General features: G+C 37.7%; 56 protein-coding genes and 1 other RNA gene. 38 read left to right on the forward strand and 19 right to left on the reverse strand.

Translation table 11 applies throughout. The annotated features are described in order from the left end of the window. Positions 1 to 244: 244 nt before the first annotated feature. Positions 245 to 841: an outer membrane beta-barrel protein gene (locus AB1444_00585; GenBank protein MEW6525144.1), complete on the forward strand. Its 597-nt coding sequence runs from the start codon at positions 245 to 247 to the stop codon at positions 839 to 841. 35 nt (positions 842 to 876) lie between these two features. Here AB1444_00585 and AB1444_00590 read toward each other — a convergent pair whose 3' ends face one another. Further along, a complete protein-coding gene (locus AB1444_00590; protein MEW6525145.1) occupies positions 877 to 2946 on the reverse strand; it encodes a 7TM diverse intracellular signaling domain-containing protein in 2070 nt (689 codons plus the stop codon). Positions 2947 to 3234: 288 nt separating this feature from the next. Next, positions 3235 to 4068 carry a hypothetical protein gene (locus tag AB1444_00595; GenBank protein ID MEW6525146.1) on the reverse strand — a complete coding sequence of 278 codons (834 nt, stop codon included), beginning with the start codon at positions 4066 to 4068 and terminating at the stop codon, positions 3235 to 3237. A 988-nt stretch (positions 4069 to 5056) separates the two neighbouring features. Here AB1444_00595 and AB1444_00600 point away from each other — a divergent pair. After that, positions 5057 to 5509 carry a hypothetical protein gene (locus AB1444_00600; GenBank protein ID MEW6525147.1) on the forward strand — a complete coding sequence of 151 codons (453 nt, stop codon included), beginning with the start codon at positions 5057 to 5059 and terminating at the stop codon, positions 5507 to 5509. Between the two features lie 276 nt (positions 5510 to 5785). Beyond that, positions 5786 to 6604, forward strand: coding sequence for a crotonase/enoyl-CoA hydratase family protein (locus AB1444_00605; protein MEW6525148.1), 819 nt, complete (start codon positions 5786 to 5788; stop codon positions 6602 to 6604). Between the two features lie 372 nt (positions 6605 to 6976). Here AB1444_00605 and AB1444_00610 read toward each other — a convergent pair whose 3' ends face one another. Beyond that, a complete protein-coding gene (locus tag AB1444_00610; protein MEW6525149.1) occupies positions 6977 to 8416 on the reverse strand; it encodes an AsmA family protein in 1440 nt (479 codons plus the stop codon). A gap of 317 nt (positions 8417 to 8733) precedes the next feature. Here AB1444_00610 and AB1444_00615 point away from each other — a divergent pair, with 317 nt between their 5' ends. From AB1444_00615 to smpB, 9 genes are all read left to right on the forward strand, one after another. Next, entirely contained in the window at positions 8734 to 9768 is a 1035-nt protein-coding gene (locus AB1444_00615) for a mechanosensitive ion channel family protein (protein MEW6525150.1), read from the forward strand. A 391-nt stretch (positions 9769 to 10159) separates the two neighbouring features. After that, entirely contained in the window at positions 10160 to 11518 is a 1359-nt protein-coding gene (locus AB1444_00620) for a multiheme c-type cytochrome (protein ID MEW6525151.1), read from the forward strand. A gap of 6 nt (positions 11519 to 11524) precedes the next feature. Next, positions 11525 to 12136, forward strand: a complete 612-nt coding sequence (locus AB1444_00625; protein ID MEW6525152.1) for an ATP-binding cassette domain-containing protein — start codon at positions 11525 to 11527, stop codon at positions 12134 to 12136. After that, on the forward strand, positions 12114 to 12773 hold the full coding sequence (locus AB1444_00630) for a heme exporter protein CcmB (GenBank protein ID MEW6525153.1): 660 nt from the start codon (positions 12114 to 12116) through the stop codon (positions 12771 to 12773). Before AB1444_00625 ends, AB1444_00630 begins: the two co-directional genes overlap by 23 nt. Before the next feature lie 29 nt (positions 12774 to 12802). Beyond that, the gene (ccsA, locus tag AB1444_00635; protein MEW6525154.1) at positions 12803 to 13456 is read left to right on the forward strand and encodes a cytochrome c biogenesis protein CcsA; all 654 of its coding nucleotides are present in this window, start codon (positions 12803 to 12805) and stop codon (positions 13454 to 13456) included. Further along, a complete protein-coding gene (locus tag AB1444_00640) occupies positions 13453 to 13626 on the forward strand; it encodes a CcmD family protein (protein MEW6525155.1) in 174 nt (57 codons plus the stop codon). Before ccsA (AB1444_00635) ends, AB1444_00640 begins: the two co-directional genes overlap by 4 nt. Further along, positions 13613 to 13984: a cytochrome c maturation protein CcmE gene (locus AB1444_00645; protein MEW6525156.1), complete on the forward strand. Its 372-nt coding sequence runs from the start codon at positions 13613 to 13615 to the stop codon at positions 13982 to 13984. The genes AB1444_00640 and AB1444_00645 overlap by 14 nt, the downstream gene beginning before the upstream one ends. Beyond that, positions 13984 to 16131, forward strand: a complete 2148-nt coding sequence (ccsA, locus tag AB1444_00650; GenBank protein MEW6525157.1) for a cytochrome c biogenesis protein CcsA — start codon at positions 13984 to 13986, stop codon at positions 16129 to 16131. Before AB1444_00645 ends, ccsA (AB1444_00650) begins: the two co-directional genes overlap by 1 nt. Positions 16132 to 16178: 47 nt before the next feature. Then, a complete protein-coding gene (gene smpB, locus AB1444_00655) occupies positions 16179 to 16631 on the forward strand; it encodes an SsrA-binding protein SmpB (GenBank protein MEW6525158.1) in 453 nt (150 codons plus the stop codon). Here smpB and AB1444_00660 read toward each other — a convergent pair whose 3' ends face one another. The 3 genes from AB1444_00660 to purE all read right to left on the reverse strand — a co-directional run bounded on the left by AB1444_00660 (position 16632) and on the right by purE (position 19317). Continuing rightward, positions 16632 to 16922 (reverse strand): hypothetical protein, encoded by a 291-nt coding sequence (locus AB1444_00660; GenBank protein MEW6525159.1) that lies wholly within the window; start codon positions 16920 to 16922, stop codon positions 16632 to 16634. Between the two features lie 302 nt (positions 16923 to 17224). Then, complete coding sequence (guaA, locus tag AB1444_00665) at positions 17225 to 18793, reverse strand: glutamine-hydrolyzing GMP synthase (GenBank protein ID MEW6525160.1); 1569 nt, start codon at positions 18791 to 18793, stop codon at positions 17225 to 17227. Beyond that, complete coding sequence (gene purE, locus AB1444_00670) at positions 18790 to 19317, reverse strand: 5-(carboxyamino)imidazole ribonucleotide mutase (GenBank protein MEW6525161.1); 528 nt, start codon at positions 19315 to 19317, stop codon at positions 18790 to 18792. Before purE ends, guaA begins: the two co-directional genes overlap by 4 nt. Positions 19318 to 19427: 110 nt before the next feature. Here purE and AB1444_00675 point away from each other — a divergent pair, with 110 nt between their 5' ends. Both AB1444_00675 and AB1444_00680 read left to right on the forward strand, forming a co-directional pair. Further along, the gene (locus tag AB1444_00675; GenBank protein ID MEW6525162.1) at positions 19428 to 20783 is read left to right on the forward strand and encodes a restriction endonuclease; all 1356 of its coding nucleotides are present in this window, start codon (positions 19428 to 19430) and stop codon (positions 20781 to 20783) included. A 2-nt stretch (positions 20784 to 20785) separates the two neighbouring features. Next, the gene (locus tag AB1444_00680; GenBank protein MEW6525163.1) at positions 20786 to 21799 is read left to right on the forward strand and encodes a hypothetical protein; all 1014 of its coding nucleotides are present in this window, start codon (positions 20786 to 20788) and stop codon (positions 21797 to 21799) included. Here AB1444_00680 and AB1444_00685 read toward each other — a convergent pair. Continuing rightward, positions 21790 to 22536: a hypothetical protein gene (locus tag AB1444_00685; protein MEW6525164.1), complete on the reverse strand. Its 747-nt coding sequence runs from the start codon at positions 22534 to 22536 to the stop codon at positions 21790 to 21792. The genes AB1444_00680 and AB1444_00685 overlap by 10 nt on opposite strands. A gap of 52 nt (positions 22537 to 22588) precedes the next feature. Between AB1444_00685 and AB1444_00690 the strand changes: the two genes are divergently transcribed. Beyond that, on the forward strand, positions 22589 to 23035 hold the full coding sequence (locus AB1444_00690) for a universal stress protein (GenBank protein MEW6525165.1): 447 nt from the start codon (positions 22589 to 22591) through the stop codon (positions 23033 to 23035). Here the strand turns inward: AB1444_00690 and AB1444_00695 are convergent. After that, positions 23032 to 23319, reverse strand: a complete 288-nt coding sequence (locus AB1444_00695) for a hypothetical protein (GenBank protein MEW6525166.1) — start codon at positions 23317 to 23319, stop codon at positions 23032 to 23034. The two genes, AB1444_00690 and AB1444_00695, sit on opposite strands and share 4 nt — an antisense overlap. A 94-nt stretch (positions 23320 to 23413) precedes the next feature. Next, positions 23414 to 24832, reverse strand: coding sequence for a sodium:solute symporter family protein (locus AB1444_00700; GenBank protein ID MEW6525167.1), 1419 nt, complete (start codon positions 24830 to 24832; stop codon positions 23414 to 23416). Positions 24833 to 25069: 237 nt separating this feature from the next. Between AB1444_00700 and AB1444_00705 the strand changes: the two genes are divergently transcribed. Then, positions 25070 to 25657 (forward strand): DUF2179 domain-containing protein, encoded by a 588-nt coding sequence (locus tag AB1444_00705; protein ID MEW6525168.1) that lies wholly within the window; start codon positions 25070 to 25072, stop codon positions 25655 to 25657. 134 nt (positions 25658 to 25791) lie between these two features. Here the strand turns inward: AB1444_00705 and AB1444_00710 are convergent, their stop codons facing one another. The 6 genes from AB1444_00710 to AB1444_00735 all read right to left on the reverse strand — a co-directional run bounded on the left by AB1444_00710 (position 25792) and on the right by AB1444_00735 (position 30810). Beyond that, positions 25792 to 27606 (reverse strand): sodium/solute symporter, encoded by a 1815-nt coding sequence (locus AB1444_00710; GenBank protein ID MEW6525169.1) that lies wholly within the window; start codon positions 27604 to 27606, stop codon positions 25792 to 25794. Between the two features lie 3 nt (positions 27607 to 27609). Further along, the gene (locus AB1444_00715; GenBank protein ID MEW6525170.1) at positions 27610 to 27810 is read right to left on the reverse strand and encodes a hypothetical protein; all 201 of its coding nucleotides are present in this window, start codon (positions 27808 to 27810) and stop codon (positions 27610 to 27612) included. Next, a complete protein-coding gene (locus AB1444_00720) occupies positions 27807 to 28421 on the reverse strand; it encodes a histidine phosphatase family protein (protein MEW6525171.1) in 615 nt (204 codons plus the stop codon). The genes AB1444_00715 and AB1444_00720 overlap by 4 nt, the downstream gene beginning before the upstream one ends. 43 nt (positions 28422 to 28464) lie before the next feature. Beyond that, complete coding sequence (locus tag AB1444_00725; protein ID MEW6525172.1) at positions 28465 to 29319, reverse strand: MBL fold metallo-hydrolase; 855 nt, start codon at positions 29317 to 29319, stop codon at positions 28465 to 28467. A 71-nt stretch (positions 29320 to 29390) separates the two neighbouring features. Next, entirely contained in the window at positions 29391 to 29906 is a 516-nt protein-coding gene (locus tag AB1444_00730; protein ID MEW6525173.1) for a hypothetical protein, read from the reverse strand. Further along, a complete protein-coding gene (locus tag AB1444_00735; GenBank protein ID MEW6525174.1) occupies positions 29893 to 30810 on the reverse strand; it encodes a hypothetical protein in 918 nt (305 codons plus the stop codon). The genes AB1444_00730 and AB1444_00735 overlap by 14 nt, the downstream gene beginning before the upstream one ends. Before the next feature lie 129 nt (positions 30811 to 30939). Between AB1444_00735 and AB1444_00740 the strand changes: the two genes are divergently transcribed. The 9 genes from AB1444_00740 to lepB all read left to right on the forward strand — a co-directional run bounded on the left by AB1444_00740 (position 30940) and on the right by lepB (position 37845). After that, entirely contained in the window at positions 30940 to 31419 is a 480-nt protein-coding gene (locus AB1444_00740; GenBank protein ID MEW6525175.1) for a chemotaxis protein CheD, read from the forward strand. Positions 31420 to 31442: 23 nt separating this feature from the next. Continuing rightward, positions 31443 to 32303, forward strand: a complete 861-nt coding sequence (locus AB1444_00745; GenBank protein ID MEW6525176.1) for an HDOD domain-containing protein — start codon at positions 31443 to 31445, stop codon at positions 32301 to 32303. 9 nt (positions 32304 to 32312) lie between these two features. Beyond that, positions 32313 to 32693, forward strand: a complete 381-nt coding sequence (locus AB1444_00750; GenBank protein ID MEW6525177.1) for a hypothetical protein — start codon at positions 32313 to 32315, stop codon at positions 32691 to 32693. After that, entirely contained in the window at positions 32690 to 32965 is a 276-nt protein-coding gene (locus AB1444_00755) for a hypothetical protein (GenBank protein ID MEW6525178.1), read from the forward strand. Before AB1444_00750 ends, AB1444_00755 begins: the two co-directional genes overlap by 4 nt. Further along, positions 32916 to 33608, forward strand: a complete 693-nt coding sequence (locus AB1444_00760; GenBank protein ID MEW6525179.1) for a class I SAM-dependent methyltransferase — start codon at positions 32916 to 32918, stop codon at positions 33606 to 33608. The genes AB1444_00755 and AB1444_00760 overlap by 50 nt, the downstream gene beginning before the upstream one ends. Positions 33609 to 33723: 115 nt before the next feature. Next, a complete protein-coding gene (locus AB1444_00765; protein MEW6525180.1) occupies positions 33724 to 33987 on the forward strand; it encodes an STAS domain-containing protein in 264 nt (87 codons plus the stop codon). A gap of 179 nt (positions 33988 to 34166) precedes the next feature. Continuing rightward, positions 34167 to 35987 carry a phosphoenolpyruvate carboxykinase (GTP) gene (locus AB1444_00770; protein ID MEW6525181.1) on the forward strand — a complete coding sequence of 607 codons (1821 nt, stop codon included), beginning with the start codon at positions 34167 to 34169 and terminating at the stop codon, positions 35985 to 35987. Positions 35988 to 36134: 147 nt separating this feature from the next. After that, positions 36135 to 37316: a pyridoxal phosphate-dependent aminotransferase gene (locus AB1444_00775; protein ID MEW6525182.1), complete on the forward strand. Its 1182-nt coding sequence runs from the start codon at positions 36135 to 36137 to the stop codon at positions 37314 to 37316. A gap of 10 nt (positions 37317 to 37326) precedes the next feature. Next, positions 37327 to 37845 carry a signal peptidase I gene (gene lepB, locus AB1444_00780; protein MEW6525183.1) on the forward strand — a complete coding sequence of 173 codons (519 nt, stop codon included), beginning with the start codon at positions 37327 to 37329 and terminating at the stop codon, positions 37843 to 37845. On the opposite strand, the gene AB1444_00785 is transcribed toward lepB, so the two are convergent. Further along, entirely contained in the window at positions 37835 to 37999 is a 165-nt protein-coding gene (locus tag AB1444_00785) for a hypothetical protein (protein MEW6525184.1), read from the reverse strand. The two genes, lepB and AB1444_00785, sit on opposite strands and share 11 nt — an antisense overlap. 45 nt (positions 38000 to 38044) lie before the next feature. Next, positions 38045 to 38866 carry a HEAT repeat domain-containing protein gene (locus tag AB1444_00790; GenBank protein MEW6525185.1) on the reverse strand — a complete coding sequence of 274 codons (822 nt, stop codon included), beginning with the start codon at positions 38864 to 38866 and terminating at the stop codon, positions 38045 to 38047. A 288-nt stretch (positions 38867 to 39154) separates the two neighbouring features. Here AB1444_00790 and AB1444_00795 point away from each other — a divergent pair, with 288 nt between their 5' ends. The 5 genes from AB1444_00795 to AB1444_00815 all read left to right on the forward strand — a co-directional run bounded on the left by AB1444_00795 (position 39155) and on the right by AB1444_00815 (position 43834). Further along, entirely contained in the window at positions 39155 to 40459 is a 1305-nt protein-coding gene (locus AB1444_00795; GenBank protein ID MEW6525186.1) for a phenylacetate--CoA ligase, read from the forward strand. A gap of 25 nt (positions 40460 to 40484) precedes the next feature. Beyond that, positions 40485 to 40916, forward strand: coding sequence for an amino acid-binding protein (locus AB1444_00800; GenBank protein MEW6525187.1), 432 nt, complete (start codon positions 40485 to 40487; stop codon positions 40914 to 40916). A 4-nt stretch (positions 40917 to 40920) separates the two neighbouring features. Further along, positions 40921 to 42477: a thiamine pyrophosphate-dependent enzyme gene (locus AB1444_00805; GenBank protein MEW6525188.1), complete on the forward strand. Its 1557-nt coding sequence runs from the start codon at positions 40921 to 40923 to the stop codon at positions 42475 to 42477. 12 nt (positions 42478 to 42489) lie between these two features. Beyond that, entirely contained in the window at positions 42490 to 43068 is a 579-nt protein-coding gene (locus AB1444_00810) for an indolepyruvate oxidoreductase subunit beta (protein MEW6525189.1), read from the forward strand. A 118-nt stretch (positions 43069 to 43186) separates the two neighbouring features. Beyond that, a complete protein-coding gene (locus AB1444_00815; protein ID MEW6525190.1) occupies positions 43187 to 43834 on the forward strand; it encodes a hypothetical protein in 648 nt (215 codons plus the stop codon). A 2-nt stretch (positions 43835 to 43836) separates the two neighbouring features. Here AB1444_00815 and ssrA read toward each other — a convergent pair. Continuing rightward, positions 43837 to 44188: a transfer-messenger RNA gene (gene ssrA / locus AB1444_00820) on the reverse strand. Between the two features lie 657 nt (positions 44189 to 44845). Between ssrA and AB1444_00825 the strand changes: the two genes are divergently transcribed. The 6 genes from AB1444_00825 (at position 44846) to AB1444_00850 (ending at position 48884) form a co-directional block, all read left to right on the forward strand. Beyond that, positions 44846 to 45214, forward strand: a complete 369-nt coding sequence (locus AB1444_00825) for an iron-sulfur cluster assembly scaffold protein (protein ID MEW6525191.1) — start codon at positions 44846 to 44848, stop codon at positions 45212 to 45214. Next, the gene (fdhD, locus tag AB1444_00830) at positions 45198 to 46004 is read left to right on the forward strand and encodes a formate dehydrogenase accessory sulfurtransferase FdhD (protein ID MEW6525192.1); all 807 of its coding nucleotides are present in this window, start codon (positions 45198 to 45200) and stop codon (positions 46002 to 46004) included. Before AB1444_00825 ends, fdhD begins: the two co-directional genes overlap by 17 nt. Positions 46005 to 46019: 15 nt before the next feature. Further along, complete coding sequence (locus AB1444_00835) at positions 46020 to 46619, forward strand: cation transporter (GenBank protein ID MEW6525193.1); 600 nt, start codon at positions 46020 to 46022, stop codon at positions 46617 to 46619. Positions 46620 to 46706: 87 nt separating this feature from the next. After that, complete coding sequence (locus AB1444_00840) at positions 46707 to 47975, forward strand: adenylosuccinate synthase (GenBank protein ID MEW6525194.1); 1269 nt, start codon at positions 46707 to 46709, stop codon at positions 47973 to 47975. 29 nt (positions 47976 to 48004) lie between these two features. Beyond that, a complete protein-coding gene (locus AB1444_00845) occupies positions 48005 to 48460 on the forward strand; it encodes a nucleotidyltransferase domain-containing protein (protein ID MEW6525195.1) in 456 nt (151 codons plus the stop codon). Further along, a complete protein-coding gene (locus tag AB1444_00850; GenBank protein ID MEW6525196.1) occupies positions 48450 to 48884 on the forward strand; it encodes a HepT-like ribonuclease domain-containing protein in 435 nt (144 codons plus the stop codon). The genes AB1444_00845 and AB1444_00850 overlap by 11 nt, the downstream gene beginning before the upstream one ends. Positions 48885 to 48887: 3 nt before the next feature. Here AB1444_00850 and AB1444_00855 read toward each other — a convergent pair whose 3' ends face one another. Beyond that, the gene (locus tag AB1444_00855) at positions 48888 to 50009 is read right to left on the reverse strand and encodes a radical SAM protein (GenBank protein ID MEW6525197.1); all 1122 of its coding nucleotides are present in this window, start codon (positions 50007 to 50009) and stop codon (positions 48888 to 48890) included. Between the two features lie 238 nt (positions 50010 to 50247). Between AB1444_00855 and lysS the strand changes: the two genes are divergently transcribed. Together lysS and AB1444_00865 are read left to right on the forward strand one after the other, a co-directional pair. Beyond that, positions 50248 to 51732, forward strand: coding sequence for a lysine--tRNA ligase (gene lysS / locus AB1444_00860; GenBank protein MEW6525198.1), 1485 nt, complete (start codon positions 50248 to 50250; stop codon positions 51730 to 51732). A gap of 5 nt (positions 51733 to 51737) precedes the next feature. Further along, the coding region (locus AB1444_00865) for a YqaA family protein (GenBank protein MEW6525199.1) at positions 51738 to 52349 on the forward strand (612 nt) is incomplete at its 3' end.

Raw genomic sequence — 52349 nt, forward strand, 5'->3', positions numbered from 1 at the left:
ATCCATGGAAACGGATACATCTGTATCTGGAGTTTAGAGAATATGAGTATCTGCTTGATGTACGAAAGCTGTGGAAGATGCGTGTTGCCAGAGCTATTACATTTGATAACAAAAAAATATAATAAAAAAAGCTTGATTATTCATTACAACTATGTCATTAGGTAGCTGTTAGGATATTTGCTCTTTGTGTAAGGTCTAAAACAAAGATGTACAAAAAATTAAACTATTATAAGGAGGTTTTGCGATGTTTAAAAAATTAGCGTTGTGTATCCTGATGGCAGCGGTGGCATGTATGACTACAGGTTTACAGGCACAGGAGATGACCGATGACGTAGCGTTTTTACGGGTAGGGTATCAGTGGAATACGATAAAATATGATGATCCCAACGCAGATGATTCCAAACTTAATGGTATGGCAGTTGAGGGTGAGTATAACCTTAACCTTGGTGGTATGCTTTTGGGATTTGCTTTAGAATATGCATATCTTTCAGATAAAGATAATAAAGCCTATGATTTTGGCTTTTTAACTCCCATGGTAACAGTTAAATTTTTAGCTCCTGGTGGATTCTACATTGGTCCTGGCGTTTCATTACGGTATTTGATGAGTTCATATTTACCAAAAAGTGAAACAGAACCTGATAGTGAGGTTGACCTGTGGGTAAATGGTGTGGCAGGTTTTATGACACCTATTGCAGAAGGCATCTATTTTGATGTTGAGGCGCGCTTTGGCTGGAACCTGACAAAAAACCAGTTTGCTGAAACTGGCTATGAAATTGACAAAAACTATAACATGGCACTCTATATTGGCGTTGGCACACGCACCCGTGCTACAGGAATATAAGTGTAATACATATAATATAATCACATGCAGGCAGGTTAAACCCTGCCTGTATTTTTTTCTTCTTCAATATCCTGAATAAAATTCTTTGCAATTATATCATGGGGATTTATAGTTAATATTTCTTCAAATAATGCTTTTGCCTGGTCATAATGCTTTTTGTTGTAGAATGAAAGTGCTTTTCTGAACATAAGAGCAGTGGATGTAAATAATTCAAGCGATTCCTGAGGATAGAGTGATAAGACCTCATAAATTTTTGTGGGCTGTGATTTTCCTTTCACTATAACCTTGCTTATATACCTGAAATGGTAGCCAGGGATATCTTTTACCTGCTGATATACATCACCGGATACAAGGATGGTGGTGTGAAAATGCTTGGTTAAGCTTTCAATGCGGCTTGAAAGGTTTACGGTGTCGGATATAACTGTACTTTCTATGCGCATGGTTTCCCCAATAATACCAAGGATTGCACTGCCGGTATGGATGCCAATGCCAATGGATATGGGTTCAAGGCCAAAACGTACCCGCTCTTCATTGTACTGCTGTATGCGCTGTACCATTGCAATGGTTGCATCAATAGCATCCTTTGGCGATTGTGGAAACAGTGCCATGATGCCATCACCAATATATTTATCAATAAAACCGTTATGGCTGCGTATAATGGGGCCAATCCTGTTAAGATAAGAGTTTAAAAACTTGAAAGTTTCTTCAGGTGTCATGTTTTCAGACAGTGTGGTAAATGAGCGGATGTCAGCAAACAAAACAGTGATGTCTTTCAACGTTTGGTCACCAAGCTGTACATCAAGGATACTTTGCTTTTGCAAAAAGGCTAAAAACTCATGAGGCACAAACCGTTCAAGCGACTGATTAAGGTTGCTTAAATGTGTGGAAAGATGTTCCACCTGCAAAAATGAAAAAGAAAAAATGCGAGCAATGGCAATTGCCTGAGTAAAAATAAAGATAAATAAACCAATGGGAAGAACGTACAGGGTGGGTAGTATGTTTTGGGCATATAATATATCGTTTATTGCAGCAAGCATAAATAGCACAAACCCTGCTAAAAAATAATTGATATGAAGCCTCTTGCGCTTTGCTGCTATAATGAGGCACACCAGTACATACGTGAGGCCAGAGAGCACAGCAACCTGCATAAGCGGGACAAGCCTGTTAAAAAATGAAACCGGGGTGATGATAGCAAGCAAAGTTAAAATGATGAACACAGCATTAAAAAAACGTAAATGCTTCATTTTTATTTCTAATGGATAAACCTCATGGAAAAACATACCAAAGAAAAGCCCACCTAAATAAAACACGCCCAATTCCATTTTTATCTGCAATTCCCATGGGAATCCTGGAAACATATTTGATATTGTGGTGCTGCCGGTTGCTAAAATACGGGCGCATACCGTAAGGCAAAAAAGACCAAACCATAATGGCGCCCTATCTTTAGTACGAAATAAAAACAGGGCAATATTATATAAACCAATAATGAGAATTGCACCAAATAAAAAAAGGTCACGTATAATTTTAGTATTATAATGGGTCAGTATTGCGCTGGCTTTGCCAATCACTATGGGTTGCCACATACCGGCAGTGCGGTAATCACGATTGCTAATGTGCACCACACACATAGCCACTTTATCTTTAGGGGTAAAATAGATTGCCTGGTGCTTACATTCGTTTTCCATTTTTAAAAGGTCTTTAGAAACCTTTCCATTGCTGGCTACTTCAATACCATTGATATACAAACGATAGGCTGTCACCATGTGATCTAAATACATACCATAAATTGCATTATCAGGCAAAAGTATTTTGAGTGCATATGTAGCATAGCCTTTTGCTGGCAACTTTTTGCCGTCAAGCACATAGTCAGTCCAGTGCTGGGGCATCATAACGCTATCGGTTGGTTTTGGCGCTGTGCCCTTTTCAATAGCAACAGGGTCAACAAGCTCATTCCACCAGAAAAGCCAATGTGATTTTATTTTATAGGTTGTGGCATTATCAAAATTAAATGTTTGCATGTCATATACAGCTTCAACGCTGTACAATGGTACTATAAGTAAAAAAAAGGTGGCGATAGTTATCAGTAATAAAACCAATTGTTTCATATAATGTCCCTTGGTTTATAATAATGAAGCTAATAGAGAGTATACTGTGTGAGGTAAAATATTGCAATAGAAATATAGAGGCCGTATCAAAATAAACTGTGGGGCTCGCAATGACCAGGGTGCAATGTCATTGAGAGCGTAGCCCCTGTGCTGAGGTTGTTGAAGCGAAGCAATCTCAATGCCGCAGAAGATAAGATTGCTTCGTCACTTTGTTCCTCGCAATGATGCGGGTGCAAAGCTATTGCAAAGGGGGTGTCTTTTCGGACACCCCTATAAAATCAGTTATGTTTAAAAACCAATTTCGTAATTTACTGCAAAGAAGAACTGTGCATATCCTGCACCAGCAACAGCGTTTATATTTAATGGAAGTTTAATCTCGGTGGCTTGTACATCCATACGTAAACCAACTATCGTTGCAAGTCCTAAATCTTCAAATGCAAGTCCTCCAGCTAGTTCAAAGCCAAAACCAATATTCTGGTCAGCTGTTGTATCTATTTCAGTACCATCCTGCTTAAAGGTGCTTAGTGGTGCTTTGTACAGCCACAGCCCTGTTTGCAATGCCAGTGATACAGGGCCTAAGGGCAGTGTTGAAAAATCTCTTAATCCAACAATAAAGCCATTGCCAACCATTTCCTGCTTACCTAACCATGTGGTATCATTTGTACCATTGATGGTACGTTTATCTTCCTCTCTCATTGCTTTCCATATTCGCAAACCAACATAGACATGTGTGTACCCCATGTCACCTTCTTCGGTTAATGCTTTAATTCCTATGGTGCCATCCCATGTCCAGAAATGGCCAGAGCCTTCAGTCTTTATAGTGTTGCCCTGTTCTTCCCATTCTAAATCTTTTATTGTTACATAGTACAATTGTGAATGGATTGCAATAATGTTAAAATTTGCCATGAATCCAGCGTTAAAACTTTTTCCTGGGCCAACTCCTAATGTTGAACTTGAATCATTTGTAGTATTGAGTACCACACCATACATGGATGAGCCCGCCCCCACACCGCCGTTTAGAATCAAGCCAAAATCACCACTGTTAACCTGTGCCTGTGCAGGCATACCTATCAGTGCACATACAAGCAAAGACATAAGTAAAAAGATTGTACTTTTGTGCATATAACCCTCCAAAAATTTTTGCAATATATGTTAATTATACAATATAATAAAGAAAATGTGAAATAAAAAATATATATAAATCATTAATTATTCCTAACAGTGGAATTTTGAACAAAATATAAAATAGTGTACACCCCCGCCGTCTTCGGCGGCGGGGGTGTACACTATGTTCATTTTGAAATTTTTTAAGGAATTATTACTGTAGATAAATAATAATTTAATGAAATTTATTATCACCTTTTTTATGAATACCTTTACCGATTTATTTGAGATGAAATACTCTTGATACCTTAAAGCCGTTTTCAAACAAAGCCGGGACTCGTGCTCACGGAAAAGCAACCATGTCATTGCAAGGGACCAAGTGATGAGGTAATCCCTTTTTAACTGGGGGATTGCTTCACTTCGGATGCAATGACTCTATGGTAAAACTGTCATTGCAACTACCGATGTAATCGTGGTGTTGGGACCTCAGTTTGTCATCGCAGGCATCTGGGCTTCCCTTAGAAAACTTCGACGTGACAAGGTCATGTCTCCTAATGACGGAACGGCAAACACGTCATTGTGAGGCACGAAGTGCTGAAGCAATACCTTTTTCATAACAAGGTTGTGTACTTACAAATTCAGAGTTTGCAATGACGTTTTGCAATGACACATTCGCAAAGAACTTATTGCCGCCTTTCATCCTGCATATGTATTACATACTCTTCTAAAGTTATTTATGCAAGATTTTGGAAGGGGGTATTTATACGCTCAATATCTTGATTTGGAGCCACTTTAAATAGCAGTATGCATCATATCTTTCCACAGCATGCTACATACTCGTGTAATTTCCTAACTATTATCCAAAAGCATAAATCTAAGCATATGATGCATCCTGGACGTTGGTTTCACGTTAATTTCACATACTTTTTCAAACTATATACAATTAGTAGTTGAAATTTGTTTTAATAATAATATTGTTGTGTCATATATACTTTGGAGGAAATTTATGAATATAGAAACGACTACCTGTATTGCCTATGAACACTTAGAGCTTTTACAAGAAAATGCCGCTATCCGTAAACTATCGCTTCATACGTTTGTTATCAATTTCATAAACTATGTGCTGTCCTATAAACGAATTCCGATTAAAAGCTATGCACGATTACAGTATAGGAAGCGGTATCAAACCTGGAAGCGGGTACATCTGTATTTGTATGAGAATGAGTATGAGTTTGTGATGGATGTGAGGAAAATATGCAAGATGTCACTGGCTAAGATTATAGCGTATTGTGTTGAGAATTATCTGTATGATTATCTTGCAGCATTAGACAGTGATGAAAATACCGATAACTATCGTTTTAGTGGCTACACATTTTCATTTTACTTAGAAGAAGGCATACCTTGCTGCCAATTTTACTGGGGACCACCGCCGGAATTGGTGAAACTTGCCACTCAATAGCAGTCAAAACTAAATGTAATGAGCTAAAATATAACATAAGTATACTTATAGGTGTATAAGTCCTATTTGAATACTGCCTCTTGCAAAATGCCTTAACTACAATATATATAACTATTTCAGTGTAAAGATAGGATTATTTTGGCGTGTACAAAACATTTAATGTATCACATTCCAATCCCCACAACGTGAATTAAACATAACAGTGTAATTTATGGTTGATAAAAAATTGAGTATTCAATACTATAGTACTTAAATATCTTAAAAGAGGTAGAGGATATGGATTATAAATATTATTTAATTGAAAAAAAGCCGCCAATTGCCTGGGTATATTTAAACAGACCCGAAAAAAAGAATGCAATGAACCCGCCTGCATGGTGGGAAGCTCCTTCAGTGTTTAAGGAATTGGATGCTGATGATGAAATCAGGGTAATTATACTCGCTGGCAAAGGCCCTTCATTTACTGTCGGCATTGACTTAATTGAAATGGCGGGCGAAATTAAAGAACTTGCGGATCCTGCACAAAAAGGTGGGATAAAACGTAGTTTACTACAGAAGATTTATAAAATGCAGGATACCATGACTTGCATTGAAAAATGTCGCAAGCCTGTTATAGCTGCTGTTCATGGATATTGTGTTGGTGCTGGATTGGATATGATTTCGGCATGTGATATTCGCTTGGCAACTGCCGATGCACAATTTAGCCTGCGTGAGGCTGCCGTTGGATTTGTTGCGGACGTTGGTGTATTGCAGCGACTTCCACATATAGTGGGGCAGGGTATTACCCGTGAACTTGCCTACACCGCAAAATACATCACAGCCCAGCGCGCTAAGGAAATACTTCTTGTTAATGAAGTGTATCCTGATCAGAAAGCATTATATGAAGGTGCTGAAAAAATGGCAATGGAGATAGCCGAAAATTCACCATTGGCTGTGCAGGCTTCCAAGGATGTATTGAACTTTGGTATTGGTAAAACTATAGATGATGCACTCAAATATGTTGCATCGATGAGTGCTAATATCATTCCATCTGATGATTTATTTGAAGCATTCACTGCATTTGCACAGAAGCGAAAACCAAAGTTTACAGGCAAATAATACAAAAGGGCCGTCTCAAAACAAACTATGGGACGGCCTTTTTTTTATTTTTGAATCATATAATAATTTTACCCAGCTATAATAATGTCACCCCTCCGGGGGTTTGGTTATATGCGGTCACCTCGATACACTGCTATGCGTGCATTATTTATTGTCTTTCTGAGCGAAGAATCTCAATAAAACTATGAGATTGCTTCGTCGCTAACGCTCCTCGCAATGACGGGATTGGCCGATGTGTCATTGCGAGCGTAGCGAAGCAATCTCATTGCTACAATCGGAAAGATTGCTTCGTCGCTAGCACTTCTGGCAATGACGCTATGGACAATCAGCATTATACAAATCTGCCTTTTGGGACACCCCCTTGTCTATGTTTTAAAATAATTTTTTAAGCTTCTTTGTTGCCTTCTCTTTTGCTTTCTCAGTTCCTTTTTCTACTGCTTTTTGTGTAGTTTCTTTGGCTTTTTCTTTTGCCTTTTCCTTAGCTATATCTGCTACATCACCACCAATGTCCTTGATAACATCCATAAGCGAAGGAAGTTTTGGGGAAACCAGCTTTGTCTGTGGCTTATCCATTGTCCCGGTAACAAGGAATTGTAAAAATACTTTCCCGTCCTTATTTGTGAGATAACCAAAAGCTTTTTCGGCAACCGTATTTGATTTAACATATTTTGCAACATCACCCTTGATGAGCTTGGATGCATTCTTTTCAATCCCATTGTAAATGGATTTATTGTGTTTTTCATTGAGCGTCATGTCAACCTCAGCGTTAACTGCCTTTGTGTTGAGGTTTACATCAGCTTTGAAATTACCTGCATAGTCATCGGTGCTGATTTTCCCATTGGTGATTTTTAACAAACCGCCTTTATACCAGATATCTACATAGCCATTTTTCCATTTTACATCTTTTGATAAAAAGTCAAACTTGCCGGCATAATTAGCTAACGTCTCATTGCTCTTGATTGCATCAAATATCTGTAAACCGGTCATGGTTCCGTAAGGGCTTCCCGCTTTGAGTGAAATTTCTGGATTCAATATTCGTGTTTTCAGGTCAAATGGTTTTACCGTTCCACGTGATGCTAATGCAATATCAAATGATTCAACACTACCACCACTAGTTTTTCCTATAGTTTTGATGCCTATATCCAGTTTTAACTTCACCTGATTTTTCTTTTCCAGATCTTTTGGGTCTATTTCAATGTCGTGCACTAATGCATTGAGGTTATACAATTGCAGTGTTTGCTGCAAAGACTGATCTACAAATGTTATCACACCTTTTTCAATACCAACTTTACCTATAGTAATGCTTATTGGCAGCGTATCGGCAGTTAAAGGTTTTGAAGGTTCTTCTTTCTTAACTTCTTCAACCTTCTTTTCCTCTTTAGATGGTTTCATTAAATCAGAAAAATTGAATGTCCCACTCTGATAGCGGGTAATGTTTATCTTTGGTCCTGTTAGTAAAAGTTCACGAAGCTCAAATTTACCCTGTAGCAAAGGCAAAAATTTTAATTTAAATGTAAAAGAGTCAAGCCCAACAAATAGATCGCCTTTTTCTACTGGCTTCCCTTTGAGTGCTTCTAACTGTTTGGGTGTTTTAAAGTTTGATATTGCAACACCTTTAACTTCAATGCCCGAAACAACGCTGAATATACTGACATCAATCTTTTCAATGGTTACATGGCGGTTAAGTGCCTTCTCCATCTGCTGTGCAATCATATCTTTAGTAACAACCAGCATAAGTACAATGCTTGCAATAATTACCAGTGCAAATATGCTACCAATAACTATCGCTACCCATTTAAATATTTTTTTCATAGATATCCTCCAAAAAAAATAGTTTAATACCTCAATATGAAAAGAGGTTGTATTGGATAATGATTTGTTACAGGATATTTTATAAAAATTATTATTGCAATAGTGCAAGAAAAATCAATACAATTTTTATAATTTATGGGCACCTCTAAAAAACTGCTTTCTTCTGAAATTATTCATATAATAGAATAGAAAGTGGTTTTATACAATTATATTGTGCCCAAAAGGGAACATCAAAATAACAGTTTTTAGAAGTTCCCTTATTAATAAAGATTGGTAGTGTTGTATTTTTGGTAATTCAATTGTAAGGGGAGTAAACCATGGGTGTACTACATGAATATTTTTTTATTTTTATCCCGTTAGTGTATTTTTGTGTTGGTTTTATTGTTTTGTTAGTTATCAAAAAAATAGTATTTTCTATTTTAACAAAATGGGCTGCCTCTACAATCTGGGATATTGACGATATAATAATTGATTCATTGAAAAAACCTGCTTTCTTTGTTGTTCTTGCTCTTGCCATTCTTATTGCTTCACAGTACACAACGCTATCAGAAAAATGGCAAATGCTGATAACAAAAAGTGTCAATGTCATTATTATTTTTGCCCTTACTCTTGGCATAGCTAATATAGTTGGATCGTTATTACAAAAATATGTCAAAACTGCAAATATACCGCTGGCACCTACGGGTTTAACCTATATTATCATCAAGGGTTTATTTGTACTTATAGGGATTTTAATTATCCTTAATTACTTAGGGATATCAATAGCTCCCATACTGACAACCCTTGGAGTAGGTGGTTTGGCAGTTGCTTTGGCACTTCAGGATACATTGTCTAATCTCTTTGCTGGCATTCAAATATTAATTGAGCGTTCTATACGTGTAGGTGATTTTGTTAAAATTGAAGAAGGGATAGAAGGATATGTTGAGGATATAACCTGGCGTACTACACGAATCAGAATGCTTCCAAATAACATGATTATAATACCCAATAGCAAAGTAGCTCAGAGCATGATTACAAATTTCTATCTACCTGTTCCTCATTTAGCTTTGCGTATTCCTATAAGTGTGAGCTATAGCTCTGATCCCCAGCATGTTGAACATATCATACTTGATGAAGTGAAAAAATCAGCAAGCACTATACAACAGCTTATTATGGATCCAGAGCCTGTTGTTCGTTTTATGCCCGGTTTTGGCGATAGTTCCCTGGATTTTACCCTTATAGTATATGTAAAAGAATATGCTGATCAGTTTCCTGTTCAGTCTGAATTGCGTAAGCGAATATTTAATCGCTTTAGAGAAGAAGGTATTGAAATACCATTTCCACAACGTGTTATTCATATTACTAAAGAATAAGGAAACCTCAAAAACTATTTTTTTAGATGTTCCCTTGTGGGTACATTACGTAGGATAAAACCGCTTTCTTTTTATTGCTTTCATAATGATAAAAGCGGTTTTTAGATGTGCCCATAAACATTGTTGACATTTTGATTTTGGTATACAAATGTGTTTGTTAATATGATTAAGAATAATTTGTAATCTGATTGATAGTATATAGTACGGAGATGTTCACTATACCAGTGAAAGTGTTAAGTTGACATGTAATTATAAAAATCAAGTAGCAAAAGTTATCCTGAACTTAAGATATTTGGGGCTGATTTGATTCAATATTGTAATAAAGCCATAGATTATGAATCAAATTTGGAATAACATTTATAATAATGATATTGTCAGGTAAGGGAGTCTTATGAAATCAAAAGTAGTCATTATAATCAGCATAATTGCATTAACCGTGTATGCTTTTTTTACTGGATGTAAATCAACACCTCACTACAAACTGGCACAATTTATAAGCCCTGCAACCTGTGGTGGATGCCATGATGAGATATATGAACAGTGGAAAAACTCAATGCATAACTTGGCCCAAAAGGATATCATTTATAAAGAGTATGCTTCATTTTATTTAGATGATATAAAAAAACAAAATCCTATAAACAAGGATGAACTTGAAGAGGCAGAAAGCTGTGTTAAATGTCACATACCGGTAGGCTTTATTACTGGCAAGCCAGTAACAGTGACCGAAGAGCTATCAATGGAAACCGAATTGCCTGAAATAACAAAAGAAGGCATTCAGTGTGATTACTGCCATGTAATCGTTGATGCCAAGAAAAACTATAATGCACATTTTACTTATAAGCCAGGCAATGGTGAAGCAGACCCCGGTGTAAAGTATGGACCATTTAAGGATGCAACACCTGACTGGCATCAGGCTGCATATTCAAAGTTTCACACACAGGCTGCTTTCTGTGGCACATGCCATGACGTACGTCATGTTGTGTATGGCACAAAACTGGAAACAACCTTTGAAGAGTGGAGTAAAAGCCCGTACAATACCGGTGATGAAAAAACCACTGTTCCCTGCCAGGGATGTCATATGTATCACAGGCCAGGTGTTCCAGCAACCGGATCCACTCCACGGCCCAAGAATCCTGGATTTGCTGCTTTTGGAGGCCCACAGCGTGATCACATTTTTACACACTATTTTGTGGGGGGCAACAGTGTAATTCCTGGATTATATAATGATAAAGTCAAAGGCAAAATGGCTGAAGAACGTTTAAAGAATGCAGCCACAGTGTTAATTGATACGCGTGATCTTTCATCAGGGACTATCGCCGTAACAGTGACAAATACCGGTGCAGGACATAAACTTCCTACCGGGCTTACAGATGTACGGCAGATGTGGTTAGAGATAGTTATCCTGAATCAATATGGCAGAGAGGTTTTTGCAATTGGGAAGGCTGATAAAAAGGGCTATCTCCCTGATAATACTATAATCTTTAAGACTATATTTGGTGATGGGACAGGAAAACCTGTTACCAATATTGCAAAAGCTAAGGAGATACTATTTGACAATCGTATTTTACCAAAAGAATCCATGACAAATACCATTTTACTGCCTAAAGGATTAAAAGGCACCTATACTATACAGGTAAGGTTACTGTACCGTTTAGCTGATCAGAAAACAGTGGATGAGGTGATGAAAGAAAAGGCAATAAAATTACCTGTTATTGAAATGACAACAGCTAAAAAAGACATAGTTCTGTAAGGTTTTGTGTTTACAATAAAAGCTTACAATATATCAAAGCGCTATAGCTACAGGTTGTTCAGCAATATTTCATGTACTGTATCAACAGGTGAATCTATTGCTATCGTTGGCCCAAATGGCAGTGGCAAATCAACATTGCTGAAAATTTTGGGAACTATTGTGTCACCTGATAGTGGCAGGATAGAGTATTTTTATAATCATGATTTTATCCCTGCACATACGGTTATCAACTATGCTGGCATTGTTGCTCCCTACATACAGTGTTACAATCATCTTACGTTAACAGAAAATATTATCTTTGCATTTGGCTCAGTAACCGATGAAGCTATAGAGCTTCTCCATCGTTTGGATATGTATCAGCATAAAGATACAGTTCTTCATACCTATTCTACTGGCATGCAGCAACGCTGTAAGCTTGCAATGGCTCTTTTGAAAAAACCAAAACTATTATTGCTGGATGAGCCTGGTTCAAATTTAGATGATAGTGGAAGAAAAATCCTTTTTGAATTAATAAACAAAATACAACCATGTACTGCTATTATCATTGCAACAAATGACAGCAGAGAAGCAAAACTTTGCCATAGGAGTATTGTGCTTGATAAAGGGATTGGTGCGTAATATTGTAAAAGATCTTCGTATTGAGTTCAGAAGTAAAGTAGTCATTTCGCTGATACTATCGTTCAGTGTCATTGTGACAATTTCTATTGGTTTTGCATCAGGTGGCATAATTGGCAGCCCAATGGTGCATGCTATTCTTTTGTGGGTCATTATATTTTTTTCAGGGATGAATACATCTCACCTCTTTTACAGGGAGATAGAAGAAAATACAGCTCTCTTTAACCTGATGTATTACAGCCCCGAAAGTATATTTGTATCAAAGCTTTTTGTAAACGGTATTATTATGGTGGCTGTTGCAGCAATAGTGGGATTGCTGTATCTGTTTGTTATGGATGTTGCAGTATATCATCATTGCAGTTTTGCAATCATGTTACTGGTAGGCAGTAGTGCCCTGGCAGTGTGTACAACGATAATTGCTGCAATAACTGCAATAGCACAGGCACGAGGAGGCCTTTTTACTATTTTATCTTTCCCCATAACACTACCCATTATTACCGTGGTAATAAAATCAACAACACAGTGTTTTTCTAAAGAGATTTTTTCTTCATTAAGCGCTATACTTTTTCTGCTTGCATTTTCAACGTTACTTGGCGTGGTATCGTATATGCTGTTCCCCTATATATGGAGAGAATTTTAAATGAATCCTAATTTTTCATGGAGTTGTACATGTTTTTAATCATTATTGATGCACTGTTAATGCTCGTATCTCTGTATCTCATATTCATATGGGTGCCACCTGCAGCAATCCTTGGGGAAACAAGCAGGATAGTGTATCTACACGTGCCACTTGCCTGGGTGTCGACACTGGCATTTATTGTTGCAGGTCTTACTTCAATACAATATATACGCAAAAAAACAATAGCGTATATTCATTTTGCACGTGGCTCAGTGCAGGTTGGATTTTTTTTCAGTATAGTAACCGTGATAACAGGTTCACTGTGGGCAAAGGTTATGTGGGGAAGTTACTGGAACTGGGACCCTCGTGAAACATCAATCACGTTGCTGCTACTAGTATATATTGCCTATTTTAGCTTGCATCAAATTGTGCGCACCAATCCAAAGGGTGCTATCTTAGAAAGTGTGTATCTTGTTATAGCGTTTGTAGCTTCACCATTTTTAATATTTGTTGTTCCGCGTCTGTATCCATCGCTTCATCCTGATCCCGTGATTAATACTCAAGGGACAATACTTCTAGATACTGAAATGCGGCTAGTTCTTATTATTTCGGTTGTAGCGTTTACACTTTTTTATGCCATTGTGTTAAAACTTTTACTAAAGGTATATACGTTAGAATATTTATGTACTGAGGATATATCATGAAATTATCGTTAATGGTAACTATCGCACAAAATATAACACAAATACAGAAAGATTCAACTACAGTGCTATTCTGGGTATCTGCCGTTGTGTGGGTTGGTATTGTGTGTTACTTAATACTTTTGCATAATAAGGTTAAAAGGTTGGAAAAGAGGCTCAATGAAAAAAAGTAATATTATTATAGTAAGTATCATTGTAGTATGTGGTGCTATAGCAATTTTTTCCTTTAAGGGGATAGTAACGCCGTATGTATCGTTTGATGAGGCATCAAAGGGTAATACGTATGTACAGGTACTGGGAAACCTGGTAAAGTCAGTACCGGTGCAAAATTCCGCTGACGGCTTTACATTCACCATTGAAGATGATAATGGGAAACGATTGACTGTGATTCATAAAGGATCAAAGCCGCTTAACTTTGAGCATGCAACAAGCGTTGTTGCAATTGGAAGCTATAATAAAGATAAGCAGATATTTGAAGCAGATAAAATTTTGGTAAAATGCCCTTCTAAATACACCAAGGAGAATAAATAATGAATCTTCTGTATTATCTTCCATGGCTTTCTGCTGCGCTGGTAGTGGCCTCGGTTGTGTTAGCGGTTAATTCGTTTAAGAAAGATAACTTAAAAGCAGCTAGATACAGTTACTATGGTGCAACCGCTGTAACAGGGCTTATGCTTGTTACATTAACCATTGCGTTTGTCCTCAATACATTTCAATTTTTGTATGTGTATCAACACTCTTCTGTGGATTTGCCATTCATGTATCGTATTGCAGCAGTGTGGGCAGGGCAGGAAGGCTCATTTTTACTGTGGACGTTTTTTGTTATGATAGCTGTAGTGCTTGCATTGCGATATGAAAAACAATATACACAGAGCTTTCTGACATTGGCAGGGCTGGTAACGCTGGTATTTATCATACATTGTTTGCATAATAATCCGTTTGCGTATGTGTGGGATACTTCAAAAAACGTTTTACCGGGAGCAATACCACAGGATGGCTTGGGGTTAAATCCTCTGCTTCAGGATTTCTGGATGGTGATACATCCACCGGTGCTCTTTGCCGGGTATGCACTGGCAACGGTACCGTTTGTGTATGCAATAATTGCACTATTGTATAATGATTATTCACTGTTAACTGCTGGGTACCGCTGGGTAGTTGCTACAGTGTTAACGCTTGGGGCAGGTATATTTTTAGGTGGGTACTGGGCATACAAGGTGCTGGGCTGGGGTGGCTACTGGGGATGGGATCCTGTGGAAAATGCTTCGCTTATCCCATGGCTTACAGGCCTTGCACTCATGCATGGATTAATTGTGCAAAAACGTAAGAGGGCACTTATCAGGTTTAATAGTATAATGGCGATAGTTACTTTTGTACTGGTTATCTTTGGTACATTTTTAACCCGCAGCGGTGTCCTTTCTGATTTTTCGATGCATTCATTCAGTGGTGCAGGTAATTTTACTGATCTTTTACTTTTTATTGTGACAGTTAGTATTGTTACTACAGGATTGTTGTTGTATCGCCGAAACGATGCAATTGGAAATACATTAGATAATACTCTGTTTGCAAAAGACAATATAATAGTCTATGGCATTGCAGCATTATTATTTTTTGCTCTGTTTGTGCTCATTGGTACCTGTATGCCCATCATCACCGGGTTACTGGGGCAAGCATCAACGGTGCAGGAATCATATTATGTCAGTATTGCCAGGCCAATAGGTTTTCTTGTTGTGGTGTTGTTGCTTGTAACACCTTTTGCAAAAAAGCCATCCTTAAAAACAGTAGCGATAGCAGGATCTATCGCCCTGGCTGTATCATTGCTTTTATTTGTAGGGAAGCCTTTTATTCCTGTTGCTTTTATTGTAATGTTACTTTCTTTTGGTATACTGCTTACCAATGTTAAAGGTATAGTGCCACACATACCGTTGCATCTGGCTGCACGTATAGCGCACAGTGGTGTAGCTTTGCTCATAGTAGGAATCATTACATCACAAACGCAGTCAGTTGAGTATCATGCACAGATTGCGCAGAATGAAAAAAAGACATTTTATCCAGTAGCCCTGGAGCTTGTGGGCATGGTTGAAGGTAGTAAAAGTGCAATTGCATTCAAGTATGATTATTACAACACATCAAAGACAATTCAAACACCATATTTTATTGATACTCGCACCAATCAGCTATTCAGAGAACCATATATTGACTATAACCTGCTATATGATGTTTATATTTCACCTGTTGAATATAGATTGGGTAAGGATACACTAACACAGATCATGCTTAAAAAAGGAGAGGTGCGTTCATTTAATGATGTCACACTTCGCTTTGATGGGTTTGATATTGACCGCATGGCTATGATGCAGGGTAATCCAAAAATCTATGCGTTGTGTACTGTGAAATATCAGGGTAAGGAGTACACAGTGCGCCCAGGAGTACTATTTGATGGCGACAGGCGCACAAGCCAGAATACAGTACTTCCTGGTACAACGCGAACGATTTCGTTGATGGATTTTGATATTCATGAAAAGCTCATAGTATTATATATGGATGCACCAGCACAGGCTGTGGTTCCACCTGATATGGTGATAGTTGATATTTCCTTTAAACGGCTTATATGGTTAGTATGGTTGGGTACCGTGGTAATAGCCTTTGGCACTGCATTACCACTGGTTAAACGACAATAGCATAAATAGTATTTATGGATGTAGTTTTACAGTAATGGATTGAGCATATGAAAGAGGAAAAAGAGATAATTCAAAATAAAAAGGCCCGTTTTGAATATGAGATACTTGATACTATTGAGGCGGGTATTGTATTGAAAGGTACTGAGGTAAAATCAATACGGCAGAAAAAAGTCAGTATACAGGATTCTTATGCCCGCATCAAGGATGGCGAGGCATTTTTATATGGGATGAATATATCCCCATATGAAGCAGGCAATATTTTTAACCATGACCCGTTACGTGTGCGCAAACTTTTGTTACACAAACAGGAAATAAAGCGCCTTACTGGCAAGCAGCAGGAAAAAGGATTGACGCTGGTGCCACTCAAGCTGTACTGGAAAAACGGGAAGGTAAAAGTCCTTCTGGGGCTTGCTAAAGGGAAAACCCTGTATGATAAACGCCATGATATAAAGAAGCGTGATGCTGACAGAGAACTGCAGCGCTATAAGCGCATGCGTTAATTATGAATATACTGCTACCGATTCTATCTTCTTAGCTATCTCTTTGAATCGTTCTGCTATTACCTTTGTATCTTTTCCTTTTTTAAGCTGGCGGGCAGCAATAAGCTTTAGTACTTTCATTATTGATTCGTAATCAGGCCTGTCAAAATTTCCTCCTGAAACTATAAAAAGCTCTTGCAACAATTCTTTGGCTTTGGTGTAGCTTTCTGGTTCTGAATCAAAAACATTTGATGCCACACATTGTGTTATTTCATCTTTGATTTGTTGTGCATTATAATCACGCAATAGCATATAACGTTTAAGTCCTCCGTAAAAAGTTTAATTATTCAGTTCACTTATTCCCCCTGCTTCTCAGTGTGGTATCTTAGCAAGCATAAGTGCTATAGTTACCGCCACTATGCAAAGGAAAGATTTTTCCTCTCTTTAAGTTACAGAGAGGGTTGATGGTTATGGGAAAATAATTGCATTCGTTATGAAAATATGAACTCAATAAAAGTAACGAAACTATTGAAAAAACTAGTGCTTAAGAATATCATTTAATTTTAAAATATAATAATTATTTTATTTTTCGTCAACAGATTCTGATAAAAATTTTATTCCCACTCTATGGTTGATGGTGGTTTTGATGAGATGTCATATACAACTCTATTTACACCTTTTACTTCATTGATTATGCGCGTGGAGATTCTACGCATTAAATCTTCGGGTAAGTATGCCCAGTCGGCGGTCATAGCATCAAGTGATGTAACAGCCCGTATTGCAATGACATTTTCATAGGTACGTTTGTCCCCCATTACCCCTACTGATTTTATGGGTAAAAATACGGCAAATGCCTGCCAAAGTTTTGTATAATAATCAGCTTTTTTTATCTCTTCAATCAGGATGTCATCAGCCTCCCGTAAAATAGAAAGACGCTCTTTTGTAACTTCGCCAATAATGCGGATGGCAAGGCCGGGGCCAGGGAATGGATGCCTGTTTATCAATTCTTCAGGCATGCCTAATTGCCTGCCTAATTCCCTCACCTCATCTTTAAATAACTCTTTCAGTGGCTCTATTACCTTGCCTTCTTTTATTAATTCAAGCACTTCCGGCACTCTATTGTGATGGCTCTTTATAGTATCTGAAGGTCCTTTGGTAGAAACTGATTCTATTACATCAGGATACAACGTTCCCTGTGCTAAAAAATCAAATGTTCCAATTTTTGCAGCTTCGGATTTAAAGACATTAATAAATTCTTTACCTATAATTTTTCGTTTTTGTTCAGGATCAGTTATCCCTTTTAGTTTTTGTAAAAATAATTCTTCAGCATCGACATAGATAAGGTTGAGATTCAGATGTTTTTTAAATCGCTCTATGACTTTAGTATGTTCGTCCTTGCGTAATAGTCCGTTGTTCACAAAAACACAATATAAACGGTTACCGATAGCTTTTTGTAACAGCACAGCAGTAACTGAAGAATCAACACCACCGGAAAGACCTAAGAGTACCGTGCCATTGCCTACAACCGCTCGTATGTCATTTATTGCTGAATCAATAAAGGATTGCATTGTCCATGTTGGTTTAAAATCGCAGATTTCAAAAAGAAAGTTTTGTAATATCTCTTTGCCATATTGTGTATGGTAAACTTCTGGATGGAATTGTACGCCATATATCTTTTTTTGTGGAAACTCTATTGCTGCAATTTTTGCATTACGTGAACCTGCAATAACAGTAAACTCCTGTGGAACGCTTTCAACCTTATCGCCGTGGCTCATCCATACGGTTTGTGTATCCGGCAATCCTTTAAATAATGGGGAATTGTTTACAATGGTAATATCAGCTCTGCCATATTCTTTAAAAGGTGATGGAGATATCACTCCTCCGAAAGCATCGACAACCACGTACAATCCGTAGCATATCCCCAAAACAGGTATTCCTAAAGAAAATAATTCTTTGCTTATTTTTGGGGAATCTTTTTCATATAATGATGAAGGTCCACCGGAAAGAACCAGGGCTTTGGGATGTTCTTTTTTTATTTCATCAATGGATATTGTATAGGGCACTATCTCTGCATACACATTCAGCTCCCTGATTTTACGGGCAATGAGCTGTGTATATTGTGAGCCAAAATCCAAAATGAGTACTTTGTTCTGTGAAGATACCCCAAAGCCATGTTCAATCATTTTTTAGCCTCTAATGCATTTATGTATTCGTATAGACCTTTGGAAAGTGTTTCATTTTTTTCAATAATGGTTTTTTGCATAGTGTGGCGATAGTTACGCAGCTTTTCCTGATAAGCGGGATTCCCGGTTGATAAAATAGATACAGCCAGCAATGCAGCATTGGTAGCACCAGCTTTACCGATAGCAACTGTTGCTACAGGGATTCCTGATGGCATCTGCACTATGGATAAAAGCGAATCAAGCCCACCGGACACCTGCGTTTCGATGGGGATACCTATGACAGGCAATACAGTGTGTGATGCAACAACGCCAGGAAGATGAGCTGCTCCACCAGCTGCTGCAATAATAACCTTAGCCCCAGCGTTTTCCATCTGTTTAATCCATTCGGCCACCAGATGAGGGGTTCTGTGAGCTGAATATGCCTTCACATCGTATGATATACCAAAATCATCCAGTGTCTGGAAACATCCCTTTAGTTTTGGTAGATCAGAATCGCTGCCCACGATGATTCCTACTTCTGCCATTGTTATGTTCCTTTCTTTTAATTTATTATTATGAACTATCGCATACTATAATGCTTGACTTAAAATATAATGCGTGCAGTAATAAAATCAAATTTTAAATGTGAAAATTTATGTCACTGCTCAGTATAACATTTTTTATTGTGGGTGCATCTATCGTTGGTGCATTGCTTTTAGTTATACGTGCTCACCAGTATCCTGCAAAGGTGCGTAAAGCCCAGGAATACCTTGATAGTGGAGACATTGCAAAGGCAAGTGAAATTGTCAAGCTTGTTCTTGAGCGAAAAAAAGATTATGTTCCTGCACGGTACTTACGGGCACAGATTTTAGTAAAACAAAAACAATACCTTTTAGCAATTTCTGAACTTAATGGTATTCTTGCCCTTCCTGAATTCAATAAGTATGTCAATGAACTTGATATCCATTATATGCTTGCTGATCTATACCATGAAACACAGCAATGGCAAAAGGAAGTAGAAGAGTTCAGGATAATTTTACAGTTTAATCCTGATGATATTAATGCAAACCACAGGCTTGGAATAGTGCTTTACAGGCAACATGATTATATTGGTGCCAAGGATTATTTGCTTAAAGCAGTTACCATGGATCCTGCACTTACCGACATTTATGCACCGCTAGGGATATGTCTTTTTAATTTAGCAGATTATGAACTGGCGCAAAATTTCCTCATCAAGGCAATAGAAAGCAATCCTGCCAATTATGAGCCCCATTATTATCTGGGTATCATATTTAAAATGAAGAAGGACTATGTTGCTGCTCTGGATATGTTAGCAAAAGCACGTAATGACAGGCGATATTTTGTGAAAAGCCAGTATGCTATAGGTCAGATATACTTTGATAATGATGAATACAGTAAGGCCATTGAGGAATTGGAGAAAGGATTATCCTATGTTAAGGATAGTACTGATGAAGGACTGGCTTACCGGTATTTACTTGCTGAATGTTATGAAATGGAAAATAAGATTCAGGAGGCTGTACATCACTGGGAAAAAATTGCAAGTATAAATCCAAATTACCGAAGTACTCAGCTGAAACTGGATGACTACAAGGCAATACTGGAAAATAAAAATTTGAAATTTTTATTTACTTCATCAATGTCCGAGTTACAGCCTCTTATAACAGAAATAATTGCTCAGCTTAATTACAGCATTGTGTACAAAAAAGAAGTTACGCCTAATGAGTATATGTATAAATGCTTTAGTGTGAAAAGAATAAATGAACCTCCAGCATTAATCAACTTCATACGCACAACCCGTGATATAACAGAAGGCCAAATTAATGCATTTTATCAGAGAATGTTAGAAGAGAAATGCAGAAGCGGCATCTTTATTACGACTTCAAAATTCAGTATAAATGCTAAATCTCAGGCAGCAAATAAAATGATTGAAATTATGGATGGAAGATTTTTACAGAAAACCATGGAAAAGATTAAAGGGAAAAAGGTTTAATCATGAACAGGTTTTTCTATTTGCTCATGTGTGTGCTGCTTTTAACAGTTTCGTGCTCCCGTGAAAAGGAGATTCATGAAGGGATACGGCTTTATAATGAAGGGCTTACGCAAAGTGCATTTGTAAAATTCAGGGAAGGATTGCTACAATATTCCACTATTAAGACTATTAATGCTCAGAATCTTTATTTTACACCTTTTGCTATTTTTTCTTCAGAAAATATAGTGTCTATGCTTTATCCGGAACAATATTCCTACAATTTCCCCCGTGAAGTTGTAAGTTTATGGTATGATAGGGAAGAAGATACATGTGCTGTTACAGATGGTATTGTGGTATATCTTTCAATCAATGATAAAGAATCAATTATAAACAACCCAACGCAGGAACCTATAAAAGCAGTTGCCCATGTATCACATACCTACTTACTTTGCGGTAAAGAATTATTTGTGTATAATGTAAGAGATGAGCAGATAAAAAAATTATCATCAATTGAATTTTCACCGCCCGAAGCATTTAAATATTATAATGCGTATATAGATGTTATAGATGATAAGCTGATTGTCATTGCGGGTATTGCTGGGGCATATAATCTGTGGGTAATAACAAAAAATGGGGATTTGCTTATCCCATCTGTCAGGGTAGCTTCATGGAAACATGCATTACATGATGGAACACTTTTTGTAATCAAAGGAAGTGCAGGTAACTGGGATTTTAAAAGCATTAATATAAAAACCAGACAGGAAAAAATTATCAAAAACTTTTCCAATCTTACAGATATTCATATGACTGACTATGGTGTTGTCATTAATACTGGCCAGCAGATGTATATATATCTGTACAATAATACTATGTATACATTCCCATTTGTATATTCCATAAAGGGTGAAACGCGAGATAGTATGGTTGTTGATAATGGTTCACTGGTAATTATCAGCAGTGAAAAATTTTTTTCAAAAATACAGGGGATTGCTAAAGATACAGGCTGTTGTATGGTAAAAAAATTAAATCAGGAGTGAATAATAACTATTGCATCATCGTGGACATTTTCAAACCAGTATGATCCATTTTTATGGAGATGTTTTTCCAGGATTGTCATTATAGTAGTTACATGGCCTTCACCAAAACCCATTGCATAACAATGAAATAACGCTTCCTGAGATATATCATGAATCTGAACGTTATGTATCTGGTGGATATAATGTATTTCATGGGATATTGAATGCTCCTTAAGATAAGCAATGATATGTTGTAAATGGTGCTTTGATCGTTCCTTTTTAAAATAACTTCTGATAACATCACTTAATGTATATGTTTTTTCTGTACGTACTGCTATCATCACCAGTGGTGCGATGTGCATCATTGTGACCAAAGCCTTTTCTAATGGCTTGATACCATATATTGAATGCATAGCTATACAGGCATCGGCTTTCAATGATTTTATTGTTTCAAGCGGATGAGGATAGATAGTTATGTTAACAGAAAGATTTTTTATTTTGTCATATAAAATGCTGCTCATGCCAATAGCAGGTTCAATGGCATACACCGTATATCCAGCAATAGCAAGAGGGATGCTGAAGGCACCGGTTCCTGCTCCAACATCAGCAACTGATGTTACAGTATATTGGTTGAGACATTCTATAACATGATCTAAAAGCTTACCAGGATATCCCAATTGGGAATTTCGCTTTTCATACATTACAGCAAAGCTGTAATCATCAAAAGGAGATTTTTTTTCTTGATTACTATCGCTCATAGTATTATTCTATAAGTACTTTAGCAGTATGCTTCATTAAAAGGAACCGTATATGTTTAAAAAAATTCTCTATCCAACAGATTTTTCTGAATGTGCTCATGCAGCCATGCCATATATAAAATTAATGAAGAAAGCAGGAACAAAGGAATTAATCATTCTTCATGTTATCGATATACGCCAGAGCACAATAATAGATACAACAGCATTTGGTGAAACATTTGTCTACCCCTATGATATATCGGATATTCTGAAAAAAGAAGCTGAAACCCAGATGAATACATTAATCAAGCAATTTTCGCGACTATTTAAAGTTACTCCATTAATTGTAGAAGGTATCCCTTTTAAAGAAATTATACATGTATCTCAGCAGTATAATGTATCATGCATTGTAATGGGTTCACATGGTAAAAGCAATATTGAAGAAATGTTGTTGGGTTCGGTTACTGAAAAAGTAGTAAGAAAATCACCTATACCGTGCCTGGTCATTAAAAGGGCTTAAAAATTTTCTTCCTGGTAATCATAAAAATCATCTGGAATATCTTCTAAATCATCATCAGATTCACTATCATTATGATCTAAGGTATCATCATTTGAATTGTCATCCTGCGGATGTTCGTCCTGGTTATTTTTGGTTGGGGGTTGTTCTTTATTTGTTGTACTGTCATCCGTAACAGGATGTAATGATGCATTTGAGCTGAATGCACCATGTGATAACAATGCTGCATGCAATGGCCTTATCATAACAATTAAGATTAATAAAATAATACCATATTTAAGTTTCATTCTGTACCTTTTAATGTTCATTGAATATTCATTCTTTATTCAATCAATGATTTAATACTATAAGCATATTTGTGATACAAATGCAAGAAAATTTTTAACTATCGGTATCATTTACTGCAAGCAATTCATTGGATGATAGTGCCCTGGTTACCAGCATAACAGTATAATAACTTAAAACAGCAATCAGCACTGATAACAAAAAGCTATATTCAAAGTGAATAAAGAATTTTCCAACGAAGTATGTTGTAGCTCCTGTTATCAGGGTAACTATTGCAGCAGGTACACTGGGCTTTTTTGAATACATGCCAATGATGTAAATAACAAAAACCCCGGCACTACCAAACGCAGATGCTTCTTTTACAAGTGAATAGATGCCTTCTGCATGAAGTGCTAAAATATACGATGTGATCCCTAACAAAAGAACTCCTGTTCTATCGGCTATAAGTTTTGTTTTGTCGCTTAAATTGGGATAGAAATTAAAAATAAGGTTATGATTGAGAAGGGCTGAGGATGCTAATAGAGCACTGTCAACAGTAGAAAGAATCGCTGATACCAGTGCCCCCGCAAAAATAATATAAAGGTATTTGTGAAAGTGAAATTGTGCCATCCTGGGCAGTATTTGTTCAGGATCATTTAAGCCGGGCATAATATGAAAGCCAACAAGCCCTATAAACAGGGGAATCATGCCAATTGAAATATACATAAAAGATGCTAATAATGAACTTCTTCGTGCCACTGTAGCTGATCGTGCAGCTAACATACGAGAGATTACCTCCTGAGCAACAAGGGAGCCACATATTGGCACAGCCCATGATTCAACCATTGTGAATAAACGCTGCCAGGGGTCGGATAGTGAATGAGGAACAAATGTCAATCGGGTTGTATCGATCATACTTAATGCTTGAGACAATCCACCCACATCGCCAAGCACGGAAAATAAGATGACAATAAGCCCAATGATTAAAATGGCACCTTGAACAATATCTGTTATTGCATCAGCAAGTAATCCACCCAACCCCGTATATACAATAACAACTATCGCGGATATGGTAATGGATATGGTTAATTCCAATTCAGATGATGCAGATAGAACCTGTCCAAATGCCCGTATCTGAGCCGCAGCCCAGAGCAGAGATGTAGGTATAAGTATTATTGCGGTAAGCTTTTCTACAGTACTGTCGTAGGTATTTCGGAAAAAATCGGAGATAGTTGTTAGTTTCATATTCCACAGACGGGATGCAAAAAAAAGGCCAAGTACAAAAAGAACTATCGCATATCCAAAAGGATCAGCAGTAACTCCAACAAGCCCGTCAGCGTATGCTGCACCCGAAGTACCAATGCAGGATTCGGCACCAAACCAGGTTGCAAAGACTGAAAATGTAACTAGAAGGTAACCTAATTTTCTTCCTGCGAGAATAAAATCATCATCAGAATGGATCTTACGGGAAACTATTATCCCTAAAATAAGCTGAAAAATGATATATGCTAAGATTCCAATGAGATATCCTGACACCTTCCTTCACCTGGCTATTGGTACTTGAAAAATACTATTGACATAGAATAGTTTATATTTTTTCAAGAAATATACTAAAAAAAATTAAATCAATGTACTTTTAAACAAATATTTTTACAAAAAAATGGTAAGCAATATACATCTATCATTGGTTGTTGTATGCGTGTTTATATTCATGACACAATTATTTAAAAGAATAATAATTGAAAAAATACTATCGTATAATATGTATTTACTATGGATTTTATTTTAGATATTTTGAATACATTTTTTTCAGATTACGGAACATTGTTTTTAATATTTGTAGCCCGTATTTTTGATGTATCTATAGGTACTATGCGCATAATCTTAATGGCTCGTGGATACAGGTCAATTGCGCCGATTCTGGGATTTTTTGAAGTTTTAATCTGGCTTGTGGCTATAAATTCGGCTTTGAAGCATTTTGATGGTATAATTAGTTATATAGTGTATGCTGCAGGATTTGCTACTGGAAATTATGTTGGGATGCTCCTTGAAGAAAAAATTGCCATTGGCTATCAGTCGATACGAATTATCACCAGTAAAGTTGTTTCCGCATTGCCACTGGTGCTACGGCAGGAAGGATTTGGCGTTACTCAGATTGATGGAATTGGCATGAAGGGCCCCATTACCTTATTGTTTACCGTTGTGCCAAAGAAAGAAGTAAAAAGAGTTGTGGAAATTGTCCAGATGTTAGAACCAAATGCATTCATTACCATTGAAGATGTTAAACAGCATCTCAGTGGTTTTTCTGTTCATAATGGATTTACTCAAAAATTTGCGGCTTTTATTACAAAGAAGAAATGAAGGGATAAGGCTATAAGGGAACTTCTAAAAACTAATTTTTTGAATGTTCCCTTGTGGGCACAAAATATAGGGTAAAACCGCTTTCTATTAAATGAATAATTTAGGAAGAAAGCAGTTTTTAGAGGTGCCCATAATTAAATAATTTTTATGACGGTAACTTTCCTGTTTACATCTAAATTCCCCTGGGTAATGAGATCAGAACCTAAAAATAGTACATTATCAACTCCCTGATGTGGTGTCCCGGCTTTGGCATGGATTGATCGTAGTCCTCCTAACCACCACCGTTCATCGGCTATATAAAGAATATCACCTGGTTTAGCCTGCAGATATTCCATCATCTTTGTACTTAATGAAACCCCTTCATTGGTTTCGGCTATGTAGCAATGGATTATTTTACCTTCATCAAAATCATCCGGTTCACCACCTTTGAATAAAACTTTTCCTGCATGGATGCTGTCAACTACCAGGCCAGGAATGTTAGATAATTCTTTTTCTTTTGACAGTAGTGTAATCACAATACTAACAGTGGTACATACTATTAATCCATATAGTGCCCGTAAATACTGTAGTCCCTGGGGGGCTACACCGTGGGATAATAATGTTAATACTGCTGGCCATTTTATGGAGATAAGCATTGCTATGCTGCCAAGAACCAGGGTATAGATAGCTGCTTTTGTTGTGTATCGTTTCCATAAAATGCCAAATAAGATAGTTACTATCATGGGAGGGGTTACTGCAGCAATAAATGTACCATGAGCCAGATAAATGGATTTGAATTGCATGAATAAGGGTACCAGGGCTACACCAATGACTGCAGCAGCTAAAGAAATGGTTCGGGCCCATTTGAGATAGAACATGTCATCTTTATCCGGGACAAATTTTTTAACTATATCATTGACACCAATTGCAGCTACTCCATTAATGAGTGTATCAATTGTTGACATTAGTGCTGCAATTAAAGCTGCCATGATAAATCCAAATATTCCTGGTTTTGTGATTCCAAAAGCTACATCCACAAATATATGATTGGGGTCAGTATTGTTTGACAGCAGTCCTAAATTTTGCATAGACCGACCTATCCACCCTGCATTTGCCACAGCAAATGCAGCCAATGGCATGAGTACTAGACAAACTAAAAACATTGCTTTTCTACCATCACGGGGAGAGCGGACACTTAAGAAACGCATGAGTATACCCTGGTTCATAAAATAGAATGCCATGGAACTACCAAACGCATCCTGCCAGAATATACCTACAAAATTGAAATCGGGTGGTTTGTTGAACGGTGAAAAGGGCAATTTAAATTCATAGGGCAAAGACTTCCAGAAAGTGGATACACTGCCAATTTTTTCTATTCCTAAGAAAAAAACCAGGAATCCAGCTGAAAGCAGCATCAATGCCTGTGCCAGGTCGGTCATAATTACTGACGTCTGACCTCCTGCGTGCATATATACAGCACATACAAAGGATATTAGTATGGCGGTAACCATGACATCCCAGCCAAACATGGCATTAAATGCAACTCCAATAGTGTAAAGATTAATGCCTATGTATCCCAATAAATAGATTAACAGGATAATAACGCTGATTGTCCGTGTGGTGCCGTTAAATCGCTTTTCAAAGTATTCAGGTATTGATGTTATCCGTGAATAATAAATTATAGGAAGCCATATGAATACAAAGAGTGGCAGGATGAACCAGTCATTGAGGTATGTCATTGTTGAAGAAAATCCGTACTGATATGCTACAGCTGAGTATTTAATAAAACTGTATGATCCTACCGTTGTTGCCACGCAGCTAAATCCAATAAGCCACCAGCTGAAACGCTGCCCACCAAAAAAGAAATCTTTAGTGCTTTTGACATATTTGCCAAAGAATGTACCAAATCCCAGTATAAATAAAAAATAAAATATAATAATAGCAAAATCAAGTACTGTACCCTTAATCATATTTTACACCCCGGCAAAGAGTATCATTGATGCGTGGAATATGATAAAAAACAGATAGCCAGCAATAATTTCAAAAAGTATGCGGCGCTCGGTAGGATGAGAAAGTGATATAACATCCTTCTTTATAGCTATCATTGTGGTGAAAATGAAGAATATAGTGAAAATGCTGTACTGATATATGAAAGGCAACCAGGGTGAATTCATGATCCATATTCCTCCTGAATTGTAAAGTGTAATGGCAATATGCGTACTTCCGCATTGGTAAAATGTGGCAAAGATTTAAACTTATGTGCGGCAAGACCACTGGCAATAGCATATAGAATTTGCAAAGGGTCACCATGGGATACAATAAGTATCTTCTGGTTTGTAAGGTTTTTTTCGCAATCAAGTAAAAATGATAGCATCCGTCGTGCAACTGCTTGAATGGGTTCAACATCATAGCAGGCAGCATCAAATTCTAATTTGCAATCCATATCCCATACTTTGTGGTAATTCTCGCTGTTAGTTCCCTCAAACTGGCCAAAATAGCGCTCACGCAGTCGTGAATCAGGTATGATAGGGACATTGGTACAATGCTTGGCAACAAGTATTGCAGTTTGATATGCACGTAAAAAATCCGATGTATAGATATATGTTATATTCTGCATTTCTTTAGTAGTAACTATCGCCTGTAACACCTGACGTTCCCCTTCCTGTGTTAGTCCATAATTGCTGACTCCAGTTGCAGGATCACTGATGATAATATGCTTTTCATTGGCAGTGCTCTGGGCATGGCGCATGCAAAGGTATGTATTATGTAACACAATTGATTTCATACATGTGCCAGTATAGATAAAGAAAATATAAAATCAATATTTTTTAAATATAAAGAATATCCCCTTCTTTTGCGGCAGATATTCTGACAGGGAAAGACAGAGAACGTGCATGCTTTACAGCTTTTGAAATATCACGGTCAGTATGATTGGGATCATGATGGAATGTAATTAAATGCTTTACATTAAAACGCGAAGCAACACCAGCAACAGATTCAATAGAAGAGTGCCCCCATCCTATACGTGTTGCATATTCCTGGGGTGTATACTGGCAGTCGGCAACAAGGATGTCGGCATCCTGTATTAAATTGCCTATATTTCTAAGGTTATAATCACCCAATTCTGGATCATTTAAAACTTCATTATCAGTGGCATAGACAAAAACACGATTATTATATTCCACGCGATAGCCTAATGATAATCCAGGATGAAAAAGATGTGTGTACCATATAGTAATATCATTGATGGTAAATGGATTCTTTGACAATTCTACGAAATGGATATTGGATGATAGCTCAAACAGAGTTACGGGGAAGTACTCTCGATCCATCTGGCCTAAAATAAGCTTTTCCAGTGTTGAAACGCTGTGCCCTCCATAAAAATAAATAGAAGCATTTTTATTATATGCCAGGTCAAAGAATGGAAATCCCTGTATATGATCCCAGTGAGTATGGCTTATGAAAAGGTGCACTTCAACAGGTTTGCCAAAAAATTCTTTTGATAGTGCTTTTCCAAGCATTCTGATGCCGGTACCTGCATCAAAGATGAGAATTGTATGGCCACATCTGAGCTCAACACATGAAGTATTCCCACCATATTTAACAAAATCCTTGCCCGGTGTTGGTATTGAACCTCTGACACCCCAGAATCGGATATACATGTTGGTTTTATTTTTTTTCATTAATACCTTGTGTTACTTCACGTATTGATATTGTACTCTTCGACATTTCCTGTGGCTTTCTTCAAACATAATTAGTCTACAAAGTGCACATACAATGTATCTGAAAAAGTATGGTGTACCTTTTGGTTTTGTTTTTCAATAGTAACATGGATGACAAAGGGTAGCTTGAATGTTTTAAAACTGTGGGTGTTACGAATGTCATTCAGGAATATTTTCTCTAGAAGGCTGCCGATAAGTGAAAACCCATATACAGTTGTTGTTACTTTTTCTATTCGTTCTGCTGTATATGTTGTATGTGAAGTTGGGTTTTCAAAATAGGCTGTCACGGTTGCCGATTCAATATTCTGATTGCATTGTATGCTAAAACACAGTGTATCACCCTGAAAATAGATGTAATTACATATATCTTTTAATGACCTGCAATAAGTACATGGCTTAAAGGTATAGACCAGGGAAGCATTGGCGATAGTTCCCTTCATTGATACACTGCTGCCGCACTCAGTATTAATAATTTTTAATGGTTTGTTGGTACATGCAATAAAAAGAAAAAGTACTGGCAAAATATATTTAATTTTATGCAATAACAAGCTGCCACCATCCTTTCAGCATACATTGTTCATCACGGGTGAGTGAATAGCGGTTGAAGTAATCGCTTGCCATTTGAATCAGATTGGATGCAGGCACAAGCTCTTGACCTTTTATTTCAATACGTTCAGAAAAATTAGCTTCTAATTCATTTAAAGATATCATTGAATCAATAGGTATAAAGTGTGAAGCTATGATAAAAAACAGTGGTTCAAAAATTGCTACCCCGCGATCAAGTTCTAGAGGTACGGGGGAGGGAATATTCATGCATGCTGTATAGTAATCCATAACAATAAATGGGTAAAGACTTGATGGTATTGAAAAAATATTGGGCAGTGTTTGTATAAATTCATTAGTTATATTTGATGTGTCAATATCATCAAACATTGCATACGTGTGAAAATACTGGTCTGACTCGGTGGTGATAGATTGAATAAGTTTTATTGGCGTAATTGGTGGTGAAGAATCTTTACATGTGGGTACAAGTCGTGATTTATAATAGAGCCTGTTGGTTCTGTATGAAGGATAGAAGTCATTATTGCCTGGTTCCAGTATTGTAGAGCTATCGCCACCAAATTTAAAATCCAACCTCAGTACATGATAAAAATTAATACACTTTCCTTCAAGCAGGCGTATAAAATGAAGACTATGCAGTTCATGTGCAGGCTGACGCTCTTCAAGCAGGGTATGTCCCAACAGAAATAGCGGAATAAGAGGAATGATAGTTTGTGCTATAGGCAACGCTTCGTTATATGATAATTTTGAAACCGGGATTTTAGGTATGATTATCTCCTCATTGAGCATGATAAATTCGTTTTTTAAAATATTTATATATATGTTTCCAGTTTTATTAACATTTTGTGGATCTATAAGGCGGATATAATTGTTAATCTGGTTTACTGCCATAACCACTTCTCCTTGAAAATTTATTCTAATAAATATCGCCTTTTGCCTTGACAAATATACATGATGAGGTAATTTTTAATCAAGATAATATTTAATAGAAATGGCAATATTTTATAATTGGTAGACAGGATGGATAATCTTATCAACATTGGTGTAGCACAGCTTGCAGTGGCTGAAAACCCTGCAGTGTTACGTACCATTCTGGGTAGCTGTGTTGGAATATGTATTTATGAGCGCAATAAAAAGATAGGGGGGCTTGCTCATATATTATTACCCAAAAATCCGGGCGATAGCAATCCTGAAAAATATGCAGATACAGCAATTCCTATTCTGGTACAGCAGTTAATAAAGAAAGGGTGCAAAAAGGAATTTATGTCAGCAAAAATTGCAGGTGGTGCTTCAATGTTTAAATTTAAGTCAACAACGACACTGGCAAATATTGGTGAAAACAATATTGAAGCAACACGACAGGCGCTGGCAAAATTTGGCATTCCTATAGTAGCAGAAGATATTGGTGGCAGCGCGGGTAGGGTTATTGACTTCTTCCTGGATGATGGAAGGTTGAAAGTTAAAGCCAGTGGCCAGGAAAAAATGTATTATAAGGTTTGATAGATGGATTGGAGATAATAATTATGCATGAACATATACAACAGAGGATTCAGTCCATAATTCAGAATGTTGATCAGCTACCTTCCTTGCCAGATGTGGTAAGCAGGATAATTAATATGGTCAATGACCCTGATGTGTCATTCAAGCAGGTTGCTGAAGAAATAGCAAAGGATCAGGCAATCACCGCCAATATTTTAAAGTTGTGTAATTCAGCTTATTTCAGCAAGGGCAAGGAAATATCTTCTATTGATCGTGCAATTGTGATATTAGGGCTTAAGGAAGTAAAAGATATTGTTGTTCTTGCCACAACAAAATCAGTATTAAACAGGGTTATTTTGGGCTATGACCTGGCACGAGGTGAATTGTGGAAACATGGTGTAGCGGTAGCCATGCTTGCAAAAAATATTGCAACCGAGTGTAATCAGAAAGCGGTGGCTGATATTGCCTTTACGGGTGGAATAATACATGACGTGGGGAAAACAGTTCTGGCCTTGTTTGTTCAGAGTACCTTTAAGGATATACTTGCCACTGTAACCGAAAAAAATATTACATTCCAGGAAGCAGAAAAACAAATTATGGGGTTTGACCATCAAGAGATTGGCCAGCAGGTTACCATAAAGTGGAAATTTCCTAAAGTGTTGCAATCAATTGTTCGTTATCATCATGAGCCCACAAATGCTCCGGATGAACATAAAAAAATAGTGTCCATAGTTCATATAGCTAATACTCTGTGCCTCATGGCTGGTATTGGTATTGGCAGCGATGGGTTATACCATGAATTGAGCCAGGATGCAGTTACAATGCTTGGACTGCAGGATGTACAACTGGAAAAATTCTACAGTGATATCCCAGAATTGATGAACAAAGCAAGGGATATTCTTTAGGATTTACTTATGCATATCATCAAACCATGCCCTTCTTGCGGCATTAAGCTGCGTTTCCCTATTGATTCTGGGAAAATTAAAGTGCAATGTCGTTGTGGATATTCCTTCTTAGCCAATCCGGATGATCCAGAACTGTATACGAATGCAACGTTTGATGTAACTTTGAAGAAAAAGCCCAAAACCAGATTATCTTTCACAAATATAATTAAAACAATAATTGAAAAATTATATGCATACTGGTATACACTTGGTAATTTTAAATTATTGCCAACAAAAGATAAAATAAAGGTTATTGCTATAGCTTTAGTTTTTATACTGCTTATACTACTTATTATATATTATATGTTCTTCTGGCATTCACAACCTCCAGAAAATGGTATTGTTATATGATTCACATAAATGACACACGCACCTATCATAAAGAGCAAATAGCCACGCTGGGGTGGGAGCTAACAGTTTGTAATATGCTCTATCCAGAAAACAGCCCCTGCAGGGAAGTGATAAAGAAAAATGCGTCGTATGGGATGCTATTGTATGAATTTCTTGCAAGTTATATTGATATGAAACAGGTTAAAACAATACTTGAGGCTGGAGGGGGGGTATGGTTTTTTAATGAAGGATTTTTTAGCATATTGTCCACATGTTCACTGTACCATGGTTGATATATCTCCTGCAATGCTTTCAGAACAGAAGAAAAACATAAAAGGTAATGTTTCATTTGTACATTCAGATTTTCTGGAACTGGATAATGCGCTACTTGCCAATATTGATCTTATTATATGTAATGAGATAGTAGGGGATTTTATTACAGTTTGTGAAATCACAGATGAAATACTGGAATCTTCTGAATTAGATGAAATAAGAGAATGTAAACGCTTTATTAATATGTATAACCTTGAAATTAAAGCCAATCCATTTAATTTCAATTTAGGGGCTCTGCTTGCAATAGAAAAGATGTGTAAAACAGGAACCAAATACATATATATAAGTGAGCATAGCTGTGAATCAGAATCACAGGGTGATTTCAGAGAATGTGTGCCTGTACGGTCAACCTTTAATCCATACGAAATACGGCTATTTGGGCATAGTGAATATACCATACGATTTTCACATATTGAAGCTGTAGCTAAAAAATGGGGTTATACCGTTCACAGAGGAGTATATAATGATATATTTGGTTGCCGTATGACACCAAAATTACAGTTTATTTTAAACAGCACAGCCAGTGCAAAGGATGAGTATGAAATATTACAGCAGTTTATAGGTGATATGTTTACCTATGAATACATTGTTTGCTGTAAATAAATGGCGTAGAATTTACTCAATATACAGCCATATATGTCCGAAAATCAGTACAGTAGGGTCATTACTTTTAACAAGTATGGTATATTCATTTAACAAAACAGAACAGGGTTACTTCTTGAAAATTGAAGGGGATCTTGATTTATATTCTTCCTACAATTTGAAAGAAGATGTGAAAAAGGTATATCTATCTGCTCCTGATGATTTAACAATTGATCTTTCAGGGTTAAACTATATTGACTCAGCAGGTATTGCCTTTTTAATTGATATAAAAAAAAGCAGTATGCAAAAGGGAAAAAAGTGTGAAATACAGAATATCCCCGGCGATATTTTAAGGATGTTTCGTTCTCTACGGGTTGATACTATTTTACAGATACGCTGATGCACATAAGCCTACCTGATCAATAACATCTATCCTTAGTTAATATTTGAAAAATAAAATATTTTTTGCTATAAATGTATCTTAACAGAATTGTTGACAAAATTGTCATACCATACCACGGTGCTTTAACAATACGTTACCTATTTTTTATCAAAATTAAATAATAGAAAGGATAGAATATGGAATTACACGAGCTAAAACATAACAGGCTCAGAAAGTGGATTGAGGATGCAATAGCATTGATGCAGCCGGAAAATGTATATGTATGTGATGGTTCAAAGGCTGAATATGACCGGCTGGCAGAGCAGATGGTTGCTGAAGGGTTGGCTATTCGTTTAAACCAGAAGAAACGCCCTGGCTGCCTTTTGTTTCGATCAGACCCAAGTGATGTTGCACGTGTTGAAAACAGGACATATATTTCTTCAAAAACAAAAGAAGCCGCTGGTCCAACTAACAACTGGATTGATCCTGTGGAGTTGAAACAAACTATGACTGATCTTTACCGCGGTTGTATGCGGGGGCGTACCATGTTTGTCATTCCTTTTTCAATGGGCCCCGTGGGTTCACCAATAGCAAAAATTGGAGTGGAAATTACTGATTCGCCGTATGTGGTTATCAATATGCATATTATGACTCGCGTGGGCGCAAAGGTGCTGGATGTGTTAGGCACAGATGGTGAGTTTGTTCCATGTTTTCATTCAGTAGGTAAACCACTTGCAAAAGGTGAAAGTGACAATGGCAGATGGCCCTGTGCACCACTTGAAAAAAAATATATATCTCATTTTCCTGAAACCCGTGAAATATGGTCGTATGGTTCAGGCTATGGCGGTAATGCGTTGTTAGGAAAAAAGTGTCTGGCACTCAGAATTGCATCAGTCATGGCGCGCGATGAAGGATGGCTTGCCGAACATATGCTGATATTGAAAATAACCAACCCGGAAGGCAAAACAAAATATATTGCCGGGGCATTCCCGTCAGCTTGTGGGAAAACAAATTTAGCCATGCTTGTCCCAACAATCCCCGGATGGAAGGTTGAAACGGTTGGCGACGATATTGCCTGGTTAAAATTTGGAAGTGACGGGCGCTTATATGCCATTAATCCCGAAGCAGGTTTTTTTGGTGTTGCACCGGGTACATCTGAACAATCAAATTACAATGCCATGAAAACCATAGAGAAGAATACCATATTCACCAATGTTGCACTTACAAAAGATTTGGATGTATGGTGGGAAGGTATTGGCTATGATCCTGATGGGAAGCTTATAGACTGGACGGGTAAAGATTGGATTTATGATAAAAATAATAAGGACCAGGCTCCTGCCGCACATCCCAATTCGCGGTTTACTACACCCGCCAGCCAATGCCCGTCCATAGCAAAAGAATGGGAGGATCCCAATGGAGTTCCCATCAGCGCATTTTTATTTGGTGGCAGACGTGCTCATACAATACCCCTGGTACTTGAATCAAAAAATTGGCTGCATGGTGTATTTTTGGGGTCGATAGTTGGTTCTGAAGTAACTGCTGCTGCACTGGACCTAAAAGTGGGACAGGTCAGAAGAGATCCTTTTGCTATGCTTCCATTCTGTGGCTATCACATGGGTGATTATTTTAAACACTGGATACATATTGCACAGAAAACAACGCCCGATAAGTTGCCAAAAATTTATTTTGTTAACTGGTTTAGAAAGACAGATGATGGGAAATGGCTGTGGCCAGGGTATGGCGAAAACAGCAGGGTATTAAAATGGATATTTGAACGATGTGATGGAAGTGGAAAAGCAATTGAAACACCAATAGGTAATATGCCCACAATAGATGCAATTGACAGGCCATCAAGCGTACCTGTTCAGGATATGGAAGTATTGCTGAAAGTTGATACCGAAGGTTGGCTACAGGAGGTTGATGATATCCGTACCAACCATTATCCAAAATTTGGTAATCACCTGCCTGAAGAATTGTATGCATTACTTGATGAAATGGAAAAAGGCTTACGTAAATAACAATAAAACGGGGTGTAACAAACACCCCGTTTTTTAAGCATAGTGCAGATAAAAAAACACTTGCTAAAAACAATGACTTCCCATACTATTTAGCATTACAATTTTTGATTAACAATATTTATATTATAAATGGTTAGAGAGGTTACCATGTCAGTTGCTACCTATATTGCTGAAGCCATGACACGCTCGTCATGGATCAGGAAGATGTTTGAAGAGGGGGCTCGTCTTAAAGCACAGTATGGTGAGGAAAATGTCTATGATTTTAGCTTGGGTAACCCTGATGTTACACCACCACAATCATTTTTTTCAACACTGCAATCGTTAGCATCACAACCCGATCCAAAAGCACATGGCTATATGCCAAATGCAGGGTTTATGTCTGCACGCGCCATCATTGCAAAAAAAGTTGCAAAAGATCATTCTATAGATATCAGCGGCGATTATGTTATTTTAACCTGTGGTGCTGCAGGGGGCTTAAATGTTGCATTGAAAACTATATTGAATCCCGGTGAGGAAGTCATAGTGCCTAAACCGTATTTTGTGGAATACGGGTTTTATATTGCAAATCACAATGGTAGTATAAATTTAGTTTCAACAAAATCGGACTTTGCCCTGGACATTGATTCAATAGAAAAAGCAATTAATGAAAAAACGCGAGCAGTGCTTATTAATTCTCCCAATAACCCTACAGGGGTTATCTATTCCCATGAAGATATAACCAGATTGGCTGCAGTACTACAGCGTTACTCTGAAAAATTTGGAAAACCCATTTACCTGCTTTCCGATGAGCCATACCGTGAATTGGTATATGACAATAGTACAGTGCCTAGCATCCTTTCCCATTATTCACATTCAATGGTTGTTTCATCTTTTTCAAAAACATTATCGCTTCCCGGTGAACGAATAGGATACATTGCAATCAATCCTTCCATGCCAGAAGCTGATATTGTTATGGCAGGGCTTATATTATGTAATAGAATATTAGGGTTTGTTAATGCGCCTGCTCTTATGCAACGGGTTATAGAAAAAATTGCATTTGATACTGTTGAAGTAAAAGCATATTCAACACGGCGAGATATGATTTGTGAAGGATTGCAAAAGGCAGGATATTCATTTGTTAAGCCAAAGGGGGCGTTTTATGTTTTCTGTAAGTCCCCACTGGACGATGATGTAGTATTTGTTAAGCATCTTCTTAATTTTAATATACTTGCTGTGCCGGGTGTGGGATTTGGTGGTCCCGGGTATTTTAGATTAGCTTTCTGTGTACCAGAAAAGGTGATTGAAAAATCCATACCACAATTTAAAAAAGCCCTTGAATCACTTTCATAAAAAATTGGCCATGATTGAACAAAAAGATTCATTTAATGTTTTTGCTAAAGTTTTGTTTGCAGTGGTAGGGTTTATAGTTGGGTTTATTGCTATACGCCTTTTTTTTATTCCGGTAAAGATTGACAACTCCTTAATGGAGCCCACTTTTACAGTCAATGATTATGTGTGGTTTTATAAAACAAAAAATGTTGATTCAGGTTCGATAGTTCTTTACAAAAGCCCACTTACAGGAAAACTTGTAAGCAGGGTGATTGCTAGATCTGGTGAAACGGTAGAGATAGTTAATAAAGTGCTGTATGTAAATGGGATAAAATATGCACCAGCGTGGGCAGTTAAAAAAAGCGATACACGGATATTCCCTTCCCGATATGTAAACCGGGATAATATGAACACAATAACCGTGCCTGATGGTCATGTTTTTGTATTGAACGATAACTGGGATACTCCCAATGATAGCAGGCTATTTGGTGTCATTGCAATTGAAGACATTGTTGGGAAATATTTATTCAAGATTTCACTTAAAAAGTGAAGTGTATGGTGCTATGGGGCCATCTCAAAAGTAATGTCTTTGCAAAGACTTTGGCTTTTCTGTCATTGCGAGGAGCAAGTGACGAAGCAATCCCATTTTTGATGGTATTGAGACTGCCACGCTGCGCTCGCAGTGACGTACACACTATGGACATTGTGTGCCCCACAGTTTCTTTTGAGACATCTCCTTGCTGAAATTGTTATTGCTGTTGTTTTTCTTTTTTATCCACTACAAATCTGAAAGAGCCCAACTGCTCAACCATCTCTTCATTAAATTTCTTACGGGACAGTATATAAATGCTATTCTCCATTTCGTTTGCAACCCACCATACTGATTCAATCTCAAGTGCTTTCATTATATCTTCAAGTGCAGGCGTTCCTACTGATTTTACCAGAAAATGTGATGCCCAGTAGCGTACCAGTGGGCTTTTATGTGTCAATGATTTACGCATAAGTGCTTCATTTTCGGGCTTATTCTGGTTAAGTGTGTACTGGATATATGCAGCAATGACCTTAATTTCCGGGTCATCGCTGTTTGCAAGCTGGGCAATGTCCGATGCTAAGGAACTGTCGCAATATACACTTGATACCATGAGCGCTTCCCATTTAATGTCTTTATTGGAATCAGCAAGACCTTGCTTTACAACCGTTATAGCCTCTGGGGTAGGCTTAAAAAAACGAAGAGCAAAAATAATTGCACGCTTAACCTCAGTGTTGTCCTCTTTTTTGTAGCGTTCAACTAAATAGGGTATTGCACGATCATCTTTAAGCCGTCCCAATGAAATAGCCGCTGCCTGGCGTACCCGCACGCCTAAAGACTGGTTTTCTGACTGAAATGATTGGTCAAGATATTTAACCAGGTACCAGAAAGCCTTTTTATTCCCGGAATAGCCTAACGTGTACATGGCAGTGATTCGTTGTTCCCAGGTACCGTTTTTCAGCATTTCTATATAATCATCAGCCAGAAGTATTTCTGTAAAAACAAATAATGAAATAACAAGTGATAGTATTCGGTATTTCATGGTAACAGTCCTCTTAATATATTCAAATGTCACATTACCCATACGATATATAATTTCATATTTTTATACTGAAGTATAATTACAGTAACTATCGCCTTAAATAGGGAATATGTAATGGTGAATGTGTTCTATTAATTCAAACATAATAAAGATATAATAAAAAACTCAATTAAAATTTAATTTTTTTTCCTTGCATTTACAAGGTTATTGACAATTTTAATAAATATTAATACAATTTACATTCTTAAAAAATTGAAAAAATATATAGCCATAAAAAAGGAGCCGGCAATGTTCAATAAACAGTATGAAGCAATGGAAATTAAAAAGTTAAAGGAATTGCAGCTTGAGCGATTGAAGTGGTCATTGAAGCATGCGTATAATAATGTCCCCTATTATCGCCAGTCATTTGATAAGGCAGGGTTTAATCCTGATAAATTCTCTTCGCTTGATGATCTGAAACATGTGCCATTTTTAATGAAGCAGGCCATGCGTGATAATTATCCGTTTGGCCTTTTTGCTGTTCCCATGGAAAAAGTTGTACGCATTCACTCATCATCCGGCACAACTGGCAATGCTACAGTAGTTGGATATACAAAAAATGATATTGAGGTGTGGGCTGAAGTAATGGCTCGTACTATCGCCGCTGCAGGTGGTACTGAGAAAGACATTATTCAAGTGGCATACGGGTATGGTCTTTTTACCGGTGGTCTGGGAGCACACTATGGGGCCGAAAAGTTAGGAGCTACTGTTATCCCTATTTCAGGTGGCAATACTGAACGGCAACTGATGTTAATAAAAGATTTTGGTACCACGATGCTGGCATGTACACCTTCGTATGCAATCAACATGGCTGACTTTGTTGAAAAAAAGATGAAGGATTTTGACTTTAGAAAAACTAAATTGAGAGCAGGTATATTTGGTGCTGAACCATGGACTGAAAGCATGCGAAAAGAGATTGAAAGCCGCATGGGTATTGATGCCTACGATATCTATGGTTTAAGTGAGGTTATAGGACCAGGCGTATCGTGCGAGTGCAGCGAAAAGTCAGGTTTACATGTATTTGAAGATCATTTTTATGTTGAGGTGATAGATCCCCAAACAGGTGAGGTGTTGCCAGAAGGAGAAAAAGGTGAGATTGTGTATACATCGCTTACCAAGGAGGCATGTCCGGTGATACGGTATCGTTCACGCGATATTACAAGGATTTATCGTGACGCGTGTAAATGTGGGCGTACTTTAATAAAGATGGAAAAAGTTACTGGCCGAAGCGACGATATGCTCATTATACGTGGTGTCAATGTATTTCCGATGCAGATAGAAGCGGTGCTCATGGAAATAGAAGGTACCGAGCCACACTACCAGATTATAGTGGACCGCAAAGGTGCACTGGATGATGTTGAAATAATGGTTGAGGTAAACGAAAAGATATTCACTGATGAATTGGGTGCATTGAAAGGTCTTGCTGAAAGGATTGAGCAGCGCATACGAAGTGCTTTAGGGATAAGTGCCAAGATTACACTGGTTGAGCCAAGCACGTTACAGCGCAGTGAAGGAAAAGCAAAACGAGTAATTGATAAGCGACAGCTCTCATAAAAAGATTAAGGTATGGAGGAAAACAATGAATGTTACACAGTTATCACTTTTTTTGGAAAACAAACCCGGACATTTGCTCAATGCTCTTAAAGTACTTGCTGATGAAAATGTTAATATACTCACGTTAACCATTGCTGAGGTAGCTGATTTTGGTATAGTTAGAATGATCGTCAATAAACCTCAAAAAGCACTGGAATCTCTTCGTCAGCATAAATTTGTTTGTTCACCAACTGATGTACTGGCAATTGAACTTGATGACAAACCTGGCTCTTTGATGAAAGCGCTGGAGACATTTTCAAAAAGAAATTTAAATATAGAGTATATGTATGCATTTACTGAAAAACGAGGTGATAAAGCGGTAATGATATTTAAATTTGCTGATATTGAATTGGCAAAGAAAGCTCTTCTTGAAGAAGGGTTTAATGTTGTGAAAAAGATTGATTTGATTGGAGAATAAAACAATGCAAAAAAAGGTAATGCTGGGCAATGAAGCTATAGCCCGTGGTGCGTATGAAGCCGGGTGTATAGTTGCTGCTGCGTATCCCGGTACGCCCAGTACAGAAATTCTGGAAACAATAGCAGCAGAATATCCAGATATTAAAGCACAGTGGTCACCCAATGAAAAGGTGGCATTAGAGGTTGTAGCAGGTGCTTCGGTTGCGGGTGCTCGGGCAATGGCAGCCATGAAACACGTGGGCTTAAATGTAGCAGCCGATCCGCTTTTTACATTTTCATACACCGGAGTCAATGGTGGTTTTGTTATTATTAATGCGGATGACCCGGGAGCATGGAGTTCACAGAATGAGCAGGATAACCGCCATTATGCACGTGCTGCAAAATTACCAATGATTGAACCCACAAGCCCTGAAGAAGCACGCAAATACACTAAATTAGCGTTTGAATTATCTGAACAGTTTGATCGCCCTGTTATTGTACGCATTACTACCCGTATTGCTCATTCTCAGGGTATTGTTACCTTAGAAGAACCAAATAAACCTGAATTAAAACCATTTGTGCGTAATCCTCAAAAATATGTCATGATACCTGCCCATGCACGCCCCCGGCATGTATTTATTGAAGAGCAGATGCTGAAATTAAAAGAATATTCAAATACATGTGAACTGAATTCTATAGAATGGAATTCAAAAAAGCGTGGAGTTATTACTAATGGCGTTGCATACCAGTATGTGAAGGATGTGTGCCCGGATGCGTCAATATTAAAGATTGGGGTAGCATGGCCTCTGCCTGATGCAAAGATTCATGAATTTTGTAGTAATGTTGAAGAACTATATGTAGTAGAAGAACTTGACCCATTTATTGAAGATTATGTACGGGCATTGGGATACAAGCCAGTTGGGAAAGAAATAATCCCTTTATGTGGAGAGTTAACCCCTGAAATAATAGATATGGCAATCAATAAGAAACGGCCAAAGAATGAAATACCGGTGTATTCCGGTACAATACCCGGAAGGCCACCGGCGTTATGTAAAGGGTGCCCCCATGGTTTTGTATTTGAGGTATTAAAAAAGTTAGATGTTGTTGTTAATGGCGATATTGGCTGTTATACACTGGCAGTGTTACCACCCTATTCTGCAATGCACACCCAAGGTTGTATGGGTGCAAGTATTGGGATGCATTTGGGTTTTGAAAAAGCACGTGGGGAAGAGATGGCGCGAAACAGTGTTGCAGTTATTGGTGATTCAACATTTGTTCATTCAGGGATAACCCCTTTAATCGACTTAGTATACAATAAGGGTACTGGTACAGTCATAATTCTGGATAACCGTGTAACAGCAATGACGGGACATCAGGACCACCCTGCTACAGGAAGGACTTTAAAAGGTGAAGAAACCCATGAACTGGATTTAGAGCTTTTGTGCAAGGCAGTTGGTGTAAAACGAGTACGAAAAATTGACCCAAAAAATATAGAAGAATTTGAAAAAGCTGTTCGTGAAGAGATGGCAACAAAAGAGCCGTCAGTTATTATTTCGTTGCGGAAATGTATTTTGACAAAGTAAAGGATGAATACTATGAAGAATATAATCTTTGCTGGCGTTGGTGGCCAGGGGGTAATACTTGCAAGCAAAATCTTAATGCAGGTTGCCATGAATGCAGGGTATGATGTCAAGGAGTCTGAAGTTCATGGCATGGCACAGCGTGGTGGCAGTGTTGATTGCCATGTCAGATTTGATAAAAAGGTATATTCGCCACTTATTGAAAAAGGAACAGCCGATTTTGTGGTGGCACTGGAGTTACTTGAAGCTATGAGAAAACTGGACTATCTATCGCCACAGGGGATGCTTATTGTTAACAGGTTTAAGGTAAACCCTGCCCCTGTGGAAGCAGGGCTTGCAAAATATCCTGAAGATATTGAAAGCTGGCTGTGCAGCCATGTGCCCCGATGCCATGTGGTTGATACAACCCAGGCATTAAAAGAAGCTGGTTCAAGCAGGGCGCTCAATATAGTAATGCTGGGAGTTTTATCTAATTTTCTTGAATTTGATCAGAAGGCATGGGAAGAAGCAATACGACAGAGTGTTAAGGAAAAGTATGTAGATATGAATATAAAAGCATTTAACTTAGGGAAGAATATTCCTGTATCAGGGTAGATAGTAATTTTTTTAAAACATTGAAAAAATGAGCAAATTGTCTTTCGTTAGTAAGAGGGGATATCTCATTTTAACACACTATATTATTAATTCCATTTTTTCTATGGAGGAAAACCAATTGGCTACACATCCCTATTATAATCGTTATAGAATCAGTGTTATTATTATATTAATAGCTGTATATGTAAGCTGTAGTTCTGGCAAGCCCAAAGAACTTCATGAAAATCTGCCTAAGATGAAGACCATCAAAAAAATAGCTGTGATGGTTAGAATTCCATCAAGCAGCCCTATTGAGTATGCACGGTATACCAAAACCCTGCAGGCGATGTTAGCTGGGTATACACAAAAAAAAGAAATGATTGTTATTTTAGAGGAATTACCTGCACTTACTGTTTTTCAGTCTAATGACGATAGGTTTTTCCAGACATCATTAGAAGGTGAATTTTTATATTATAAAGCAACCGGGATAGTAAATTCATATTGTTTCAAGAATAAAAATGAATTACAATCGTTATTTGAAAAGTATGGATGTGATCTACTGGTAGTCTATGAGCCATATGGTGTGGTATCGTATGGGATGGGCTTTATGGATTATGACTCGGTTATGGTTATTGTAAATAAAGAATTAAAAATTACATATTTTGACTATAATCATGACCGAAAAGAAACTAACGAATTTTCCACTGAAGTTTTGTGGGATTTTCTGCTCAATGAAATTAATACACGGTGTGTAAATACATTAATGGAACTTGGCTTTATCAAATGATTTTTTGGAGACGGCGGGAGTCGAACCCGCGTCCTACAACACATACCTACAGCCTCTACATGCTTATCCTGTTCATTTGTCTTATCACTGGTTAGGGGAACAGGAACCCGCCCCGGTGAGCAAATCCTTACAGTTTTGCTATTGAGCCAGGATCAAAACTCAATAACTATCCTCTGTATCTTACGCCTTTATCATCCCCAGAGGAGCGGGATCGATAAAGACGCCCGCAGGGATTAAGCTGCGAGTGCTAAATCGTTGTTTGCACTTATTTTAACCTGCCAGTTTTTACGAGCCAGCAGAAACTCGGCATGCAACTGTAGACACGTCATTGCAGTCGAAACCAAGATCGTCCCCTTTCATATATAATATACAATAAGATGTACAAATGTCAATATTTATTGGGATAATTTTTTATACGTGGTACTGTATTTATGCTAAAAAGCTTCACTGCGTCATTATACATGACCAGATGAGAACTTTCTTATGGTCGTAGTAATGGTGGCTATGGTTTGGAATGAGGTCAGTAAGTTTGTTTAAAACAGTGCTTAAGAATAAGATTACAAATATTTTTAAAGAAAAGTTTTAAAACATAGAAAAAACCACAATGAAAATTTCAATAATTGCATCGATAGTAACTGGTGAATGTTGTTTTATATTAAATTGGATAATAAATGAAAAGAGTAGTAGAATATTTTAATGTGCAATGATTAATAATTATAATCAGAGAACAGCAATAATTTCTTAAAAAATTTCATAATGAATATAGTGTACACCGGGGCCGTCTCAAAAGAAACTGTAGGGCATGCAATGGCGTGAGCGCAATGTCATTGCGAACGAAGTGAAGCAATCTCTATGCCCCTCAAAAGCAAGATTGCTTCGTCACTTCATTCCTCGCAATGACAGGAAAACAAAAGTCATTGCAAAGAGGTGTCTTTTGGGACACCCTTGGTGTACACTGTTTTATGTTTTATTCAAATTTACATATTTAAAAATAATTGGTGATCAGAGAATATGAAAAATGATATTCTAAAAAACCATTTTTTACATCCACGTAATGTAGGAATAGTGCAAAACTATAATCATAAAATTATTGTCAAAAGTGATCAATGTAATGATGTGATTACTTTTACGGTAACTATCGCACATACTACAATTGGTGATATTAAATTTGAAGCGTATGGATGTGGCTATGCCATAGCTGGTGCATCAGTGGTGAGCGATGCTGTTAAAGGTAAAGATATTGACGAGGGGATACGTGATGTGGAAGAAATGCTTAACACTATGATAATTCCGGATTCTAATATACGGTGCGTACAGCTTTCATTGAAGGCCATAAAACAATTAAAGGATACCATACTATCAAATGGACATACAGCTTGAAACGGTACACAATGTCAAAGCTTTTCAGTATCAGGAAGGTGCATTTGAGGAAATAACTGTACCAATAAGTACAGAGTATGGTATTACCATAGCAATCAATGGGAAGCCATTTGTTACCATTGCGTGTTCAGGCTCAGAGCTTTTTGAGCTTGCCACAGGATTTCTGGTTACTGAAGGCATCATAACCAATAAAAATGAAATTGAAGGAATACAATTTGATGCAAAAAATTTAATAATGCATATTACAATAAAAGAAACAGATGCAATTGTTCAGCGTCTTTTTACCATTCGTTCAATAGTCTCAGGCTGTGGCAATGCAACACAAAAATCTGAAGGGTTAAAAAAATTAACACCACCAAGCGTGTCACCTGAAACCATTATAAAAATTGGGAAACAGTTTTATCAAACATCTGAATTGCATAAGCTCACCCATGGTGTTCATAGTGCAGGTTTGTACAAAACTACCGGCGAATGTATTGCCTTCTATGATGAGATAGGAAGGCACAGTGCAATTGATAAGTTAGCGGGGTATGCATTATACAATGATATTCCACTCAATGACAAAATAGTGTATTCAACCGGTAGAATATCTGGTGAGATTATTCAGAAAGCCATTGTATCCGGATTTCCTATTATTGCAACCAAAGGCTCACCTACATCACTGGCAATACAACTGGCAAACGAGTACAACGTGGTGCTGATAGCTAAGGTGAGGATAAATCGCTTTAGCGTGTTTACAACATCAATTGATCTTCACTCAATATTTGGTATGGGTTTAACGCTCAGATAATTATTAGGAGGAATAATGGAAAATCTTTATCAAAAAGCATTAACAGTATCATATTTTACCGTTGGGTATAATATACTGGAAGGAGTGGCGTCTGTTATTGCGGGTGCTTTTGCCGGCAGTATTGCTCTGGTTGGTTTTGGTCTTGATAGCTTTGTTGAGTCACTATCGGGTATGATAATGATATGGCGTTTTAAAAAACATGGCATTGTGTCACAAGAAGAGGAAGAAGAAGTTGAACAAAGGGCACTGAAACTGGTGGGGTATACGTTTTTTATTCTGGCAGCATATATACTCTATGAGTCGGTAAAAAAATTATATTATGTAGAAATTCCTGATACAAGCCTGGTTGGGATTATTATTGCTGTATTGTCAATTATCATTATGCCAGCACTGTACGTTACAAAGGTGCAGGTGGGTAAGGCAATAGGCAGTAAAAGCTTGCTTTCGGATGCAAAGGAAACACTTGCCTGTACGTTTCTTTCGGTGGCGCTGCTACTTGGTCTGGGATTGAATTACCTGTGGGGTCTGTGGCAGGCCGACCCCATTGTTGGAATTGTAGTGGCGTTTTATTTAATAAAAGAAGGCAGGGAGATAGTTACCGGGGAAGAGGATTAATGGTTGAAAAAAGCTTGTTATTTTTATATATTCTTTTAGTGTGGCAGGGTTGGTGTTATAATTAAAAACAACAGAAAGGATTGAGTTATGGGTTGTACAGTTATTATTGGCACTCAATGGGGTGATGAAGGCAAAGCAAAGATGATTGATTACTATTCGCAGAAAGCGGATATTATTGTACGATATCAGGGTGGTGCCAATGCCGGGCATACAGTGGTGGTTAATGGGAAAAAGCATGTATTCCACCTTATTCCCTCGGGTATTTTGCATGAAGGCACTGTTTGCGTGATAGGTAATGGTGTAGTTCTGGATCCTGTGCAACTTATTGAAGAGTGCCAGCTGCTTGAAAAAGAAGGCATTGATGTCCGCAAACGGTTATATATCTCTGATGCTGCTCATCTTCTTTTGCCATTTCATAAAGAACTTGATGCTGCAATGGAGGAAGCGCGGTCAAATAAAATTGGCACCACAAAACGGGGTATTGGGCCATGTTATGCTGACAAATGCCTGCGGGTGGGTATCAGGGTTGGTGATATCTTTGACGAAGAATACCTCAAGGAAAGGCTTACAACAGCGCTTGCTGTGAAAAATACTCAGTTTGAACGCTGTTATAATAGAAAAGGTTTTTTATTTGAAGAAATATATGACCTCCTCATGCAATTCAAGGCGTATGCCGGCAATCTAGCTATTAACACTCCTTATTATTTGCATACTGAGGCCAAAAAAGGTAAAAATATATTACTAGAAGGCGCGCAGGGTAATGCTCTTGATATTGATCATGGCACCTATCCGTTTGTTACCTCATCAAATCCCAGTATAGGCGGGGCGATAGCCGGTTCAGGAATAAATCCTTTTTTAATAAATGAAGTCGTTGGCATTACCAAGGCGTATGTTACCCGTGTTGGCGAAGGCCCATTCCCAACAGAAGAAAAAGGTGAAGCTGGTGAGATTATGCGTCAGCGTGGTGGTGAATTTGGTGCTACTACCGGGCGTCCACGACGTTGTGGCTGGTTTGATATGGAGCTTTTAAAACATACCATTCGCATTAATGGGATAACAACTATAGCGTTGACCAAATTAGATGTGCTGTCAGGTTTTGAAACAATCAAGGTAGCAGTTGGATATTCGGTTAATGGGAAAAAGATTGATTATTTCCCTTCAGCTATGCAGGATAAAATTGTGCCTCTTTATGAAGAACATCCCGGCTGGGAAGAAGATATTTCACAGTGTACATCGTTTAAAGAGATGCCAAAAAATGCACAGAATTATGTACAATTTATCCAGGATAGTTTGCAGGTGCCTATCTCCATTATTTCCGTTGGGCCTGATAGGGCAAATACATTTGAATTGAAATGATTTATAATTATATACTGGTGTATTATTTCATGGAAAGGCAAAAAGAAAAACAAAGAATTTGCAATTTATTAAAGGATTATTTTAAGGTAAAAGCACAGGGATATAATATTGTTTTGGTATTTCTTTATGGCTCATGGGCTGCTGGTTTGGCTGGTAAGGATTCTGATATTGATATTGCAATTATGATAGAAGGGGAAAAAAGCGAAGAAGAAATTTTTTCAACGATTAATTCTATCACCCTGGAACTTCTTGATAATTTAAAACGTGATATCACTATTCTATATATAGATAATGATATCTCAAAACCACTTTTGCATTATAATGCTATTGTAAAAGGAATACCGGTATATATAAGTGATTTTTATAGATATGTTGACGTGTGGTTAAAAGCAATAGACGCTATGGAGGATTTTTCAATATTTGGGATAAAATGGAAATTGGAAGTAACAGAAAAAAGAATGAAGGATTTGTACAATGCAGTTTAACTATGCTAAAGGGAGAATAATTGATACTATTGAATTTATATCCAGAGAGATGAGTGAATTTTCAACTGATTATGCACAAAGGCAATATAAAGAATATGCGTCTGATAATAAACTGCAAAAGCTGATTGATAGGACAATAGAAAACATATTGACAGCTTTAATAGAAGTTAGTGGGACAGTTCTTGCTGAAAATGCCATTATGGCTGATAATTATGCTGATGTATTAAGAAAAACTGGTAATTTTTTTAATTTTCGTGATGATGAATGTGAGATATTAGCTACACTGGCTATTCAAAGAAACAGGTTGGCCCATAGATATTTAAATTTTAGATGGCAGGTTGTGAAATATTATAAAGATAATGAAAATACTATAAAGAAGCTCATTTATGCTATATTTGAATATGAGAAAGGGAAAAATAGTTAAATTTTATATAAAATTTTTTAATATATCATTTACAGCCGCATCAACACTTTCATATTGCTGCAATAGCGAATAATAAAGCTGATCAATTTTAAAATTTGGATAATAATCGGCTAAATAACGGTATACTCCCATCCTTCTGCCAATAATAAATTTTTCCTGATCTTCCTGTGGCATTGATAGAAATTCATCTATTATTGCAAGCATGGTTGCTTTATCATAAGGGAATGTTCCTTCAACATCTTCAAGTAAATTCATCATGTGGTCACTTGTCAGTCTACTGGTAATACCATCACAATGTTCTATAAAAAGTCGTATCTCCTGTACTTTTTCAACCTCGGATAATGGTGTCCATGAGCCTTGTTTCATCATTTCATACAGAGGTGTCCCCGGGATGGGCACGGTGCTGCGCAGCCGAACAAAGGTTGGATTTGCAGTATTAATGACCAGGGCACTTTGAATAGCATTTTCTTCCATAAATTCTTTACCACCAAGTCCAGGCATATAATAATACGATACATCAAAGCCAGCTTCAACGGCCTTTTGCCCTGCATCTATGAGTTGCTGTTGTGTGGTTCCTTTGTTGACAAGTGCAAGCACGGTGTCAGAGCCTGATTCCATGCCTATATGAAGGCGGGTAAGTCCTGCCTGGCGTATTGCCTTCAAATCATCCAGCGATTTTTTACTGATGGTTGCTGCACGCGCATACGAGGTAATGCGCTCTACAGTAGGGAAGCGGTTTTTTATGTGATTAAGAATTGTACACAGGTCTTTGGCCGATAGTACCAGTGAATTAGCATCCTGCAAAAAAGCTGACTTCATGCCATACTGCAGCCAAAATGCAACCTGCTCATAGTAATACAGTGGGGTATCATCAGTGCCTTTTGCATTTGGCAATGTGTGCATGGTAATACCATTGGAAGCTACATCCAGAATGCGCTGTGATAGGGTATATATTGCATCTATGTCAGCGATAACATCCTGGATAGGGCGCCGTGAAAACTGCTGGCCTTTATAGGTATGGCAGAATGCACATTTGTTCCAGGGGCAATTGCGCGTAACCCTTATTAATATGCTATATGCCTCAGATGGTGGACGTATAGGTCCCAATTCAAATATATATGGCATTTGATTACTCCTGCTGGAATATAGTATATCAAAAAATGGCAGGTTTTCATGGAATTGGAAATGAAGGGCAGTTAAAAATGATTTTTCAATTGACAGTAATGGATTTTTTTACCAATTTAAATTCATTCACAGTAACTATCGCTTGACATACAAAAATGGAAAATACCTGTTGTTAAGGATATATTAAGGTAATCCATAGCTTATACAAGATTTATTATTTCCAGGAGAATAAAATATAATGACTGAAGACATGAATGATCTTATACTGCAGCGTATTGAAAAAGTAAATGTACTGCGCAAAAAAGGCATAAATCCATATCCAATACGCTTTAAACGAACTCATACGGCAGCACAGATTAAAGAGTTATTTACCGAAGGGCAGGAATTGCAGGTAAAGGCTGCTGGCAGGATAAAATCTAAACGCGTTATGGGGAAGGCAAGCTTTGCGCATATTGAAGATTTAAGCGGGCTTGTCCAGGTGTACGCACGCCTTGACAGAATGGGTGATGAAAAATATGAGCTGTTTAAGACAATGGACCTGGGTGACATCATTGGTGTTGCCGGGCATGTGTTTAAAACAAAACAGGGTGAAATAACTATTGAAATAACCGATGTTATGTTGCTTGCTAAATGTATTCGCCCGCTTCCTGTTGTTAAGGAAAAGGATGGTAAGGTTTTTGACGAATTTGCGGATAAAGAGCAGCGATACCGACAGCGTTACGTGGATTTGATTGTCAATACGCAGGTGCGCCAGCAGTTTATTCTCAGAAGCAGGCTCATTACCGGCATACGAACATTTTTAAATCAAAAAGATTTTATTGAGGTGGAAACACCTATGATGCAGGCCATACCCGGTGGTGCGGCGGCTCGTCCGTTTATTACCCATCACAATGCACTGGATATTGATCTGTACTTGCGCATTGCACCGGAGTTGTATCTCAAACGGCTGCTTGTTGGTGGATTTGAGAAAGTGTATGAGTTAAACCGCAATTTTCGCAATGAAGGAATATCAACGCGCCATAATCCTGAGTTCACCATGCTTGAGCTGTATCAGGCGTATGCGGATTACAATGATATGATGGACATAACCCAGGAGATGATAAGTACACTGGCGCAGCAGCTACTGGGTACCATGGTCATACAGTATCAGGGTAACACGATTGACCTGACACCACCGTGGGATAAAATTACCTATGTTGATGCGCTGAAAAAATACACTGGCATTGATTTTCAGGAACTGTCGCACCGTGAAGCATTACGTAAAGCAAATGAAATGGGCATAGATGTTGATGAAGGCATGTCCAAATGGAAAATAGCCGAAGAGATGTTTGAAGAAAAGGTAGAGGCTAATATCATACAACCAACATTTATCATAGATTATCCCAAGGAACTATCGCCCCTTGCAAAAAGCCGGGAGGATAACCTTGAGTTTGTTGAGCGCTTTGAGGTATATATTGCAGGGCGCGAGATGGCTAATGCATTCAGTGAACTCAATGACCCATTTGACCAGCGTGAGCGCTTTGAACAGCAGGTAAAGATGCGTGAGGCTGGTGATGATGAGGCGCAGATGATGGACATAGATTACGTTACTGCGCTAGAATATGGGATGCCACCGGCAGGTGGTCTTGGCATTGGCATTGACAGGCTGGCTATGCTTTTCATTGATACTGCATCAATTAAAGATACCATCCTATTCCCGCTGTTAAAACCTGAAAACCGGTAGCGCATATGGTTGCTCATTATTCATATAAACAGTATGGGTTGCACATTCACAGGTTTTTATACGACTGGGTTCTTTCGTGGGCACATACGCCATTTGGCGAGCGAGCTTTATTTGTACTTGCACTGGCCGAGTCATCTTTTTTCCCCATTCCACCTGATGTGTTGCTCATTGCACTGGTACTTGGTAAACGAGAAGCTTTTGCGCGGCTTGCCACTCTGTGTTCGGTTGCGTCAATTATTGGGGGGCTTGTAGGGTATGGTATTGGATATTTTTTATGGTATGATGGCGATAGTTTTTCAAAAATAGCCCTGTTCTTTTTTAATAATATCCCTGGATTTACCATTGAAACATTTACTGCTGCACGTCAGTTATATGACACCTATTCATTCTGGATAGTGTTCACCGCAGGGTTTACGCCAATTCCGTATAAAGTTATAACCATCACGGCCGGTGTTGCCAATATAAATATAGTTATATTTATACTAGCTTCGATTATTAGCCGTAGCTTACGGTTTTTTATGGTTGCAGGGCTGATATGGAAGTTTGGCGAACCAATTAATGCATTTATTAATAAATGGTTCAATGTATTGTCCATAGTGTTTGTTATCCTGCTTTTT

It is taken from the genome of Spirochaetota bacterium, assembly GCA_040756435.1.
In the GTDB taxonomy this organism is placed as follows: domain Bacteria; phylum Spirochaetota; class UBA4802; order UBA4802; family UB4802; genus UBA4802.

Bases quoted from the DNA above. Each gene is read 5' to 3' on its own strand.
- AB1444_00785 (MEW6525184.1), bottom strand. From the start codon at position 37,999: ATGTCCATAGTGTGTACGTCACTGCGAGCGCAGCGTGGCAGTCTCAAT.
- AB1444_00720 (MEW6525171.1), bottom strand. From the start codon at position 28,421: ATGAAATCAATTGTGTTACATAATACATACCTTTGCATGCGCCATGCC.
- lepB (MEW6525183.1), top strand. From the start codon at position 37,327: ATGATTGAACAAAAAGATTCATTTAATGTTTTTGCTAAAGTTTTGTTT.
- AB1444_00855 (MEW6525197.1), bottom strand. From the start codon at position 50,009: ATGCCATATATATTTGAATTGGGACCTATACGTCCACCATCTGAGGCA.
- AB1444_00615 (MEW6525150.1), top strand. From the start codon at position 8,734: ATGGGTGTACTACATGAATATTTTTTTATTTTTATCCCGTTAGTGTAT.
- AB1444_00620 (MEW6525151.1), top strand. From the start codon at position 10,160: ATGAAATCAAAAGTAGTCATTATAATCAGCATAATTGCATTAACCGTG.
- AB1444_00760 (MEW6525179.1), top strand. From the start codon at position 32,916: ATGAAGGATTTTTTAGCATATTGTCCACATGTTCACTGTACCATGGTT.
- ccsA (MEW6525157.1), top strand. From the start codon at position 13,984: ATGAATCTTCTGTATTATCTTCCATGGCTTTCTGCTGCGCTGGTAGTG.
- AB1444_00715 (MEW6525170.1), bottom strand. From the start codon at position 27,810: ATGAATTCACCCTGGTTGCCTTTCATATATCAGTACAGCATTTTCACT.
- AB1444_00690 (MEW6525165.1), top strand. From the start codon at position 22,589: ATGTTTAAAAAAATTCTCTATCCAACAGATTTTTCTGAATGTGCTCAT.
- AB1444_00835 (MEW6525193.1), top strand. From the start codon at position 46,020: ATGGAAAATCTTTATCAAAAAGCATTAACAGTATCATATTTTACCGTT.
- AB1444_00850 (MEW6525196.1), top strand. From the start codon at position 48,450: ATGCAGTTTAACTATGCTAAAGGGAGAATAATTGATACTATTGAATTT.
- AB1444_00840 (MEW6525194.1), top strand. From the start codon at position 46,707: ATGGGTTGTACAGTTATTATTGGCACTCAATGGGGTGATGAAGGCAAA.
- AB1444_00845 (MEW6525195.1), top strand. From the start codon at position 48,005: ATGGAAAGGCAAAAAGAAAAACAAAGAATTTGCAATTTATTAAAGGAT.
- lysS (MEW6525198.1), top strand. From the start codon at position 50,248: ATGACTGAAGACATGAATGATCTTATACTGCAGCGTATTGAAAAAGTA.
- AB1444_00610 (MEW6525149.1), bottom strand. From the start codon at position 8,416: ATGAAAAAAATATTTAAATGGGTAGCGATAGTTATTGGTAGCATATTT.
- AB1444_00705 (MEW6525168.1), top strand. From the start codon at position 25,070: ATGGATTTTATTTTAGATATTTTGAATACATTTTTTTCAGATTACGGA.
- smpB (MEW6525158.1), top strand. From the start codon at position 16,179: ATGAAAGAGGAAAAAGAGATAATTCAAAATAAAAAGGCCCGTTTTGAA.
- AB1444_00755 (MEW6525178.1), top strand. From the start codon at position 32,690: ATGATTCACATAAATGACACACGCACCTATCATAAAGAGCAAATAGCC.
- ccsA (MEW6525154.1), top strand. From the start codon at position 12,803: ATGTTTTTAATCATTATTGATGCACTGTTAATGCTCGTATCTCTGTAT.
- AB1444_00585 (MEW6525144.1), top strand. From the start codon at position 245: ATGTTTAAAAAATTAGCGTTGTGTATCCTGATGGCAGCGGTGGCATGT.
- AB1444_00740 (MEW6525175.1), top strand. From the start codon at position 30,940: ATGGATAATCTTATCAACATTGGTGTAGCACAGCTTGCAGTGGCTGAA.
- AB1444_00645 (MEW6525156.1), top strand. From the start codon at position 13,613: ATGAAAAAAAGTAATATTATTATAGTAAGTATCATTGTAGTATGTGGT.
- AB1444_00685 (MEW6525164.1), bottom strand. From the start codon at position 22,536: ATGAGCGATAGTAATCAAGAAAAAAAATCTCCTTTTGATGATTACAGC.
- AB1444_00660 (MEW6525159.1), bottom strand. From the start codon at position 16,922: ATGCTATTGCGTGATTATAATGCACAACAAATCAAAGATGAAATAACA.
- AB1444_00790 (MEW6525185.1), bottom strand. From the start codon at position 38,866: ATGAAATACCGAATACTATCACTTGTTATTTCATTATTTGTTTTTACA.
- AB1444_00595 (MEW6525146.1), bottom strand. From the start codon at position 4,068: ATGCACAAAAGTACAATCTTTTTACTTATGTCTTTGCTTGTATGTGCA.
- purE (MEW6525161.1), bottom strand. From the start codon at position 19,317: ATGGCAGAAGTAGGAATCATCGTGGGCAGCGATTCTGATCTACCAAAA.
- AB1444_00600 (MEW6525147.1), top strand. From the start codon at position 5,057: ATGAATATAGAAACGACTACCTGTATTGCCTATGAACACTTAGAGCTT.
- AB1444_00775 (MEW6525182.1), top strand. From the start codon at position 36,135: ATGTCAGTTGCTACCTATATTGCTGAAGCCATGACACGCTCGTCATGG.
- AB1444_00605 (MEW6525148.1), top strand. From the start codon at position 5,786: ATGGATTATAAATATTATTTAATTGAAAAAAAGCCGCCAATTGCCTGG.
- AB1444_00590 (MEW6525145.1), bottom strand. From the start codon at position 2,946: ATGAAACAATTGGTTTTATTACTGATAACTATCGCCACCTTTTTTTTA.
- AB1444_00710 (MEW6525169.1), bottom strand. From the start codon at position 27,606: ATGATTAAGGGTACAGTACTTGATTTTGCTATTATTATATTTTATTTT.
- AB1444_00640 (MEW6525155.1), top strand. From the start codon at position 13,453: ATGAAATTATCGTTAATGGTAACTATCGCACAAAATATAACACAAATA.
- AB1444_00725 (MEW6525172.1), bottom strand. From the start codon at position 29,319: ATGAAAAAAAATAAAACCAACATGTATATCCGATTCTGGGGTGTCAGA.
- AB1444_00825 (MEW6525191.1), top strand. From the start codon at position 44,846: ATGAAAAATGATATTCTAAAAAACCATTTTTTACATCCACGTAATGTA.
- AB1444_00770 (MEW6525181.1), top strand. From the start codon at position 34,167: ATGGAATTACACGAGCTAAAACATAACAGGCTCAGAAAGTGGATTGAG.
- AB1444_00800 (MEW6525187.1), top strand. From the start codon at position 40,485: ATGAATGTTACACAGTTATCACTTTTTTTGGAAAACAAACCCGGACAT.
- AB1444_00735 (MEW6525174.1), bottom strand. From the start codon at position 30,810: ATGGCAGTAAACCAGATTAACAATTATATCCGCCTTATAGATCCACAA.
- guaA (MEW6525160.1), bottom strand. From the start codon at position 18,793: ATGATTGAACATGGCTTTGGGGTATCTTCACAGAACAAAGTACTCATT.
- AB1444_00695 (MEW6525166.1), bottom strand. From the start codon at position 23,319: ATGAAACTTAAATATGGTATTATTTTATTAATCTTAATTGTTATGATA.
- AB1444_00675 (MEW6525162.1), top strand. From the start codon at position 19,428: ATGTCACTGCTCAGTATAACATTTTTTATTGTGGGTGCATCTATCGTT.
- fdhD (MEW6525192.1), top strand. From the start codon at position 45,198: ATGGACATACAGCTTGAAACGGTACACAATGTCAAAGCTTTTCAGTAT.
- AB1444_00795 (MEW6525186.1), top strand. From the start codon at position 39,155: ATGTTCAATAAACAGTATGAAGCAATGGAAATTAAAAAGTTAAAGGAA.
- AB1444_00680 (MEW6525163.1), top strand. From the start codon at position 20,786: ATGAACAGGTTTTTCTATTTGCTCATGTGTGTGCTGCTTTTAACAGTT.
- AB1444_00750 (MEW6525177.1), top strand. From the start codon at position 32,313: ATGCATATCATCAAACCATGCCCTTCTTGCGGCATTAAGCTGCGTTTC.
- AB1444_00810 (MEW6525189.1), top strand. From the start codon at position 42,490: ATGAAGAATATAATCTTTGCTGGCGTTGGTGGCCAGGGGGTAATACTT.
- AB1444_00805 (MEW6525188.1), top strand. From the start codon at position 40,921: ATGCAAAAAAAGGTAATGCTGGGCAATGAAGCTATAGCCCGTGGTGCG.
- AB1444_00745 (MEW6525176.1), top strand. From the start codon at position 31,443: ATGCATGAACATATACAACAGAGGATTCAGTCCATAATTCAGAATGTT.